We start from the raw sequence: 56,289 nt of genomic DNA on the forward strand, positions 1-56,289 counted from the left end.
ACCGGGACGTCGTCCAGGCCGGCCTCCTGCAGCCCCCGCAGCACCGCCGGGACCACCTGCAGGTGCGAGCCGGACAGCACCGACAGCCCGACGACGTGCACGTCCTCCTCGACCGCGGCGGACACGATCTGCGCGGGCGTGAGCCGGATGCCCTGGTAGACCACCTCGAAGCCGGCGTCGCGGGCGCGGACGGCGATCTGCTCGGCGCCGTTGGAGTGCCCGTCGAGGCCGGGCTTGCCGACCAGGAACCGCAGCCGCCCGCCGAGCTCCTCGCCGGTGGCCCGCACGCGCTCGCGCACCTGCCCGAGCGTCTCGTCGGCCTCCCCGCCGCCGGTGGCCGCGGCCACGCCGGTGGGCGCCCGGTACTCACCGAACACGTCGCGGAGCACGCCGGCCCACTCCCCCGTCGTCACGCCGGCGCGGGCGCACTCGAGGGTGGCGGCCATCAGGTTCTCGTCGGTGCCGGCGACCTCGCGCAGCCGGGCGAGCGCGCGCCGCACCGGCTCGGGGTCGCGGCCGGCGCGCCACCTCCGCACCGCCTCCTGCGCCGCGGACTCCACGGCGGGGTCGACGACCTGGACGGCGGCGTCGAGGTCGGCCAGCAGCGGGTTGGGCTCGGTGCTCTGGAACCGGTTGACGCCGACGACGACGTCGTCCCCGCTCTCCATCCGCCGGCGGCGCTCGGCCAGCGAGGCGACCAGCTGCCCCTTCATGTAGCCGGACTCCACGGCGGCCACCGCGCCGCCCATCCCCTGCACGCGGGCGATCTCGGCGCGGGCGCCCTCGACCAGCTCGGCGACCTTGCGCTCCACGACCACCGACCCGGTGAACAGGTCGTCGTACTCGAGCAGGTCGGTCTCGTAGGCGAGCACCTGCTGCAGCCGCAGCGACCACTGCTGGTCCCAGGGGCGGGGCAGGCCGAGCGCCTCGTTCCAGGCCGGCAGCTGGACGGCCCGGGCGCGGGCGTCCTTGGACAGCGTGACCGCGAGCATCTCCAGCACGATCCGCTGCACGTTGTTCTCCGGCTGGGCCTCGGTCAGCCCCAGGGAGTTGACCTGCACGCCGTAGCGGAAGCGCCGGCACCTCGGGTCCTGCACGCCGTAGCGCTCCTCGGTCAGCTCGTCCCAGAGCTGGGTGAAGGCGCGCATCTTGCACATCTCCTCGACGAAGCGGACGCCCGCGTTGACGAAGAAGGACATGCGCGCGACCACCTCGCCGAAGCGCTCCGGCGGCACCTGGCCGGAGTCGCGCACCGAGTCCAGGACGGCGACCGCGGTGCTCATCGCGTAGGCGATCTCCTGCACCGGCGTCGCGCCGGCCTCCTGCAGGTGGTAGCTGCAGATGTTGATCGGGTTCCAGCGCGGCATCGCCGTCACCGTGTAGGCGACCATGTCGGTGATCAGCCGCATGCTCGGCCCCGGCGGGAAGACGTACGTCCCCCGCGACAGGTACTCCTTGATGATGTCGTTCTGCGTGGTCCCGGCGAGCTGCGCGACGTCGTGGCCCTGCTCCTCGGCGACGGCCTGGTAGAGCGCCAGCAGCCACATCGCCGTGGCGTTGATCGTCATCGACGTGTTCATCCCGTCGAGCGGGATGCCGTCGAACAGCGCGCGCACGTCACCGATGTGCGACACCGGGACGCCGACCTTGCCCACCTCGCCGGCGGCGAGCTCGTCGTCGGGGTCGTAGCCGGTCTGCGTCGGCAGGTCGAAGGCGACCGACAGCCCGGTCTGCCCCTTCGCCAGGTTGCGCCGGTACAGCGCGTTGGACTCGGCCGGCGACGAGTGGCCGGCGTAGGTGCGCATGACCCAGGGGCGGTCGCGGTCCTTCGACGGTGAAGGGAACGGCATGCCCGCGGAGTGTAGGGCTCGGCTACCCGCCGGTAGCAGACCCGTCGGGGGGACGTCGGCGGTGGCACACTCGGTCGTGCACGGCCGGGCCGACCTGGGCTCCGCCGCCGGGGACCGAGGGAGGTCGGGGTGTTCCAGCCGGGCAGCCTCAGCTACATCGCCGGACCGGTCGTCGCGGTCGTGGTCATGGTGCTGCTGGCCCTCTTCATGCGCTGGGCCTTCGGCACCGGGGGGTCCGGCAGCGCGCACCGCCGTCCGGCGACGGCGTCCGACGACGGCCTGCTCACGCGGGTGGCCACCCTGTCCCGCCGGGAGTCGGCGCTGGCCTTCCGCGCGGTGCTCTCCGACGCCGGGATCCGGTCCACGGTCCGCTTCCCCTCGCCGCACCGGGCCGACGTGCTGGTGTTCCCCGAGGACGCCCCCCGCGCCCGCGAGATCGCGGCCTCGTTCCCCGCGGCCTAGCGCGCGTCGGCGCGGTCGACCCGCGCGACCTCCGCGCCCAGGCCGCGCAGCTGGTCGACGAAGTCGGGGTAGCCGCGGTCGACGTGGTGCACGTCCTGTACCTCGGTCACGCCGTCGGAGACCAGCCCGGCCAGCACCAGGCCGGCGCCGGCGCGGATGTCGGTGGCCACCACCGGCGCGCTGGACAGCCGCTCCCGGCCGCGGACGACGGCGTGGTGGCCGTCGATGCGGACGTCGGCGCCCAGCCGGACCAGCTCGTTGACGAACATGAACCGGCCCTCGAACACGTTCTCGGTGATCAGCGCGGTGCCGGTGGAGACGGCGGCCAGCGCGACGGCCATCGGCTGCAGGTCGGTCGGGAACCCCGGGAAGGGCAGCGTGACGACGTCGACCCCGCGGGGCCGCTCGTCCATGGCCACCCGCACGCCGCCGTCGACGACCTCCACCGTGGCGCCGGCGCTGACCAGCTTGTCCAGCGGGACGGCGAGGTGCTCGGGCACGGCCCGCTCGACGACGACGTCCCCGCGGGTCATCACCGCCCCGATGCACCACGTGCCGGCGACGATCCGGTCGGGGACGGTGGTGTAGGTGACCGGGGACAGCTCCGTGACGCCCTCGACGGTGAGCGTGGAGGTGCCCGCGCCGTCGATGCGCGCCCCCATCGCGGTGAGCATGGCGCAGATGTCGACGATCTCCGGCTCGCGGGCGGCGTTGTCGATGACCGTCGTGCCCTCGGCGAGCACGGCCGCCATGAGCAGGTTCTCCGTGGCGCCCACCGAGGGGAAGTCCAGCCAGATCGACGTCCCGCGCAGCCGCGGGGCGCTGGCCACCAGGAAGCCGTGCTCGCTGTGGATGGAGGCGCCGAGCCGCTCGAGGCCGGAGATGTGCATGTCCAGCCCGCGGGAGCCGATCGCGTCACCGCCGGGCAGCGCGACCCGGGCGCTGCCGCAGCGCGCCACCAGCGGGCCCAGCACGCTGATCGACGCGCGCATCCGGCGCACCAGGTCGTAGTCGGTCTCGGTGGCCGGGTCGTCGGGCACGTCGACGACCACCCGCCCGCCGCCACCGGACAGCCCCGACCGCTCGTAGGTCACGCCGCAGCCGAGCCGGCGCAGCACCTCGCTCATGATCGAGACGTCGAGGATGTCGGGCACCTCCTCGACGGTGGTCCGCCCGGAGGCCAGCAACGCGGCGGCCATGAGCTTGAGGGCGCTGTTCTTCGCCCCCGTGACGCGCACCCGGCCGGTCAGGGCCGTGCCGCCGGTCACCTCGAAGCACTGCACCGCCACACCCTAGTGGGCCCTGCTGCAGGGCCCCGCCGCGAGCCTTCGAGCGGTGGAGGGCAGCGGGGTCCTCCTAGGCTCGTCGGCATGACGGTCCGGCTGACGCGCATCTACACGAAGACCGGTGACGCCGGCCAGACGCACCTGGGCGACATGAGCCGGGTGACCAAGACCGACCCCCGGCTGGTCGCCTACGCCGACGTCGACGAGGCCAACAGCGTGCTCGGGATCGCCCTGGCCCTGGGGTCGCCGTCGCCGGAGCTCACGGAGCTGGTGCGCAGCGTCCAGAACGACCTGTTCGACGTCGGCGCCGACCTGTCCACGCCGGTGGTGCCCGACCCCGCACACCCGCCGCTGCGGGTGACCGCCGCCTACACCGAGCGACTGGAGGCGGCCTGCGACGAGCACAACGAGGCGCTGCCGGCGCTCACCAGCTTCGTGCTGCCCGGGGGCACCCCGCTGGCGGCACTGCTGCACCAGGCGCGGGTGGTCGTCCGGCGGGCCGAGCGCAGCGTGTGGGCGCTGCTGCAGGCCGACGGCGAGCGCACCAACCCCGAGACCGCCCGCTACCTCAACCGGCTCTCGGACCTGCTGTTCATCCTCGCCCGCGAGGCCAACCCGGACGGCGACGTGCTGTGGGAGCCCGGCGCGCACAGCGGCGTGCACGCCCAGAGGGCCGCGCGTACGACCACCTGAGGGGGTGGCCCTCCTGCAGGAACCCGCCGCGAGTCTGCGAGCGGTGGAGGCAGGAGGGTCCTCCCTCACGGACCGGGCGGGGCCGACTCCACCCAGGAGAGGAACCCGGTCACCGTCGAGGGCTCCATGGCCAGCTCCCTGGGCCCGCTGCCGGTGGCGCAGGTGAGGACGACGACGTCGTCGGGCAGGGCGACGTCGTCCCGGCCGGCGACGCGGCGGCTCTCGATGCGGACCTCGTGGCGGCACAGGCGCTGCTGGGGCCGTACCGACAGCGACAGGCCGCGGTACCACAGCAGCGCGTCGCCCCCGTACCAGGCCACGCCCACCGACCAGCGGGAGCTACCGGCCGGGCGCAGCCACATGGTCACCGCGCCCAGGCCGGTCAGCAGCAGCCGCCGGCGCAGCAGGAAGGCGACCACCACCGCGACCACCAGCGCGGCGGCCACGACGATCAGGACGGTGGTCACCGGCGGGGTGGTGCGAGCAGGTCCGGTGGGTCAGCTCGACTGGCCGGCGGCCTGCAGTCGCGACTGGGCGCGACGGGCGGCGGCCAGCGCCTCGGGGTCGTCGCCGCCCTCCTCGGCCCGGCGCAACGCCTCGCGGGCGCGCTCGACGTCGATCTCGGAGGAGATCTCGGCGGTCTCGGCGAGGATGGACACCTTGGCCGGGGTCACCGAGAGGAAGCCGCCGTGCGCGGCGACGACGAGGTCCTCGCCCTCGACGGTGCGGATGGTGACCACGCCGCCGGGCGCGAGCTCACCGAGCAGCGGGGCGTGGTTGGGCAGGACGCCGATCTCACCCTCGGTGGTCCGGGCGATGACCAGATTGGCCTCGCCGGACCAGATCGTCCGCTCGACGGCCACCAACTCGACCTGCAGGGTCGCCACGACACTCCTCCGGGTCCACCGACGAACGGTGCTCGAGACGCCGGCCGGGAAGCGGGCACGGCGACGGTCGGCCCCACTCTAGCCGCGGGCGGGCCCGGGTCCCGTGGGGGCCGTTCGGCGCCACCCGTCCGGGCGGCGTCCGCTCAGGCCGCGCGGCGGTAGAGCAGCGTCCAGCGACCCACGCGCACCCAGGGGTGGCGGACCGTGGAGGCCGGCGCCCAGTCCTCGGTGTCGAAGCGCCGGGCGTCGACGTGCGGGACGGGGGCCGACGGCGGCCAGGTCCATCCCGGGTCGGGGACACCGCCCCTGCTCGTGGTGTCCAGCCAGTCCATCGTCGTCTCCCGCAACCGAGCGTCCGGTCCCTCCGGGCGCCACCTGCTCGATCGGCAGGCAGAGTCCCGTGCTTGAGGGGTCATCCGCCAGCCCCGATGCCCACCGACCGGCTGGTGAAACCACCCGCCGGGGTGGGTCCCGGGCCGGTCTGGACGCTGCGTGAGGGGACGCGTACCAGCAGGTCGACCGGGGAGGACGCACGACGGCCGGGCCCCCGTGGCGGGGACCCGGCCGTCGTGCGTCAGGTGCTGGCTTGGCCTAGCCGCGCTTGAGCTTCTCGGCGTTGCGCTCGAGGTCCTCGAGGCCACCGCACATGAAGAAGGCCTGCTCGGGCACGTGGTCGTAGTTGCCCTCGGTGAGCGCCTTGAACGCCTCGAGGGTCTCCGACAGCGGCACGAACGAGCCGGGCTGACCGGTGAAGGCCTCGGCCACGAACATGTTCTGCGAGAGGAAGCGCTCGATGCGCCGGGCCCGGTTGACCGTGACCTTGTCCTCCTCGGAGAGCTCGTCGATGCCGAGGATGGCGATGATGTCCTGCAGCTCCTGGTAGCGCTGGAGGATCTGCTTCACCGTCTGGGCGGTCGCGTAGTGCTCCTGGCCCACGTACTGCGGGTCGAGGATCCGGCTGGTGGAGTCCAGCGGGTCGACGGCGGGGTAGATGCCCTTCTCCGAGATCGGCCGGGAGAGCACGGTCGTCGCGTCGAGGTGGGCGAAGGTGGTGTGCGGCGCCGGGTCGGTGATGTCGTCGGCGGGCACGTAGATCGCCTGCAGCGAGGTGATCGAGTGGCCGCGGGTCGAGGTGATCCGCTCCTGCAGCTCGCCCATCTCGTCGGCCAGGGTCGGCTGGTACCCCACGGCGGAGGGCATGCGGCCCAGCAGCGTGGAGACCTCGGAGCCGGCCTGGGTGAACCGGAAGATGTTGTCGATGAAGAGCAGCACGTCCTGGTTCTGCTCGTCGCGGAAGTACTCCGCCATCGTCAGCGCCGACAGCGCCACCCGCAGCCGGGTGCCCGGCGGCTCGTCCATCTGGCCGAAGACCAGCGCGGTCGAGTTGATGACGCCGGACTCGGTCATCTCGGTGATGAGGTCGTTGCCCTCGCGGGTGCGCTCGCCGACGCCGGCGAACACCGACACGCCACCGAACTCCTGCGCGACCCGGCGGATCATCTCCTGGATCAGCACCGTCTTGCCCACGCCGGCACCGCCGAACAGGCCGATCTTCCCGCCGGCCACGTACGGGGTGAGCAGGTCGATGACCTTGATGCCGGTCTCGAGCAGCTCGGTGCGGCCCTCGAGCTGGTCGAACCGCGGCGCGTGCCGGTGGATCGACCAGTGCAGGGCGTCCTCGCCGTAGCCCGGGGTGTCCAGGCACTCGCCGAGCGCGTTGAAGACGTGGCCGGTCACGGCCTCGCCGACGGGTACCGAGATCGCGGCACCGGTGTCGGTGACGGCGGCACCGCGGACCAGGCCGTCGGTCGGCGCCATGGAGATGGTGCGCACCACGTTGTCACCCAGGTGCTGGGCGACCTCGAGGGTCAGGGTCTTGCCCAGGTCGGCGAGGGTGACCTCCACCTTCAGGGCGTTGAACAGGTCCGGCATCGCGTCGCGCGGGAACTCGACGTCGACGACCGGCCCCGTGACCCGGACGACGCGGCCGGTGCCCTGCGTCGACGGGGTGTTGAGACGGTCCTCGGTGACGGTCATGGGGAGTGCTCTCCTGCCCTCGGGCTTCGGTGGTGTCTCAGTGCGAGTGTCCCCGTCCGCGGCGGCGTCGGGGACGGTCGGTCAGTCGTCGGCGCCCGCGGAGACCAGCGCGTCGGCGCCGCCGACGATCTCGCTGATCTCCTGCGTGATCTCCGCCTGCCGGGCCTGGTTGGCCTGGCGGGACAGGTTCTTGGCCAGCTCCTCGGCGTTGTCGGACGCCGACTTCATCGCCCGCCGCCGCGACGCCGACTCGGAGGCGGCCGCCTCGAGCATCGCCGCGTAGATGCGGGTGGTGACGTACTTGGGCAGCAGCGCGTCGAGGAGGGCCTCGGCGGAGGGCTCGAACTCGTAGGACGTCGGGACGCCGCTGTCGCCGGTGCGGCCGGCCTCGCGGTCCTCGCGCTCGTAGTCGAACTCCTCGACCTCCTCGATCTCCAGCGGGGCCATCCGCTTCGCGACCGGGACCTGGGCCAGCAGCGACCGGAACTCGGTGTAGACGATGTGCAGCTCGTCGACCCCGAGCACGCCGCCCTCGCCCGCGCCGCCGTCGCCGTCGTCCTGACCGGCGGCGAACGCGTCGATGAGGGCGCTGCCGACCGCCTGCGCGTCGGCGTAACCCGGCTGCTCGGAGAAGCCGGTGAACGTCTCCGCCATCGGCCGGTCGCGGAAGGAGTAGTAGGTCTCCCCCTTGCGCCCGACGACGTAGAGGACCGGCTCCTTGCCCTCCTGCCGCAGCAGCGACAGCAGCTCCTCGGTGCGCCGGAGCACGTTGACGTTGTACGAGCCGGCGAACCCGCGGTCGGAGGTGATCACGAGGACCGCCGCGCGGCGGGCGTCCTGCCGTTCGGTGAGCAGCGGGTGCTCGAGCGATGCGGAGGACGCCAGCGCGGACAGCACGCGGGTGATCTCCCGGGCGTAGGGCTTGGAGGCCTCCACCCGTGCCTGGGCGCGCACGATGCGGGCGCCGGCGATCAGCTCCTGCGCCGAGAAGATCTTCTTCGTCGACTGGGTGGAGCGGATGCGGCGCCGTAGCGCGCGGAGCGAACCGGCCACCGCCTCAGCCCTTCTTGACCTGGACGCGCTCCTGGCCACGCTCGGACGCGTCCATGGCCTCGGCGTCCTGCTCGTCGAGCGAGCTGCCGTCCGACGTCGTGAAGATGCCGTAGAAGGCCTCGACCGCCCGCTCCAGGCTCTGCACGGCGTCGTCCCCGAGCTTGCGGGAGGTGCGGATCTCGTCGTACACGCCGGTCTCGTTGCGGCCGATGTGGTCGAGGAACTCCGACTCGAAGCGGCGGACGTCGCCGACCGGGACGCGGTCGAGCTTGCCGGTGGTGCCCAGCCACAGCGAGACCACCTCGCGCTCCACCGGGTAGGGCTGGTACTGGCCCTGCTTGAGCAGCTCGACCAGGCGCTGGCCGCGGTCCAGGGTGGCCCGGCTCGAGGCGTCGAGGTCGGACGAGAAGGAGGCGAACGCCTCCAGCTCGCGGTACTGCGCGAGGTCCAGCCGCAGGCGGCCGGCGACCGACTTCATCGCCTTGATCTGCGCCGAGCCACCGACCCGCGAGACCGAGATGCCGACGTTGATCGCCGGGCGGACGCCGGAGTTGAACAGACCGGTCTCGAGGAAGATCTGCCCGTCGGTGATCGAGATGACGTTGGTCGGGATGTAGGCCGACACGTCGTTGCCCTTGGTCTCGATGAGCGGCAGACCGGTCATCGAGCCCGCACCCAGGTCGTCGGAGAGCTTCGCGCAGCGCTCCAGCAGGCGGGAGTGGAGGTAGAAGACGTCGCCGGGGTAGGCCTCGCGGCCCGGCGGACGGCGCAGCAGCAGGGAGACGGCGCGGTAGGCCTCGGCCTGCTTGGACAGGTCGTCGAAGACGATCAGGACGTGCTTGCCCTCGTACATCCAGTGCTGGCCGATGGCCGAGCCGGTGTAGGGGGCGATGTACTTGAAGCCGGCCGACTCCGACGCCGGGGCGGCCACGATGGTCGTGTACTCCATCGCGCCGGCCTCCTCGAGGGAGGCGCGGATGGCGGCGATCGTCGAGCCCTTCTGGCCGACGGCGACGTAGATGCAGCGGACCTGCTGCGCCGGGTCGCCGGTGGCCCAGGCCTCCTTCTGGTTGATGATCGTGTCGGTGACGATGGCGGTCTTGCCGGTCTGCCGGTCGCCGATGACGAGCTGACGCTGGCCGCGGCCGATCGGCGTCATGGCGTCGATCGCCTTGATCCCGGTCTGCAGCGGCTCGTGCACCGACTGGCGCTGCACCACGGTGGGCGCCTGCAGCTCCAGCGCGCGGCGGCCGGTGGTGGCGACCGGGCCGGCGCCGTCGATCGGGTTGCCCAGCGGGTCGACGACGCGGCCGAGGTAGCCGTCGCCGACCGGCACGGAGAGGACCTCGCCGGTGCGGCGGACCTGCTGGCCCTCCTCGATGCCGGCGAAGTCACCGAGGATGACCACGCCGACCTCGCGCACGTCGAGGTTGAGGGCCAGGCCGCGGACGCCGCTCTCGAACTCGAGCAGCTCGTTGGTCATGACCGAGGGGAGGCCCTCGACACGGGCGATGCCGTCACCGGCCTCGGTGACGATCCCGACCTCTTCCCGGGAGACGTCCGGGGAGTACTCGGTGACGTAGTTCTGGATGGCACTGCGGATCTCGTCTGCGGAGATCGTCAGCTCGGCCATGGCTCGCGTCCTCTTCCCTGCTGGGTGGTGCTGCTGGGTGGTGTCTGGGGTGGGGTGGGCGGTCAGCCCGTGAGCCGCCGGCCCGCGGTCTCGAGCCGGTTGGCGATGCTGCCGTCGATGACCTCGTCGCCGACGCGCACGACGAGGCCGCCGAGGACGCCGGGGTCCACGGTCACCTGCAGGCCGATCGCCCGCCCGTAGACCCGGCCGAGCACGTCGCGCAGCCGCTGCTCCTGGTGCGCGGTCAGCGGCACGGCGCTCGTCACGTGGGCGACCGACCGGCCGCGCCGCGCGGAGGCGGCCTCCGAGAGGCGCTCGACCCGGTTCTGCGCGTTGCCCACGTGCCGGGCGGTCAGCGAGTTCCGCAGCAGCTGCTCGCTGACCGGGCTGACCCGGCCGGAGACCAGCCGGTCCAACAGCGCCGTCTTGCCCTCGGCGGGAGCGCGGTCGTCGGAGAGGATGCGGGCCAGCTCGGAGTCACCGGCGAGGATGCGGCCGAACCGGAACAGCTCGTCCTCCACACCCTCGAGCTCGCCGCGGGCCTCCGCGGCGTCCAGCGAGGCCTGGGTGGCCAGGTCCTCCATGGCCTCGACCAGGTCCAGCGGCCGCGACCAGCGCTGCCGGGCGACGGTCTGGACCAGGTCGACGGTGGCCTCGGAGACCCGCCCGCCGAGGATGCGCCCGGCCACACCGGCGCGGTCGGCGGGCTTGACCGCCGGGTCCGAGAGCGCCCGGCGCAGCGTGACCTGCCCGTCGAGCAGCCGCGCCACGGCGAACAGCTCGTCGGCGAAGGCCAGCAGCCCCGGGCCCGCGGCCCCGCGCGTCGTCTCCGCCAGGCGCTCACGCGAGAGCGTGAGCGCCTCCCGGCTGGAGGCGTCCATCAGCGGTCGCCCCCGGGCACGAACACGGTGCTGCCGGTCCGCCCGTCGCCGGGGGTGCCGGGAGCCATGCCGTCGAGCTGGTCGAGGAAGCGGTCGACCGTGCCGCGGCGACGGGCCTCGTCCTCGAGGGACTCCCCTACCACGCGGCCGGCGAGGTCGACGGCCAGCGCGCCGATCTGGCCGCGCAGCTCGTTGACCACCGACTGCCGGTTGGCGGCCAGCTGCTCCTCGCCGCGGGCGACGATCCGTGCGGACTCCTCCTGGGCCTGAGCGCGCAGCTCCTCGAGGATCTGCTGCCCCTCGGCGCGGGCCTGGTCGCGGATCTGCGCGGCCTCGGTGCGCGCCTCGGCGAGCTGGGCGCGGTACTGCTCCAGCGCCGCCCTGGCCTCGGCCTGCATGCTCTCGGCCCGCTCGATGCCGCCCTCGATCGCCTCGCGGCGGGCCCGGAAGACCTGCTCGAAGCGCGGCGCGATGAACTTGAAGAACACCACCAGCACGACCGCGAAGGCGATCAGGCCGATGATGATCTCGCCGAGCGGCGGGATGAGCGGGTTGGCGCTCTCCGCAGCGAGGATGCTCATGATCTCAGTGTCCCTGTCTCGAGTCGGATCCCGTACCCGGAGGTGCGGATCAGGTGCCGAAGACGAAGGGGACGACGAAGCCGATGAGGGCGAGGGCCTCGGAGAGCGCGAAGCCGAGGAAGGCGTAGGTACGGGTCAGGCCGGCCGACTCGGGCTGGCGGGCGGTGGCCTGGATGTAGGCGGCCCACACGATGCCGACGCCGATGCCGGGGCCGATGGCGGCGAGGCCGTAGCCCACGGAGCCGATGCTGCCGGTCAGCTCAGCGAGAAGATCCATGACGGGGTGTTCCTCCTGTGTCGTCGCCCGGTGTCCACCGGGCGGCTTGCGGGGGTCGTGCGGGTGGTGCGGTCCGGGAGGTGCGCGAGGCGGAGCAGGTCAGTGCTCGGCCTCGATCGAGCCGTTGAGGTAGGTCCCCATCAGCACGGTGAAGACGTAGGCCTGCAGGAAGATGACCAGCAGCTCGAAGAACGTCATCACGATGGCCATCAGCGCCGAGACCGGGCCGAAGACGATCGAGAAGTTGTCGCGGCTGAGCAGGTAGACCGCGCCGAGCGAGAAGACGACCAGCAGCATGTGGCCGGCGAACATGTTGGCGAAGAGCCGGACGGCGAGGGTGAACGGCCGGACGACGAAGTTCTGCAGGATCTCGATCGGCGTCACCAGGACGTACATCGGCTTGGGGACACCGGGGAGGAACAGGATGTCCTTGAAGTAGCGGCCGGCGCCCTGCTCGCGGATGCCGATGTAGATGTAGAGGACCCAGCAGATGCCGGCGAGCACGAGCGGGAACGCGAACTTCGACATCGGCGAGATCTGCGCGAACGGGATGATCGCCATCAGGTTGTTCGCGAGGATGAAGAAGAACAGCGCAGCGAGGAAGGGCGCGAACGGGATGCCCTTGGGGCCGACCACGTCGCGGGCGATGCCGTCGCGGACGAGGGAGTAGCCGCTCTCGCCGACGAACTGGAGCTTGCCCGGCACGATCTGCGGCTTGCGCACCGCCATCACCATGACGACGAGCATCGCGATGGTCGCGATGAACAGGCCCAGCGTGATGCGGGTGATGCTGAAGTCGACGCCGAGGAGGGAGAACTCGGCGAGCGGCTCGGGGTAGAACTCGCTGAGCCCAGGGGCCTGGAAGCCGTCCCCGCCGCCGGTGTCCTCGACCGCGAGCACGTCAGCGAGCGCGAGGGCGCTGGAGGTCACCGTTGTCCCTTCTGCGTCCTGGGCCGGCTCCGTCGTCCGCCCGGGGTGGTGCTCTTCTCGGGTGCACCGGGTGTCGGTGGCAGCCCGCCGTACCGCTTGACGACCAGGTAGATGGCCGCCGCCATGCCGAGGATGATCCCGACCGGCACGAACACCCGCGTGTCCAACCACCGGTCGAGCAACCAGCCGGCCCCGCCCCACACGGCCATCCCGGAGATCATGGTCCCGATGACGGCGTAGCCGGTCTCGGCACCGCTGCCCCGAGGAGCGGATGGTCGCGCAGGTCGAGGCCGGGGCTCCCCGCGCACGGGGTCGTCCTCGGCCATCGCCGGGACACTATCAGCCAGCCGGCGGGGCACCGTCCGGTGCCGGGGGGACGGTCGCCTGACCGGGTGGCGCGGGCGGGGTCACGTAGTAGAGCGGGCGGGTCCAGACCCAGCGCAGCTGCACGCCGCTCCACAGCAGCGCGCCGACGATCACCGCCCAGGCCATCGTCAGCCGGTCGAGCCAGCCGTCCTCGGGCAGGGCGTCGAGGATCCCGAAGAGCACGACCGCCTTGAGGAAGAACATCCCCAGCGCCGCGGGCAGCGTGAAGGAGTCGTCGATGCGGCCCGCCCAGGCGACGACCACGCCGGACAGGACGAAGAACGCCGTCACCACGGCGGCGCCGACGAGCACACCGGCGGCGTCGGCCCAGCCGGCGGCCAGCCCCGCGACCACGGCGGCCACGACGGCGACCGCGCCGGTGACCAGCGCGCCGACGCGCAGGAAGGACAGGTCCCACGGGACCTGCCGCTGGGTCCGGGTGCTGGTCATCGGGCTCCCTGGGGGGACGGCTCGGCGGCCGGGTCGGTGGGCCGGCCGGTCACGGACGGGGTGGGTGGACGGACCGGGCGGGCGCTGGGGTGCGCGGCGCGGCTGCGCCGCCGCTGCGCGGCGATCTCCGCCGCCCGTGCCTCCCGGGCCGTCCGCCGGGTGTGCGGGGCGAGGACGACGACGACGCCGACGACCAGCAGCGCCGCGATGAGGACGAGCAGCTCCGCCTTGCCGCCGGTGACCGACAGGGCCACCGCGCCGAAGGAGAGCAGGGCCGCCCAGAAGTACATGGTGAGCACCGCGCGGCGGTGCGAGTGGCCGATGGCCAGCAGCCGGTGGTGCAGGTGCATCTTGTCCGGCGAGAACGGCGACTGGCCGCGCCGGGTGCGGCGGACGACGGCGAGCACGAGGTCGATGAACGGGATGAAGAGCACCGCCACCGGCACCAGCAGGGGCAGCGCCAGGGGCAGCAGGCTGGCCGCCGAGTCGAAGGACTGGGCGTCGACGCGGCCGGTGGCGCTCACCGCTGCCGCGGACAGCATCAGCCCGACCAGCATCGACCCGGAGTCGCCCATGAAGATCCGGGCCGGGCTGAAGTTGTGCGGCAGGAACCCCAGGCAGGCACCGGCGAGCACGGCGGTCACCAGGGCGGGGGCGCTGGCGACGTCGTCGTAGCCGACCCGGCTGAGGTTGTAGCTGTAGGCGAAGAAGGCCAGCGCGGCGATCGCCGAGACGCCGGCGGCCAGCCCGTCGAGGCCGTCGATGAAGTTCAGCGCGTTGACGGTGGCGACGGTCAGCAGGATGGTCAGCGGCACGCCGACGTCCGGGCCGAACGAGATGGTGCCGATGTCGGCCACCGGCACGAACAGGAACGCCAGCTGGACGCCGATGAGCACCATCACGCCGGCCGCGGCGATCTGGCCGGTGAGCTTGGTGAGCGCGTCGAGGCCGAACTTGTCGTCGAGCACGCCGAGCAGGCAGATCAGCCCGCCGGCGACGAGGACGGCGGTGGTCTGCGAGTCGTCGAAGGTGCGCTGCAGCGCGGGCAGCCGGGTGGCCACCATGATCGCCGCGGCCACGCCGAGGTACATGGCCACGCCGCCGCCGCGCGGGGTCGGGATGACGTGCACGTCGCGCTCGCGGGGCGCGGCCATCATCCGCAGCCGGACCGCGGCGAGCCGCACGACCGGGGTGGCCAGGAAGGTGACCAGCCCGGCGGTCAGCAGGACGACGGCGTACTCGCGCACGGGTCAGCCTCGGCGGGGACCGGCGGAGGTGCTCATCGCGACGGTGCTCCCGGGGCCAGACGACAAGACGATCGGCCCCACGGTATCGCCCGCACCTGGGAGGGAGCGGGACCGACGGGGAACCGCGCCCGCCGTCAGTCCGTGGTCTCGGGCACGACCTCGCGCAGCCGGTCGACCGGCACCGCGCCGACGCGCAGCACGCGGGGCACCGGGCCGGTGCAGTCGACGATGGTGCTCGGGACCGCCTCGGCCCGGGGGCCGCCGTCGAGGACGACCGCCGCGTGCTCGCCGAGCTGGGCGAGCGCCTCCTGCGCCGTCGTCGCGGCCGGCCGGCCGGAGCGGTTGGCGCTGGAGACCGCCAGCGGGCCGGTGCGGCGCAGCAGGTCGCGGGCCACCTCGTCGTCGGGGAGGCGGACGGCGACGGTGCCCTCGGCGTCCCCGAGGTCCCAGGCCAGCGACGGCGCGTGCTCGACCACCAGGGTCAGCCCGCCGGGCCAGAACGCCTCGGCGAGGCGCGCGGCGACCGGCGGGACGCTCAGGGTCAGCCCGCCCAGCGTCGAGGCCTCGCCGACGAGCACGGGCACCGGCATGGCCCGGCCCCGGTTCTTCGCGGCGAGCAGGCCGGCGACGGCCGGGGGCGAGAACGCGTCGGCGCCCACGCCGTAGACGGTGTCGGTGGGCAGCAGCACCAGCTCGCCCCGGGCGATCGCCGCGGCGGCGGCGTCCAGGCCGGCGGCGCGCGCCTGCGGGTCGGTGCAGTCGTACAGGTCGGCCACGAGGCGTCAGTCTCGCGCGGCCCGGCGGGCGGTGGTGAACCGGGGGCGCCCGGCCAGGTCGGGGTGGTCGGCGACGTCGCCGAACGCGCCGTGCGCCCGGACCAGCGCGGGCAGCGCGCTCCCCTGCTGGTCGGCGTGCTCAATGCCGAGCGCGCCGCCGTCGCGCAGCAGCCGGGCGGCGGTGCGCAGCAGCCCGCGGACGACGTCGAGGCCGTCGGGGCCGCCCCACAGCGCCAGCGGCGGGTCGTGGTCGGCCACCTCGCGCGGCACGCGCGCGCCGTCGGGCACGTAGGGCGGGTTGGACACGACGAGGTCGACGGCGCCGTCGAGGTCGGTCAGCAGGCCGGCGTCGGTCATGTCGCCGGCGAGCACGGTCACCGGGCGGTCGCCGGCGGCGGCGCGCAGCGCGGCGTTGTGCCGGGTCCACTCCAGGGCCTGCGGGTCGCGCTCGACGGCGGTGACCCGCGCGCCGGGGTGCTCGTGCGCGACCGACAGCGCGATGGCACCGGACCCGCTGCCCAGGTCGACGACGACCGGCTCGTCGACGCCGGCCAGCCGCCCGAGTGCCCACTCGACGAGCTGCTCGGTCTCCGGCCGCGGCACGAACACCCCGGGGCCGACGGCGAGCTCGAGGTGGCGGAAGGGCGCGCGGCCGGTGAGGTGCTGCAGCGGCACGCGTCCCGCCCGCTGGTCGAGCAGCGCGGCGAACCGGGCGGCGGCGTCGTCGTCGACGTCGTCGAGGGTGAGCAGCGCGGTGCGCGGCCGGCCGAGGGCGTGGGCGAGCAGCAGCTCGGCGTCCACGCGCGGCGACTCGACACCGGCCGCGGCGAGCCGCCGCGCGGCGTCGGTCAGCAGCGTGCGGGTGTTCAGGACCCGGCCGCCAGCAGCTCGGCGGTGTGCGCGCGGGTGAGCGCGTCGATGACCGGGTCGAGCTCGCCGTCGAGCACGGCGTCGAGGTTGTGCGCCTTGAAGCCCACCCGGTGGTCGGAGATGCGGCTCTCGGGGAAGTTGTAGGTGCGCACCCGCTCGCTGCGGTCGACGGTGCGGACCTGGCTGCGCCGCTGGTCGCTGGCGGTGGCCGCGGCCTCCTCGCGGGCGGCGGCCAGGAGCCGGGAGCGCAGCACGCGCAGCGCCGACTCGCGGTTCTGCAACTGGCTCTTCTCGTTCTGCGAGCTGACCACGATGCCGGTGGGCAGGTGGGTGATGCGCACGGCGGAGTCGGTGGTGTTCACGCTCTGCCCGCCGGGCCCCGACGAGCGGAAGACGTCGATGCGCAGGTCGTTGGGGTCGACGGTGACGTCGACCTCCTCGGCCTCGGGCAGCACCAGGACGCCGACGGCGGAGGTGTGGATGCGGCCCTGCGACTCGGTGACCGGCACCCGCTGCACGCGGTGCACGCCGCCCTCGAACTTCAGCCGCGACCAGATCCCGTCCGGGACTCCCCCGCCCGCCCCACGGGACTTCACCGCGATCGAGACGTCCTTGTAGCCGCCGAGCTCGGCGGGGACGGCGTCGAGCACCTCGGTGGCCCAGCCGCGGCGCTCGGCGTAGCGCAGGTACATGCGCAGCAGGTCGCCGGCGAACAGCGCCGACTCCGCACCCCCCTCCCCCGCCTTGATCTCGAGGATGACGTCCTTGTCGTCGTCCGGGTCCTTCGGCAGCAGCAGCTCGCGCAGCCGGTCGGTGAGCTCCTCGATGCGCGCCTCGAGCCCGCGGGCCTCCTCGGCGAAGGAGGGGTCCTCGGCGGCCAGCTCGCGGGCGGCGGCCAGGTCGTCGCGGGCGGCGTCCAGCGCCCGCGCCGTCTCCACGAGCGGGGCGAGCTGCGCGTAGCGGCGGCCCAGCCGGCGGGCGCGGGCCTGGTCGGTGTGCACGGCCGGGTCGGCGAGCTCGGTCTCGAGCGCGGCGTGCTCCTCGAGCAGCCCGCCCAGCCGGTCGGGCGCGGTGTCGGTCGGGCTGCTCATGCGGCACCTCTCGGACTGACGTGCACTTCCGCGGAAGTGCCCGGTGGGGCGGGGGCGGACACGACGACGGCGCCCGCCCCACACGAGGTGGGACGGGCGCCGTCGGGGTGCCTACTGGGCGGCGTTCGCGCCGCGCTTGCCGAACCGCTTCTCGAAGCGGGCCACGCGGCCACCGGTGTCGAGGATGCGCTGCTTGCCGGTGTAGAAGGGGTGGCAGGCCGAGCAGGTCTCGACGGTCAGCTGGCCGCTGGGCGCGGTGCTGCGGGTGGTGAAGGTGTTCCCACACCCGCAGGTGACCGTGGTGGTGTGGTAGTCGGGGTGGATACCGGGCTTCATGATGCGGGCCTCTTCCGGGGACGTCTCGGTGCTGTCTGTCTGAACGCGGGCCACCCGCCGGTCATTCCGACCGGCCGCGCGGCCACGGCGCGGGGGCTCGGCCGTCCAGTGTCCCAGACGGCCGGACCCCGCTGCCCTGGCGGCTAGTCCCGCTCGGGGCCCAGCGTCGTCTTCTGGATCTGCATGAGGAACTCGATGTTGTTGCGCGTCTTGCGCAGCTTGTCGAGCAGCAGCTCCAGCGCCTGCTGCGGCTCGAGCGCGGCGAGCACCCGGCGCAGCTTGATGACGATCGCCAGCTCGTCGGGCGAGAGGAGGATCTCCTCCTTGCGGGTGCCCGACGCGTTGACGTCGACGGCCGGGAAGACCCGCTTGTCCGCCAGCCGGCGGTCGAGCTTGATCTCCGCGTTCCCCGTGCCCTTGAACTCCTCGAAGATGACCGTGTCCATCGTCGAGCCGGTCTCGACCAGCGCCGAGGCGAGGATGGTCAGCGAGCCGCCGTTCTCGATGTTGCGGGCGGCGCCGAGGAAGCGCTTGGGCGGGTAGAGCGCCGTCGAGTCGACACCACCGGAGAGGATGCGCCCGCTGGCGGGGGCGGCCAGGTTGTAAGCACGGCCCAGGCGGGTGATCGAGTCCAGCAGGACGACGACGTCGTGGCCCATCTCGACCAGGCGCTTGGCGCGCTCGATCGACAGCTCCGCGACCGTGGTGTGGTCCGACGGCGGCCGGTCGAAGGTCGAGGCGATGACCTCGCCCTTCACCGAGCGCTGCATGTCGGTGACCTCCTCGGGCCGCTCGTCGACGAGGACGACCATGAGGTGGCACTCGGGGTTGTTCGTGGTGATCGCGTTCGCGATCGCCTGCAGCACCATCGTCTTGCCGGCCTTGGGCGGCGAGACGATGAGGGCGCGCTGCCCCTTGCCGATCGGCATGACCAGGTCGATGACCCGGGTGGTCAGCTGGTGCGGCTCGGTCTCCAGCCGCAGGCGCTCCTGCGGGTAGAGCGGGGTCAGCTTGGTGAACTCCGGCCGGTTGCGGGCCTGCTCGGGGTCCAGGCCGTTGACCGAGTCGAGGCGGACCAGCGCGTTGTACTTGTCCTTGCGCTCGCCCTCGCGCGGCTGCCGGACGGCGCCGGTGATCGCGTCACCGCGGCGCAGGCCGTGCCGGCGCACCTGGGACAGCGACACGTAGACGTCGTTGGGTCCGGTCAGGTAGCCCGACGTGCGGACGAAGGCGTAGTTGTCGAGGACGTCGAGGATGCCGGCCACGGGCAGCAGGACGTCGTCCTCGCTGACGGTGGGCTCGGTCGGCTGGTCGAACCGCTCGCGGCCGGTGCGACGGTTGCGGTCGCGGTAGCGCCGCCCCCGGCGGCCGCGGCCGCCCTCGAAGTCGTCGTCGTCCTCGTCGGTGCGATCGTCGGTGCGGCTGCGGTCGTCCGTGCGGTTGCGCTCGTCGGGACGGTTGCGCTCGGTGCGCTCGGGCCGGCCACCGCGGTCGGGGCCGCGGTTGCCGTCACGGTTGCCCTCACGGGTGCCGTCGCGGCCGCCGTCCCGGGTGCGCTCGGCGCGCTCACCGTCACGGGTGGCGTCGCGGTTCCCGTCCCGGCTGCGCTCGGCGCGCTCGCCGTCGCGGGGAGCGCCGTTGCCGTCACGGGTCCGCTCGGCGCGCTCGCCGTCACGGTTGTCCCGGCCGTCGCGGTTGCGGGTGCGGTCGCGGCGCGGGCGGTCACCGTCGGCGCGGTCGCCCTCGGTGCGCTCGCCGTCGGTGCGCTCGCCATCGGTGCGCTCGGCGTCGGTGCGCTGGTCCTCGGTCCGCTCGGCGGGCGGGGTGGTCACGGGACCGCCGTTGGCGCCGCCGCTGACGGGCGCCTCGAGCGGCGCGGCGGTGGCGGCGACACCGCGCGCGGCGGGCGCGCCGGAGTCCTCGGCGACCGGCGCACCGGCGGGACGGCTGGCGGCGCGGCGGCGGCGCGGCGCGCTCTCGGCGCCGTCGGCGGGCGGGGTGGTCACGGGGCCGCCGTTGGCGCCGCCGCTGACGGGCGCCTCGAGCGGCGCGGCGGTGGTGGCCACGCCCCGCGCGGCGGGCGCGCCGGAGTCCTCGGCGGTCGGCGCGCCGGCGGCCGGGGTGCTGGGGGCCGGGGCGTCGCCGCCCTGCTCACCGCCGACCTGGCGGGCGGAGATGGCGGCGACGAGGTCGCCCTTGCGCATGCGGCCGGTGCCGGAGATGCCCAGCTCGGCCGCGAGCCGCTGGAGCTCGGGGAGCAGCATCCCGGCCAGCCCGCTGCCGCGACGGCGGGATCGGCCCGCCGTCCCCGGAGCAGCAGGGGCCTCACCCGCGGCGCCCTCGGGGGCACCGACGGTGGTGAGGTCGGTGGTTTCGCTCACGTACAGGTCCTTCCCTGCGGTGACCTGCGCCTACCGGCGCAGGGGGTGACCCGACGGCTGCCCGTCCGGCCGGTGTGGCGGGACAGCAGGACAGACCGCGGATCGAGTGGGTGCGGGACGGATCGGCGCCGACGGTGAGAACGTCTGCAACGCCCCGCGCGAGGCTCGCCCGAGGAGGACGGCTACGCCCGAAGCCTAGACTCGCCCCACGACCGGGACAACACCGCTGGCCTGCGGTGTGTTCCTCGTTATGCAGACGATACCCCAGGAGCCTCACGCAGCACGCGGGCTCCGTCGCCGTCCACCTCCAGGGGGTACACGTCCCACTCGTCCGGGGTGAGTGACGTCACGTCGCCGGTCCCCGCGGTACCGGCGGTGAGCACGAGCAGGCTCGGCCCGGCACCGGAGACCGTCGCGGCGTGGCCGGCGGCGCGCAGCCGGTCGAGCAGCGCGGCCGAGCCGGGCATCGCGGCGGCGCGCTGGCGCTGGTGCAGCCGGTCCTCGGTGGCCTCGACCAGCAGTCCCGGGTCGCAGGTCAGCGCGTGTACCAGCAGCGCGGCCCGGCCGGCGGCGTGCGCGGCGTCCGCGTGCGGGACGGCGTCGGGCAGCAGCCCGCGGGCGACGTGCGTCGACAGCGTCGCCGCCGGCACGAGGACGACGGGGTGGACGCCGGCGGCGACCGGCAGCCGCACGGCGCGGGCGCCGGACTCCCCCATCCACGACAACGTGGCCCCGCCGAGCAGGCACGGGGCGACGTTGTCGGGGTGGCCCTCGAGCTCGGTGGCCAGCCGCAGCACGGCGTCGTCGTCGCGGACGTCGACCCCGGGGCACAGCTCGAAGGCACCGACGACGCCGGCGACGACGGCCGCGGCCGACGAGCCCATCCCCCGCCCCTGCGGGATGCCGTTGCGGGCGCGCACGCGCAGGCCGGGCGGCGACCAGCCGAGCACGTCGCAGGCCGCGCGGAAGGCGCGCACCACCAGGTGCGAGGCGTCGGTGGGCAGCTCGCCGGCCCCGGCACCGGACACCTCGACGGCGAGCCCGGCCTCGGTGACGGCGAACTCGACGTCGTCGTGCAGCGTGAGCGCCAGGCCGGCGCAGTCGAACGCGGGTCCGAGGTTCGCGCTGGTCGCGGGGACGCGCACCGACACCCGGTCCGGGGCGGCCCGGCTCACAGACCGAGCTGCGCGGCGGCCGCGGCGGCGTCGACCGGGACGGTCACCGGCACGGGCGCGCCGGAGATCGCCCAGTCGGGGTCCTTGAGCCCGTTGCCGGTCACCGTGCACACCACGCGCTGCCCGGGCGCGAGCTCCCCGGCCGCGGCCACCTTGAGCAGCCCGGCCACCGACGCGGCCGAGGCCGGCTCGACGAAGACGGCCTCGCTGCGTGCGAGCAGGCGGTAGGCGGCGAGGATCTCGCGGTCGGTGACGGCGTCGATGCGTCCGCCGGACTCGTCGCGGGCGGCCAGCGCCCTGGTCCACGACGCCGGGTTGCCGATGCGGATGGCGGTGGCGATGGTGCTGGGCTGCTCGACCACCTGGCCGGTGACGATCGGCGCGGCGCCGGCGGCCTGGAAGCCCCACATCCGCGGTCGCCGGGTGGCCGGGCCGTCGTCGGCGTACTCGCGGTAGCCCTGCCAGTAGGCGGTGATGTTGCCGGCGTTGCCGACCGGCAGGCAGTGCACGTCGGGGGCGTCGCCGAGGACGTCGACGACCTCGAAGGAGGCGGTCTTCTGCCCCTCGATGCGGAACTGGTTGACGCTGTTGACCAGGCTCACCGGGTAGTCGATGGCGAGCTTGCTGGCCAGCGCGAGGCAGTCGTCGAAGTTGCCGTCGACCTGCAGCAGCTTGGCGCCGTGCACGAGCGCCTGGGCCAGCTTGCCGAGCGCGATCTTGCCCTGGGGCACGAGGACGGCGCAGACCATGCCGGCGCGCGCGGCGTAGGCGGCGGCGCTGGCGCTGGTGTTGCCGGTGGAGGCGCAGATGACCGCCTGCGAGCCCTCCTCCTTGGCCTTGGTGATGGCCATCGTCATGCCGCGGTCCTTGAACGACCCGGTCGGGTTGGCGCCCTCGACCTTGAGGAACACCTCGCAGCCGGTGCGCCGCGACAGCTCGACGGCGGGCACCAGCGGGGTGGCGCCCTCGTGCAGGGTGACCACCGGCGTGCCGGCGCTGACCGGCAGCCGTGACCGGTAGGCCTCGATCAGCCCCGGCCAGGACGGGGAGACGGTCCCGCGCAGCGTCCCGGTCATGACAGCCCCTCCACCCTCAGCACGCTGGTGACACCGCGGACCGCGGGCACCTCCCGCAGCGCCGCGATCGTCGCCGACAGCGCCGCGTCCGGGGCGCTGTGCGTGACGATGACCAGCGTCGCGGCATCGCCGTGCCCGTCCTGGCGGACGGTGGCGATGCTCACCTCGTGGCGGGCGAACTCGGTCGCCACGGTGGCCAGCACACCCGGGACGTCGGCGACGTCCAGGCTGACGTGGTACCGCGTCGGCGTCTCGGCGATCGGCCGGGCCGGCAGGTCGGCGTAGGCGCTCGGGCCCGCCCCCGCGGCGCCGGCCACCCGGTTGCGGGCGACGGCGACCAGGTCGCCGAGGACGGCGCTGGCGGTCGGCTCGCCGCCGGCTCCCTGGCCGTAGAACATCAGCTGCCCGGCGGCCTCGGCCTCGACGAACACGGCGTTGAAGGCGCCACCGACCGCGGCCAGCGGGTGGCTGGTGGGGATCATCGCCGGGTGCACGCGGACGGCGACCGAGTCGCCCTCCTCCCCCGGTACCCGCTCGCAGATGGCCAGCAGCTTCACCGTGCAGCCGATCTCGGCGGCGCGGGCGACGTCGGTGGCGGTCACCGACGAGATGCCCTCGCGGTGCACGTCGGCGGCGGTGACGGCGCTGTGGAAGGCCAGCGAGGCGAGGATCGCGCCCTTGGCGGCGGCGTCGAAGCCGTCGACGTCGGCGGTCGGGTCGGCCTCGGCGTAGCCGAGCTCGGTGGCCTCGGCCAGCGCCTCGCTGAACCCGGCGCCGGTCTCGGCCATCCGCGACAGGATGTAGTTGGTCGTGCCGTTGACGATGCCGACCACCCGCCGGATCTGGTCGCCGGCCAGCGACTCCCGCAGCGGGCGCAGCAGCGGGATCGCCCCGGCCACCGACGCCTCGTAGTAGAGGTCGACGCCGGCCTTGGCCGCGGCGGCGTGCAGCGCGACGCCGTCCTCGGCCAGCAGCGCCTTGTTCGCGCTGACCACCGACTTGCCGGCCTCGAAGGCGGCCAGCAGCAGCGAGCGGGCCGGCTCGATGCCGCCGATGACCTCGACGACGAGGTCGACGTCGTCGCGGGTGACCAGGCCCATCGCGTCGGTGGTGAGCAGGTGCGCGGGCACCTCGGGGTGCCGGTCGGGGCGGCGGACGGCGACGCCGACGACCTCGACCGGCCGGCCGACCCGGGCGGTGAGGTCGGCGGCCTGCTCCTCGACCAGTCGCAGCACCGCGCCGCCGACCGTTCCGCAGCCGAGCAGGGCGACCTTGAGCGGGTTCACGAACGGGCTCCCACGGGGTGCTCGGGGGCGGGCTGGTCGATCGCCGGCGAGGGCGCCGGCACGTCCGCCAGGACGGCGTCCAGGGCGAAGACGTCGGCCAGCGTCTGGCGCCGGACGACCTCGGTGGCCGCGCCGTCGCGGACGGCGACCACCGGCGGCTTGAGCAGGTAGTTGTAGTTGCTGGCCATCGACCAGCAGTAGGCGCCGGTGGCCGCGACCGCGAGCAGGTCGCCGGGCTGCACGTCCGACGGCAGCCACAGGTCGCGCACCAGCACGTCGCCGCTCTCGCAGTGCTTGCCGACGACGCGGCACAGCGCCGGCGGCGCCTCGGAGGTGCGGTTGGCCAGCACGCAGGTGTAGCTCGCGTCGTAGAGGGCGGTGCGGATGTTGTCGCTCATCCCGCCGTCGACCGACACGTAGTTGCGCACCTGCGGCGCCCCCTGCCCGCCACTGCCCAGCCGGACCGGCTTGATGGTGCCGATCTCGTAGAGCGTGACCGTGCCGGGCCCGGCGATGGCCCGGCCGGGCTCGACGGCCAGGCGCGGGACGGGGAGGTCCAGCGCCGCGCACTCGGCGGCCACGACGGTGCGCAGCCGCCGGGCGACGTCGCCGGGGGTCACCGGGTCGTCGTCGGGCAGGTAGGCGATGCCGAAGCCGCCGCCGAGGTTGAGCTCGCCGAGCACCTCGCCGGTGGCCTGGTGCACCTGGCCCATGAGGCCGACGACGCGGTGCGCGGCCGCCTCGAAGCCGGCGGTGTCGAAGATCTGCGAGCCGATGTGGCTGTGCAGCCCGGAGAGGTGCAGCGCGGGCTCCCGGATCACCCGGACGGCGGCGGTCAGCGCGTCGCCGGTGGCCAGCGAGAAGCCGAACTTCTGGTCCTCGTGGGCGGTGGCGATGAACTCGTGGGTGTGCGCCTCGATGCCGACGGTGGTGCGGATGAGCACCGGCACCGGGGAGCCGCCGGCAGCCACCCGCGCCTCGGCCATCGGCACCAGCCGGTCGATCTCGTCGAAGGAGTCGAGGACGACGTGGCCGATGCCGGCGTCGACGGCCAGCTGCAGCTCGACCAGCGACTTGTTGTTGCCGTGCAGCGCGATCCGCTCCGCGGGGAACCCCGCGGCCAGCGCGACGGCGAGCTCGTTGCCGCTGCAGGCGTCCAGGTGCAGGCCGTCGTCGGCCAGCCACCGGGCCACCTGGCCGCAGAGGAACGCCTTGGACGCGTAGTGGACGTCGGCGTCGGTGAACGCGGTGGCGAAGTCGGCGGCGCGGCCGCGGAAGTCGGCCTCGTCGAGGACGAACAGCGGGGTGCCGTGGGCGCGGGCCAGCTCGGTGACCGGCCGGCCGGCGAGGTGCAGCTCGCCGTCGACGCGGCGGGCCGAGCGCGGCCACACCTGCGGGTCGAGCGCGCCGAGGTCGGCCGGGGGCAGGCCCACCGACGGCGGCGGGGTCATGCCCCCGTGCAGCGGGCCGGCCGGGTGCGCCCTCACATCCGCTCCGGGGCGGAGACGCCGAGCACGCCGAGGCCGTTGCGCAGCACCACGGCGGTGGCGGCGCAGAGCCAGAGGCGGGCGGTGGTCAGCGGGCCGGCCTCCTCGTCGCCGCGGGGCAGCACCCGGCAGACGTCGTAGAAGCGGTGGTAGGTGCCGGCCAGCTCCTCGAGGTAGCGGGCCACCCGGTGCGGGGCGCGCAGCTCCGCGGCGGAGGTGAGCACCCGCGGGAACTCGCCGAGCGCCCGGAGCAGGTCGTTCTCCCGCTCGTGGACCAGCTGCGCGACGTCGACGTCGCCGGCCTGCCCCAGCCCGAGGCCGAGGTCGGCGGCGTTGCGCAGCACCGAGGAGATGCGGGCGTGCGCGTACTGCACGTAGAAGACGGGGTTGTCGTTGGTCTGCCGGCTCCACAGGTCCAGGTCGAGGTCGATCTGCTGGTCGACCGAGGCCCGGGCCAGGGCGTAGCGGGCGGCGTCGGCGCCGACGGCGTCCACGAGGTCCTCGAGCAGCACGACGGTGCCGGCGCGCTTGCTCATCCGCACCGGCTGCCCGTCGCGCACGAGGTTGACCAGCTGGCCGAGCAGGATCTCCAGGTTGGCGTCGGGGTCGTCGCCGACCGCGGCCACCAGCGCCCGGTACCGGCCGACGTAGCCGGCGTGGTCGGCGCCGAGCATGATCACGGCCTTGTCGAAACCGCGGGTGCGCTTGTCCAGGTAGTAGGCGCAGTCGGCGGCGAAGTAGGTCGGCTCGCCGTCGCTCTTGACCAGCGGGCGGTCCTTGTCGTCGCCGAAGTCGGTGGTGCGCAGCCACACGGCGCCGTCGGCCTCGTAGACGTGGCCGTTCTCGCGCAACCGGGCGATCGCCTTCTCCAGCGCGCCGGTCTCGTGCAGCGTGCGCTCGCTGAAGTAGACGTCGAACACGACGCCGAAGTCGGCCAGCGTGCGCTTGATCTCAGCGAACATCAGCTCGACGCCGCGCTCGCGGAAGCGCTCCTGCTGCTCGTCCTCGGGCAGCTCGAGCACGCCGGGCTCGGCCGCGACGACCTGGCCGGCGATGTCGCCGACGTAGTCGCCGGCGTAGCCGTCCTCGGGCACCGGCCGGCCGTGCGCGGTCGCCATGAGGCTGCGGGCGAACCGGTCGATCTGCGCGCCGGCGTCGTTGAAGTAGTACTCCCGCGTCACCTCGGCGCCACTGGCCTCGAGCAGCCGGCCGAGCGCGTCGCCGACGGCGGCCCAGCGGGTGCCGCCGATGTGCACCGGGCCGGTCGGGTTGGCCGAGACGAACTCCAGGTTCAGCCGCTGCCCGGCCAGCGTGTCGGTGCGGCCGTAGGCCTCCCCCGCGGTGACCGCCTCGACGGCGATGCGGCCCAGCGCCCCCTGGGCGAGCCGGATGTTGAGGAACCCGGGCCCGGCGACGTCGACCTCGGCGACGCCCGGCTGCGCGCGCAGCTCCGCGGCCACGGCCTCGGCGACCTCGCGCGGCGGCCGGCCGGCGGGCTTGGCCAGGCGCAGCGCCACGTTGGTGGCGTAGTCACCGTGGTCGGGGTTCCGGGGGCGCTCGACGACGACGTCGTCGGGGACGGCGACGGCGAGCGTGCCGCGCTCGACGACCGCCCCCACCGCGGTGCGGACGAGGTCGCGCAACTGCTCGGGTGTCACCGCGTCATCGTAGGCAGCGGGCACCACACGACCACCCGCCGCACCGCAGCTGTCAGGGAGCACACAGCCGGCCGACCTAGACTCGCGGGCGAGCAGGCGTGCCGGGCGCGCGGGCCGGGAGGCCCATCCTGGCCTCCCCCGCGCGGGAGCACCACCCGGGCCGACGCCGGTACCGACAGCAGAGCAGCACGACAGCGAGACGAGGAGAGCCCGTGGCCAAGGACCGCAAGCCCGATGCCGGCCGTGCCGGAGGCGGGGCGAGCCGGTCGGGGTCCGGCGCCCGCCCGGCGGCTCCCCGGGGTGGGGGCCGCGGCCGCACCCGGCCGCCGACGCAGGTGGTCACCCAGAGCCGGCCGTGGGGCCTGATCGCCGCGGCCGTCGCGGTCGTCGTCTTCGCCGCCGCGGCGATCACCTACGCGGTGGTGCAGGTGCGCGAGGCCGACGCCCAGCAGATCGACGCGATCGACGAGATCGCCGGCATCGAGAGCTTCGACTACGCCGCGGGCCAGGAGCACGTGACCACCCCGGTCGAGTACGAGCAGTCGCCGCCGGTCGGTGGCCCGCACGACGGGGAGTGGGCCGACTGCACCGGCACGGTCTACGACGTCGACGTCCGGCACGAGAACGCCGTCCACTCCATGGAGCACGGCGCGGTGTGGATCACCTACGACCCCGAGCGGGTCTCCGGGAACGACGTCGCGAAGCTCGCCGAGCTGGTCGACGGCGTCTCCGGCCGGCTGCTGTCGCCCTACGCCGGGCTGGACTCCGCGGTGAGCCTGCAGTCCTGGAACCACCAGCTGAAGGTCGACTCGGTCGACGACCCGCGCATCGAGCAGTTCGCCGACTTCCTGACCTTCAACGGCGACGTCGAGGGCCACTACCCCGAGATCGGCGCCAGCTGCGAGAACCCGACGTTCGTGGCCGACCCGCTCACCGTCGACGACGGCAGCCGCGGCGCCGGTGCGACGACCACCGACGCCCCCACGACGCCGACTCCCTGAGGAACCCGCGATGACCGCCACCGCCGTCCGTCCCGGTCAGGACGCGCCTGCTCCGGCGCCCGGTCCGCGGGGGCGGGGCCTGCGCGCGGCGCTGCTGGCGCTGATCGCGGTCGCGCTGGTCGTGCTCGGCGGCGGGCTGGCGGTGGGCCTGGGCATCGGCCGGGACCCGGCGCCGACCGCGGACTCGGTCGACGCCGGCTTCGCCCGCGACATGGCGCTGCACCACCGGCAGGGCGTGGAGATGGCCAACCTGGCGCTCGAGCGCAGCACCGACCCCGAGGTGCGGCGGCTGGCCTTCGACATCTCCAGCACGCAGACCAACCAGGCCGGCCGGATGGAGGGCTGGCTGTCGCTGTGGGGGCTGCCCCGCTCCGGTGGCGAGCACATGGCGTGGATGGGCGACGCCCACGCCGCGCACGACACGGCGTCGATGTCGGGGGCGGACGGCGCGGTGATGTCGGGCATGGCCACCGAGACGGAGCTGGCCGGCCTGCGGTCGCTGTCGGGGACGGCGTTCGACGTCGAGTTCCTGCGCCTGATGACCCGCCACCACCAGGGCGGCTTCGACATGGCCGAGTACGCCGCCGGGCACGCGAGCGAGCCCGCGGTGTGCACGCTGGCCCGCTCGATCGCCGACACGCAGAGCGCAGAGGTCACCACGATGGTCGGCATGCTCACCGCGCGGGGCGGGACGCCGCTGCCGGCGCCCTGAGTCCCGGCGTCGGGCGGGCCGGGGCGGGCTGGTAACTTCTCCTCTGCCCGGGCCCCCGTAGCTCAGGGGATAGAGCACCGCCCTCCGGAGGCGGGTGCGCAGGTTCGAATCCTGCCGGGGGCACACACAGGAGCTGACCGTCGGTCCCTCCAGGGACTCGACCGTTGGCCGCCGACGACGACGGGCCCCGCCGGCCCCCGCGAGGGGTACCAGCGGGGCCTCTCGCGCGTCCGGGGCCGGTTCGGGCACGTGCCGCCCGTCCCCGTGCGCTCCCAGCAGCGCGCAGGGTGCCGCGCCGGCCCGCCGACTGCGCCCGGCCGGCGCCGCGGCACGGTTCCGCGGCGACCTCGGGCCACCTGCGGTGGAACCGCCGGTCAGGCCCGTCCGTTGACCATCGGGGCAGCGTCGCCCGCTCCCGCCATCCCCGTCGAAGAGAGCCATGAGCCCGTATCACAGTCCCCAGGCCGCGTACCCCGTCTCCGCTGAGGGGGTGCGTGGCCGGTGACCGAGGTGCTCTCCCTCCTGCTGGGTGTGGCGGTGGTCGGCGGGATCACCGTGCTCACCGGGTACTTCGTGGCCCAGGAGTTCGCCTACATGGCGGTCGACCGCTCCACGCTGGCCGCCCGCGCCGAGGCCGGGGACGCCGCCGCCACGCGCGCCCTCGGTGTCACCCGCCGCACCTCGTTCATGCTCTCGGGCGCCCAGCTGGGCATCACCGTCACCGGTCTGCTGGTCGGCTACGTCGCCGAGCCGCTGATCGGTGAGTCCCTCGGCGCCCTGCTCGGCGGCGTCGGGATCCCGACCGGGGTCAGCGTCGGCACCGGCGCGGTGCTGGCGCTGCTGTTCTCCACGCTGGTGCAGATGCTGTTCGGCGAGCTGTTCCCCAAGAACCTCGCCATCGCCCGCCCGGAGCCCGTCGCCCGCTGGCTGGGCGCCTCCACCACCGTCTACCTGACGGTGTTCGGGCCGCTGATCTGGGTGTTCGACCAGGCGTCGAACCTGCTGCTGCGGGCGTTGAGGATCGAGCCGGTGCACGACGTCGAGCACGCCGCCACCGCCCGCGACCTCGAGCACATCGTGGAGGAGTCGCGGGAGAGCGGGGACCTGCCGGCCGAGCTGTCGATGATGGTCGACCGGATCCTCGACTTCCCCGACCGCGACGTCGAGCACGCGATGATCCCCCGGCCCCGGGTGGGCACCGTCAATGACGCCGACACCCTCGGGCAGCTGCGGGAGCTGATGAGCTCCGGGCACTCCCGGTACCCGGTCCTCGACGCCACCAGCGGCGACGTGGCCGGCGTGGTGCACCTCGCCGACCTGCTCACCACGCCCGAGCCCGACACCGCACCGGTGACCGCCATCGCGCGGGAGTGCCTGGCCGTGTCCACGTTCACCTCACTGCCCGACGCGCTGCGCCGGCTCACCGAGACGCAGAACCAGATGGCCTGCGTCATCGACGAGTACGGCGGGTTCGCCGGCGTCATCACCCTCGAGGACCTCGCCGAGGAGTTGGTCGGGGAGATCACCGACGAGCACGACGCCGACGTCGACCCCGAGTACGTGCCGGTCGAGGGCGACGGGGTGTGGGAGATGGCCGGCGACGTGCACGTCGACGAGGTCGAGCGCGCCCTGGGTGTCGACCTGCCCCGCGGGCACTACGAGACGATCGCCGGCCTGGTCATGGCCGCCGCCGGCACCCTCCCCGATCCCGGCGCCAGGCTCACCGTCGAGCTGCCGGCCGATCCCGGCGACCTGGTCCACGACGACGACCCCGCCGTCCGGCACCTGGCCGTCGAGGTCCTCGCGGTGCAACGGCACGTCCCCTCCCGGGTCCGCCTGGAACTGCCCGACCGCACCCACCCGCACACCGACACGCGGACCGACACCACCGGCCACGCGGCCGCGACCGCCGAGGAGACCACCCGATGAGCGACGACCCCGTGGTGGTGCTCGCCGCGACCGTGGTCATCGTCGCGCTGTCGGCGTTCTTCGTGGCCGTGGAGTTCGCCGCCCTGGCCGCCAAGCGGCACCGGCTGGAGGAAGCCGCACCGACCAACCGCTCGGCGCGCGCCGCGCTGCGCAACTCCTCGGAGCTGACCCTGCTGCTGGCCGGCTCCCAGCTGGGCATCACCGCCGCGACCCTCGCCCTCGGTGCGATCAGCAAGCCGGCCGTGCACCACTGGCTCACCCCGCTGTTCGAGACCTGGGGACTGCCGCTGGTCGCTGCCGACGTCGCGGGCTTCGTCCTGGCGCTGCTCATCGTGACCTTCATCCACCTCGTGGTCGGCGAGATGGCCCCGAAGTCGTGGGCGATCGCGCACCCGGAACGCTCGGCCACCCTGCTCGCCGGACCGATGCGGGCGTTCATGGCGGTGTTCCGCCCGGTGCTGCGCGTGCTCAACACCGCGGCCAACGCGCTCGTGCGCCGGGTCGGGGTGGAGCCGGCCGACGAGGTCGCCGTCGGGCACAGCCCCGACGCGCTGCGCCACCTGGTGGAGCACTCGGCCAACGTCGGGGCGCTGGACGCGCGGTTCTCCGCACAGATCTCCGGCGCCCTGGAGCTCGAGCGCATGACCGTCCGCGAACTGGTCACCGCCGAGGCGCCGCTGGTCGCGGTGCCCGCCGAGGCCGGCGTCGGCGCGGTGCGCGAGGCCACCCGGCGCACCGGGCACCTGCGCATCCTGCTCGGCGACCGGACCCGGCTGGCCGGCGTGGTGCACGTCCGCGACACGCTCACCGCCGCCGACGAGGCCCCCGCGGCCTCCTTCGCCCGGCCGGTCTTCACCCTCGAGGCCGACACCACCGTCCACGCCGCGCTCAAGGCGATGCGGGAGACCCGCAACCACCTGGCCGCGGTGACCGACGGCGGCGCGGTCCTCGGCGTCGTCACGCTGGCCGACGTGCTGCGCCGGCTGTTCCCCCAACCGGGCACCGCTGCCGCCTGACCGGCCTGGACCGGCGGGAGCTGGAGGGGCTGACGTCGTCCGGCCGGTCGCCGGAGAGGTGCCCGCAGGGCGAGAGCGGTCGCCTCTGCCGGACCGGGCAAGGCCGGCTGCGCCGACACGGCACCCCGACGCCATCCGGTACGGGGTTGCAACGAAGTCATACGTACTCGTAGCATCTGTGGCATGAGGGCCAGCGGCACCCCGGACTCCCCGCGGATGTCACTGCTGTTCGACCTGTGGCTCGTCAACCACCTGATCTCCGGGGCCCTCGACGACGTGCTCGTCGATGCCGGCGGCCTGTCCGGAGAGGACTTCGGCTTCTACTCGCTGCTGCGCCGCTTCGGCCCGGCCACCCCGACGCAGGTCGTCCGGTGGACGGCGATGCGCCCGACGACGGTGTCCACGCTGGCGCGCCGCCTGCAGCAGCGCGGGCACGTGGAGCAGCGACCGAACCCCGCCGACGGACGGTCCCGGCTGCTGGTCCTGACCCCGGCCGGCGAGGCCGCGCACGCGACCACGGCGGAGACCTTCCTCGCCGCCACCCGGACCCTGGCCGCTGCCCTCGGCCCCGACGAGCCGCGACAACGCGCGGCCCTGCAGCGGCTGGACACCGCCCTGCGCGAGGTCGGCGGCCTCGACCCGCGGCCCTACGCCGTGCCCGACGACCCGGGAACCGCCGGCCGACTCACCTACGACGGCCCGCCGCTCACCGCCGCGGAGGAGGCGCACGTGCGCACCTACATCGACTTCGTCCGATCCCGACGGAGGGAAGGCACCCACGACGTCCCCGATCCCGGCCACCCCGTCAGCTGACCCGGCCATGACCGACGCCGCAGCTCTCGACACCGCCCGCGCCACCATCCGCGGCCTGATGGCCCGCCACCGCGTACCCGGCGTGACCGTCGCGGTCACCGACGCCGAGCGACTCCTGTTCGCCGAGGGCTTCGGGTACGCCGACCTGGCCCACCGGCGGCCGGCCACCACCGACACCGGCTACCTGTGGTTCTCCATGTCCAAGATCGCCACCGCGACGGCGGCGGTGCGGCTGGCCGAGCAGGGCCGGCTCGACCTCGACGCCCCGGTGTCGGAGCTGGTGCCGGAGTTCGTGGCCCGCGCCGGCGATCCGCCCCGGCTGCGGCAGCTGCTCGACCACACCGCCGGCGCGGCCAACCCGCTCCCGGTGCGCTGGGTGCTGCCCGCCGACGCACCCGACGCCGACGTCGACGCGTTCGCCCGGCGGGTGCTGGCCCGGCACGGCCGTGCCCGGCGGCCCGCCGGCGGGCCGGCCCGCTACTCCAACCTCGGCTACCTCGTCCTCGCCGAGGCCGTCGCCCGCGTCACCGGTGAGCCGTTCACCGAGCACGTGGAGCGGGCGCTGCTGGCCCCGGCGAGCATGACCGCCACCGGCTACACCCCGCGGAGCGACGCCGAGGACGCCACCGGCTACGTGCGGCTGCCCCGGCCGCTGACCCCCGCACTGCGGGCCGCACTGCCGGCCGGGATCGTCGGGGACCGGCACGGCGAGCAGGTGGCGCTGCGCCCGTTCCGGGTGGCCGGCCCCGGCTACGGCGGGCTGATCGGCACCGCCCCGGACGCCGCCCGGCTGCTCCGGCTGCACCTCGCCGACGGCACCATCGACGGCTCCCGCGTCCTCTCGCCCGAGACCGCCCGCGCGATGCGCACCATCACCACCCCGGGCAGGCCGTTCGACCTCGGTCTCGGCTGGTTCCGCCGCCCCGCCGACCGCGACGCCCACCCGGCGTTCGTCGAGCACTGGGGCACCGGCGGCGGCTTCTGGAACGCCATGCGCCTGTACCCCGGCCTCGGCCTGGGCGTCGTGGTCATGGCCAACACCACCCGCGCCTACGACCACCACGTCCTGATGACCGCCCTCACGGCGGCGTTCGCGGGGTGACCGCCGTCCCCAGGCCCTGCGGCACCGACCCCCGGCGCGAGGACGGCGACGTCGCGCGGCGGACGGCGGCGCGCCTCACCCGTGGTCCCCGTGGTCGTGCCCGTGCGCCTGGCCGCGGTCGCCGTCGAACCACGTGCACAGGTCGACGACACGCGCGTCGACGTCGATGTCCTCGGAGGCGAACTCGCCGGTCTCCGGGTCGAGGACGACGGTGAACGTGATGACGCCCTCGCGGAAGTACCCCAGGTCCGGCAGGCCGGCCGCCTCGAAGGCAGCGGCGTCGACCGGCCCGAACTCCGGGATGGGGAAGACGACCGACGGACCGTACAGGTGGGAGACGCTGTGCAACCCGTCGGCGGCGATCAGCTCGGACAGGGAGCCGGAGATGTCGAGCTCGTCGATGACCTCGCCGGTGTCCTGACGCGTGAGGTCGGCGGTCTGCTCACCACGCGTCTCGAAGAGCAGGTCCCCGTCGGGGAGCGTCGTCTCACGACCCTCCACGTCGGCGACGTCGCCGGTGGCCAGGGTGACCGTCGTGCCACACGCCGAGATGTCGACCGGGTCGTAGAAGCCCGGGCGCAGCTCCTCGATGGGCACCCAGCCGGCGTCGTCGTCCGGCGCCGTCCCACCGGCGTGGGCCCAGGCCGGCGACGCGGTCAGCGCCACCGTCCCGCCGGCGACCAGGACGACGCCGAGACGTGACAGACGGTTCATGGGGGGCTCCTCACCGAGCGGTGCCGACCTGAGGTCGGCCTCGTGACCGACGCAGGGCCCTGACGAGCCTCCCCCTGACCCCGCGCAGACCGTGGCCTGCGTCACAGCACCTGTCCAGGGTCCTCCCGGCGAACGAGCAGGTCGCCGTTCCCGTCGGCCCGCCAGCCGTCACGACCGGCAGGTGGTCGGTCACGCTGACGGCGGGCGTCAGCCGATCCGCTGGGTCAGGGACACGACGACCCCCTCTGGGCCCCGGACGTGGGCCATGAGCTAGACGTGCTCGTACTCCCCGACGCCGCCGACCAGGCCGTAGCCGTCGGCGGCCAGCCGGTCGACGGCGGCCCGGAGGTCGTCGACCTCGAAGGTCACGTTGCGCAGTCCCAGCTCGTTGGCCATCGCGGCGGGTGACCCCGGCACGGCGTCGGGCCGGTCGAAGCGCGACAGCTCCAGCCCGGTCCCGCCGCCGGGTGGCCGCAGCACGACGATCTCGGCTCGTGCACCGGGGACGCCGATGACGGTGTCCACGAACTCGCCCTCGAGGAACGTCCGCCCCTCGACCTCCAGCCCCAGGCCGACGAAGAAGGCCGTCGCCGCGTCGAGGTCGGCGACGGTGATGCCGACGTGGTCGAAGCGGAGCCCCTGCGCCATGCGCGCGTCCTCCCTGCCCGTCCGGTCGGTGCGTCCCGGGTCCGGACCTACGGGGCCGGCCTCGGGGCGAAGCGCGGGTCGAGGGGGTCCAGGCCCTCGTCGGCGCCGTCCCTGACCCAGAACTGGTGCATCATCATGTGGTCCTCGTGCCCGGAGTGGTGGCAGTGGATCGTGTACCGGCCGGTGTGCGGTCCGAACCGGACGGCGATGCGCACCAGCTCCTGCTCCCCCAGGTAGACGGCGTCCTTCGGCCCGTCCTCGTACGGCGCCGGTGGGCGGCCGTCGCGGTCGAGCACCCGGAAGTCCACGAGGTGCAGGTGCACCGGGTGGAACCAGCGCCGGGAGGGGTTCTCCAGCTCCCACACCTCGACGGTGCCGCGCTGCGGCTCCGCGACCGCCTGCCGGAACCCCGAGTCCTCGACGTCGGTCCAGGTCAGCCCGTTGATGGTCATCACGCCACCCCGGCTCTCGAAGCGCAACCGCCGGGTGGTCACCGCCTCGGCGGGGTCGATGGCGAGCACCCCCGCCGGGTCCAGGTCGGGCCACGCGTCCTCGCGCAGGACGGTGTCCGGGCCGCCCGGGTCGGTGCCGACGCGGAAGGCCATCACCTCGCCGGTGTGCTCGAAGTCGGCGGCGTTGGGCACGCCGAGGTTGCGCAGCTCCACCCGCTGTCCGGCGAGCGGCGCGAAGTCGACCAGGACGTCGTACCGCTCGGACATGCCGAGCCGCAGCTGGTCGACCGTCACCGGCCGGCGGAGCAGCCCGCCGTCGGTGGCGACCACCGTCATCGGCAGCCCGCCGGTCAGCCGGAGCAGGTAGCCGCGGGCGATCGAGGCGTTGAGCAGCCGGAACCGGTAGGTGCGCGGCCGCACCGGCACCTCCGGCCACGGCACCCCGTTGACCAGGACGACGTCGCCGAGGACCCCGTCGACGCTGTGCGGGTCCATGAGCAGCTGGCCGTCGGCGCGGAAGGCCACGTCGCTGATCGTCACGGGCACGTCGAACTCGTCGTCCACCGGGAACCCGAGGTCGGGTGCCCCCGTCTCGGGCAGCACGTGGTACTGCCCGAGCAGCCCGGTGTACATGTTCGGCGCGGTGTGGTGGACGGCGTGGTCGTGGTACCAGAGGGTCCGCGCGTCCTCCTCGTTGTCGTACTCGTGGTCCTTGAGGAAGCCCGGGTGGCTCAGGTCGTTGGCGTAGCCGTCGAACGGGGGCAGCGACGGGGACCCGTGCAGGTGCGTGGAGGTGTGGAACTCGTACCCGAACAGCGGGTGGGCCGCGGGCAGGCGGTTGACCTGGCGCACGGTGACCCGCTGGTGGCGGCGCACCTTGATCGTCGGGCCGGGGTAGGAGCCGCCGTAGACCCACAGGGTCGTCTCGGGCTCGGACGGCGGCAGCAGCCGCACCGACGTGGGGGCCTGCACGACCTCGACGACCGGGCGGCTGCCGGGCGCGTCGGGCACCCGCAGGACCGGCGGCTGCACGAACCGGTCGTACGGGGTGTACGGCTGCGGCAGGCGGTCCGCCGTCAGCTCCGAGACCCCGGCCGCGCGGGCGGTGCCGACGGCGGCCGACGGCAGGGCGAGGGCCGCCGCCCCCACCGCGGTGGCCTTGAGCACGCTGCGGCGGGTGAAGGCCCGGTCTGCCATGGGTCCGTCCTGACTGTGTCGCCGGTCACACTGCGGGTAACCATGCCCGACCGCCCGTCACCGCGCTCGCCGGCCCTCCCCGAGCGGTCCCGGGTGAGCGACACCACCGACCATTTCGGTCGGCCGGCCGACCGGATCGGTCGGGAAGGGCTACCGTAGGCGGCGTGGCACGACCCTTCCGGCACCAGGTCGACGCGGGCATCCTCGACCGCGCTGCCGCACTGTTCGCCCGCGGCGGCTTCGCCAAGACCTCCGTGCAGGACGTCGCCGACGCCGTCGGCCTGTCCAAGGCCGGCCTGCTGCACCACTTCCCGAGCAAGGACGCGCTGTACGAGGCCGTCCTGGCGCAGGCCGACACGCTGGGCACGCAGGTGCTCGACGAGGTCGGCGACCTCCCGGCGGGCGCGGCGCGCGACGTCCGCGCCGTCGAGGTGCTCGTCGACGTCGCCCTCGCCCACCCCGGCGTCGTCGCCCTGCTGCTCGCCCCGGCCACCCGCCCCGGCGGCGACGAGGAGGACCGGGCCTCGGCCACCTCCGAGCTGGTGCTGCGCGCCTTCGACGTCGACGTCGCCACCACCGAGCCGCAGCGGGTCGTCCGGGTCCTCGGGGCGCTGGCCGCCCTCGCCGTCCTGACCCTCGCGGCCCACCAGCAGGACCGGACCACCGCGTGGCGGCCGCACGTCGTCGCCACCTGCACCGACGCGCTGGGTCACCGCCGCCCCGGCGCCGCCCGTCCCCACCCCGAGCAGGCGGAGGCCTGATCTGCATGGCTGTCTTGTTGTCCCGGATCGGTGCCGCCTCGCACCGGCACCGGCTGCCGGTCGTCCTCGTCTGGCTCCTCGTCCTCGTGGGCGGCGGCGTCGGCGCGGTCACCCTCGCCGGTGAGACGTCGAGCTCGTTCTCCATCCCCGGACAGGAGTCGACGACCGCGCTCGAGCGCATCGGCGAGGAGTTCGGCGGGGTCGGCGGCGCGTCGGCCCGCGTGGTGCTGCAGGCGCCGGAGGGCCAGACGCTGGCCACGCCGGAGAACGCCGCCGCGGTCACCGGCCTGGCCGGCGAGCTCGCGCAGCTGCCCGGCGTCGTCTCGGCGACCGACCCGCTGGACCCGGCCGCGCCCGCGGTCAACCCCGAGCTGACCACCGGCTACAGCACCGTGACCTACGACGCCGCGCCCGGCGAGGTGACCCCCGAGCAGCAGGACGCGCTGCTGGCCGCCGTCGACGACGCCCGTGGCACCGGCCTGACCGTGGAGGTCGGCGGCGAGGCGGTGCAGGAGCCGCCGCACGTCGGCGGCCCGGCCGAGGCGATCGGCGTGGTCGTCGCGCTCCTGGTCCTCGCCGTCACCTACGGCGCGCTGGCGATGGCTGGTCTCAACCTGCTGACCGCGCTGGTCGGCGTCGGCATCGGCGTCCTCGGCATCACGATCGCCACCGGCTTCACCGAGCTGTCCTCGACCACGCCCACGCTGGCCGCGATGCTCGGCCTGGCCGTCGGCATCGACTACGCGCTGTTCATCGTGACCCGCTTCCGCCAGGAGCTGCGCGGGGGCGCCGACGTGGCCACCGCGGTCGCCGTCGCCACCGGCACCGCCGGGTCGGCCGTGGTCACCGCCGGGCTCACCGTGGTCATCGCGCTGGTCGGCCTGGCCGTCGTCGGCATCCCGTTCCTGACCCAGATGGGCGTGGCCGCCGCCGCCACCATCGTCGTCGCCGTCCTCGTCGCGCTGACCCTGGTGCCGGCCGTGCTGGGCTTCCTCGGCGTCCGGGCGCTGCCGCGCCGGCAGCGGCCCGGCAGCGCCCGGCACGGCGCGCACGAGGCCGCCCGGCCCGGCTTCCTCGCCGGCTGGGTCGCCACCGTCACCCGCCACCGGGCGGTCACGCTGCTGCTGGCGGTCGTCGCTCTCGGCACGGTCGCGGTGCCGTTCTTCTCGATGCAGACCACGCTGGTGCAGGCGCCGCCGGCCGACAGCACCCAGGAGCGCGCGCAGGAGCTGCTCGCCGACGGCTTCGGGGAGGGGTTCAACGGCCCGATCACCGTGCTGATCGAGGGCGACGGCGCGCCGCGGACGGCGGCCGGCCTCAGCGGCCCGGTGGGCGAGCTGGACGACGTCGCGCTGGTCACCCCGCCGGTGCCGAACGCCGACGGCACCGCCGCGCTGCTCACCGTCATCCCGGAGTCCGGCCCGACCGACCCGGCCACCGAGCAGCTGGTCGCCGACCTGCGCGACCTGCTCGCCGGCACCGACGGGGTGCAGGCGTCGGTGACCGGCCAGACGGCGGTCAGCGTCGACGTCGCGCAGAGCCTGGACGAGGCGCTGCCGGTCTACCTCGCGCTGGTCGTCGGGCTGGCGCTGGTGCTCCTCGTGCTGGTCTTCCGCTCGCTGCTGGTGCCGCTGGTCGGCGTCCTGGGCTTCGTGCTCACCGTCGGCGCGGCGCTGGGCGCCACCGTGGCGGTGTTCCAGTGGGGCTGGCTGGCCGACGTGGTCAACCTCGACTCGACCGGCCCGCTGATCAGCCTCACGCCGATCCTGGTCATCGGCATCCTGTTCGGCCTGGCGATGGACTACCAGATCTTCCTGGTCTCGCGGATGCACGAGGCGCACGCCCACGGCACCGCGCCGCTGGAGGCCATCCGCACCGGCTTCCGCCAGGCGGCCCCCGTGGTCGTCGCCGCCGCGCTGATCATGTTCAGCGTCTTCGCCGGGTTCGTCCCGGCCGGTGAGGCCACCATCAAGTCGATCGCCTTCGCGCTGGCCGCCGGGATCCTGTTCGACGCCTTCGTCGTGCGCATGGTGCTGGTGCCGGCGGCGCTGGCCCTGCTCGGCGGCCGGGCGTGGTGGCTGCCGCGCTGGCTGCGCTGGCTGCCGGTGCTCGACGTCGAGGGCGCCGCGCTCGAGCGGACCCCGGCCCGCGAGGACAGCGGCGAGCTGGTCGGGGCCACCCGGCACTGAGGTGCGGGCCCGGCCGGCGCCCCGCGGCGCCGGCCGGGCCGGTACCCGACCGTCCGGAACGGCGGGTTACCGTCCGGCCATGGAGCACACCGGGGTGCAGACGGTCCGCGTCGGCGACGTCGAGCTGGCCTACGAGACCTTCGGCTCGGCGGAGGACACGCCGCTGCTGCTGGTCATGGGCCTGGCCACGCAGATGATCGGCTGGCCCGACGAGTTCTGCCGGATGCTGGCCGAGCGCGGCCTGTACGTCGTCCGGTTCGACAACCGCGACATCGGCCTGTCCACCCACCTCGACGCCGCCGGCAAGCCGGACGTGCTGGCCGTCATGGGCGGCGACCGGTCGGGCGTCCCCTACCTGCTGGCCGACATGGCCGACGACACCGCCGGCCTGCTCGACGCGCTCGGGATCGACAGCGCGCACGTGGTCGGCGCCTCGATGGGCGGGATGATCGCCCAGTCGCTGGCCGTCCGGCACCCGGAGCGGGTGCGCAGCCTGACCTCGATCATGTCGACGACCGGCGACCCGGCGGTCGGCGCACCGGCCGAGGCCGCGCTCGGGGTGCTCCTCGCGCCCCCGGCCGCCGACCGCGACGCCGCCGTGCAGCGCGCCGTCGACGCCTACCGGGTGATCGGCTCCCCCGGCTTCGAGCTCGACGAGCACGCCCTGCGCGAGCGGGCCGGGCTGTCCTACGACCGGGCGTACAACCCCGCCGGTGTCGCCCGGCAGCTCGCCGCGATCCTGGCCAGCCCCGACCGCACGGCCGACCTCGCGCGGGTCGCCGTCCCGACGCTCGTCGTGCACGGCGAGCAGGACGCGCTGGTGGACGTGTCCGGCGGCCGGGCGACGGCGGCGGCGATCCCGGGCGCCGAGCTGCTCGTCGTCGACGGGATGGGCCACGACCTGCCGCGCGAGGTGTGGCCGCAGCTGGTCGACCGGATCACCGCGCTGACCGCCCGCGCCGACGGCCGCTGAGTCCCGGTGCCCCGCCGCGGCGGGGCACCGGGAGCCCGGTCAGCTGGTGAGCATGCCGCCCTCGACCGGGATCGTCGTCCCGGTGACGTAGCCGCCGGCCTCGCTGACCAGGAACACCAGCGCCGCGGCGAGCTCCATCGGGTCGCCGGCCCGGCCGACGAGTACGCGGGCCATCTGCTGGTCGAGGTAGCCCTCGGGGTACTGGTCGGTCATCTCCGAGGCGAAGAAGCCCGGCGCCAGCGCGTTGACCCGGATGCCCTTGCGGCCGGTCCACTGCTGGGCCAGGTCGCGGGTCAGCCCGATGAGCCCGGCCTTGCTGGCCGCGTAGGCCGCCTGGGGCAGCCCGGCGGTGGTCAGCCCGAGGATGCTCGAGATGTTCACGATCGAGCTGCCCGGCTGCATGACCCGCCCGCAGGCCTGCGCCATCCAGTAGCAGCCGTTGAGGTTGACGTCGATGACCTGCCGGAACTGCTCGGGCGTCTCCCGGGTGGCCGGGACGGCGGTGCCGATGCCGGCGTTGTTCACCAGGACGTCGACCCGGCCGAACTCGGCCATCGTCGCGTCGACCAGCGCCTGGCAGTCCTCGGCGCGCGCCACGTCGGTGCGCACGGTGATCGCTCGCCGGCCCGCGGCCTCGACCGCCTCCTTCGTCTCCGCCATCCGGTCCTCGCGGCGCGCGCCGAGCGCGACGTCGGCGCCGGCCTGCGCCAGCGCCCGGGCGAACACCACGCCCAGACCCGAGGACGCCCCCGTCACGATCGCCACCCTGCCGTCGAGCCGGAACATGTCCAGGACGGTCCTGTCCGCCACGCGCCACTCCCTCGGTCGTCGCCGATGCCTGCCCGGACGGTATCCGGCACCCGTGTGGGGTGGATCACCGGCCGGGCGGGTAGGGGGCCCGACGCGGGCAGCCGGGCCCGGGAGGAGGTCGGACGATGACGTCGGGGACACCAGCGGGACCGCCGCTGTGGCGGCAGGCCTTCGACGCTGCGGAGAAGCGGGTCACCCCGCACGCGGAGAGCCTGGTGCGCACACCGGGCTTCGCCACCGGCGTCGCGCTGGTGCGGCGGGTGCAGAACCTGGCCAAGGACACCGCCCGCGGCGTCTCCGCCCGCGCCTGGCACCTGGTCAACCTGCCGGCGGGCACCGACGTCGCCCGCCTGCGCGCCCAGGTCGGCGCCCTGGACCGCGAGGTCCGGCGGCTGACCGTGCAGTTGGAGAACGAGCGCCGCCGTCCGCGGCCTGCCGACGTCCCCCGGGAGGAACACGATGCCGACGGTGCCCAGTCCCCAGGCGGTCCTCGACCGCGTCCGGCGCGACGTGGAGCGCAACGCCCTCCGCGCGCGTAACGGGATCAAGCTCGTCGCCGGTGTCGACCGGCCGGGCGTGGGGCTGACGCCCAAGGACGTCGTCTGGGAGCGCGGCCGCACCCAGCTGTGGCACTACCGCAGCGACAAGGTGCGGTACTCCCCGCCGCTGCTCATCGTGTTCAGCCTGGTCAGCCGCAGCTACATCCTCGACCTGACGCCGGGCAACAGCTTCGTCGAGCAGCTGCTCGACGCCGGCTTCGACGTCTACCTGGTCGACTGGGGCGAGCCCGACGAGCGGGACGCGCAGAACCGCCTCGAGGACTACGTCGACGACTACGTGCCGGCCGCCGTCGAGCGGGTGCGCGAGCTCTCGGGCGCCGACGAGGTCAACCTGTTCGGGTACTGCTTCGGCGGCGACCTCTCCCTGCTCTACGCCGCCCACCACCCCGACGCGCCGCTGCGCAGCCTCACCGTGCTGGCCACCCCGGTCGACTTCACGAAGATGGGGCCGATGGCCGACGTCTTCCGCGGCGGGCTGGAGGTCGACGACGTCGTCGACGAGGACGGCAACGTGCCGCCCCGGGTGGTGGTGCAGGGCTTCAAGACCCTCACCCCCACCGCGGAGGTCACCCGCTACGTGACGCTGTGGGAACGGCTCTGGAACGACGAGTACGTCTCGGCCTACCAGGCGATGACCGGCTGGTCGGACGACCACATCCCGTTCCCCGGCGCGGCGGCGCGCGAGACGGTGCAGATGCTGGTGCGCGACAACGCGATGGTCACCGACCGGCTGACCGTCGGCGGCGACCCGGTGCACCTGTCCGACATCCGGCTGCCGTTCCTCACCGTGCGCGCCGAGCGCGACCACATCGTCCCGCCGGAGGCGACCGCGCCGCTGATCGACCTGGTCGGCTCCGAGGACAAGCACGAGCTGCGGCTCGACGCCGGGCACATGGGTCTCGTCGTGGGCCGGACGGCGGCCAGGACGACGGTGCCGGAGATCATCGGCTTCCTCCGGAAGCGCAGCGACGAGGTCGGGGAGGACTGAACGTGGAGGTCGTCGAACTGCAGGCCGCGCACTGCGAGGCGCTGCTGCGCTTCTTCGGACAGCTGCCCGAGGGCGACCTGACCTTCATCGAGGAGGAGGTCACCGACCCCGACGTCGTCCGCTCGTGGGCGGCGGGCAAGGCGCCGGGGCGGCGGTGGGTCGCCCTCGACGGTGCGGACGGCGACGGCGGCGAGGTGGCCGGCTACGTCGCCGTCCGGCCGCTGCCGGGCTGGTCCTCGCACGTGGGCGAGGTGCGGCTGGTGGTCTCCCCCACCCGGCGCGGCTCCGGCCTGGGCCGCCGGCTCGCCCGCCAGGCGCTGGTGTCGGCGGTCGGCGACGGGCTGCGCAAGCTCGTCGTGGAGGTCGTCGCCGAGCAGGGCTCGGCGCTGGCGCTGTTCAGCGCGCTGGGCTTCACCGGGGAGGCGCTGCTGCGCGACCACGTCCGTGACCGCGAGGGCGAGCTGCGCGACCTCATGGTGCTGGCCCACCACGTCGACGAGACGTGGTCGGGCATGGCCACCGTCGGCCTCGACGAGGCCCTCGGCCAGGACCTGAGCTAGATCCCGGCTAGCTGACGTCGACCACCCGGCCGCCGTCGACGGCGAGGCGGCGGGTGGTGGCCACCGCCTCGAGCATCCGGCGGTCGTGGGTGACCAGCAGCAGCGTGCCCGGGTAGGCGGCCAGCGCGGACTCGAGCTGCTCGATGGCCGGCAGGTCGAGGTGGTTGGTGGGCTCGTCGAGCACCAGCACGTTGACCCCGCGGGCCTGCAGCAGCGCCAGCGCCGCCCGGGTGCGCTCGCCCGGCGACAGCGACGCGGCCGGGCGCGTGACGTGCTCGGCGGTGAGGCCGAACTTCGCCAGCAGGGTGCGCACCTCGGCGGTGGGCCAGTCGGGCACCTCGGCGGCGAAGGCCTCGATCAGCCGCCGCTCGCCGACGAACAGCCCGCGGGCCTGGTCCACCTCCCCCAGCCGCACCGACGGGCCGAGGCTCGCCGTCCCCTCGTCCAGGGGCACCCGGCCCAGCAGCGCGCCCAGCAGCGTGGTCTTGCCCGAGCCGTTGGGCCCGGTGATGGCCACCCGGTCGCCCCAGTCCACCTGCAGGCTCACCGGCCCGAGGGTGAACCCACCGCGGCGGACGACGGCGTCGCGCAGGGTGGCCACCACGGCCCCCGCCCGTGGCGCGGCCGCGATCGTCATCCGCAGCTCCCACTCCTTGCGGGGCTCCTCGACCACCTCCAGCCGCTCGATGCGCCGCTCGGTCTGCTTGGCCTTGGCGCCCTGCTTCTCCGCGGTCGCCCGGTTGTGCGCCTTGATGAACTTGTCGGGGTCCTTCTGCTTCTTGACCGCGTCGCGGACGCCCTTGGCCAGCCAGTTGCGCTGCATCCGGGCCCGCGCCTCGAGGTCGGCCTTGGTCCCGGCGTACTCCTCGTACTCCTCGCGGGCGTGCCGGCGGGCGACCTCGCGCTCGACGAGGTAGCTCTCGTAGCCGCCGTCGTGCACCCGCACCAGCTGCTGGGCCAGGTCCAGCTCCACGACGCGGGTCACCGTGCGGGCGAGGAACTCCCGGTCGTGGCTGACCAGGACGATGCCCGAGCGGTTGCCCGCGACGAAGGCCTCCAGCTGCTCGAGGCCGGCCAGGTCCAGGTCGTTGGTCGGCTCGTCGAGCAGCAGCAGGTCGTGGCGGGACAGCAGCAGCGCGGCCAGCCCGACCCGGGCCGCCTGGCCGCCGGAGAGGCCGGTGACCGCGGCGTCCGGGGCGACACCGGGCGCCACCTCGGCCAGCACCTGCTCCAGGCGTTCGTCGAGGTCGGCGCCACCGAGGGCCAGCCACCGCTCCAGCGCCTCCCCGTAGGCGTCGTCGGCGCCGGGCAGCCCGGCGGCCAGGTCGGCGGTGGCGGTGTCCAGGGCGGCCTGCGCGGCGGTGACGCCGGTGCGGCGGGCCAGCGCCGCGGCGACGGTCTCGCCCGCGCGGCGCTCGTGCTCCTGCGGCAGGTGCCCGACCGTCGCCGTCGGCGGGCTGAGGGTGATCGAGCCGGACTCGGCCGGCAGCTCACCGGCGAGGGTGCGCAGCAGCGTGGACTTGCCCGCGCCGTTGACGCCGACCAGCCCGACGACGTCACCGGGGGCGACGACGAGGTCGAGGTCGGCGAACAGCACGCGGGCGCCGTGGCCGGCGGCCAGGCCGCGCGCGACGAGGGTGGCACTCATGGAGGGGCTCCCGGGAGGACGGACCGGTGGGTGCGACGTCGTCCGGGCTCACAGCACGCACCCACGGTAGCGCGTGCCCCGCTCAGCCGTCGCCCGGGTTCCCGCCGGACCCCTGCCCGCCCGCGTCGTCCTCCTCCGGCGCGGCGAGCACCTCGTCGGCCATCTCGTCGAGCATGTCCTCCAGGGGGCTGCCGGCCCGCTCGGGCGGACGGCGGCGCACCAGCCACGGCTGCAGGTCGTCGTAGCCGCGCACCGACACCCGGCGCATCGGCCGCACCCGGTACCCGGGCAGACCGCGCAGCCGGCCGGCCAGCGCCCGGTCGACCAGCACGGTCCCGGGCCGGGCCAGCGAGCACAGCCGGCTGGCCAGGTTCACCACCGGCGAGTAGACGTCGCCCAGCCGGGTCAGCACCACGCCGTGCGCGGCCCCCACCCGCAGCCGCGGCCGGTCGTCGTCGTCCCAGGCGTCGGGCAGCGTCAGGCCGATCTCGACGGCGTCCACGGCCGACGCGGCGGTGTAGAGGACGCCGTCGCCGACGGTCTTGACCACCCGGCCGTGGGAGCGGGCGATGACCTCGGTCGCGGTGGCCTCGAACGCCTCGACCATGGCGCCGAGCTCGCGGGCGTCCATGCCGCGGGAGCGGGAGGTGTAGCCGACGAGGTCGGCGAAGCCCACGGCCAGCTCCCGGCGGTCGCCCGGCCCGCCGGAGGACAGCAGCCGGTCGACGTTGGCCGCCAGGTGCCGGCGCCACACGTAGTCCTGGGTGCGGGTCAGCAGCGGCAGCAGCGTCTCGGCCGCGGCGACGGCGTCGGCCCGGCCGTGCTCCTCGGCCTGCCGGGTGAGCACCTCGGCGAGCATGTCGGTCTGCCAGTCGGCCAGCCGGGACAGCGCCTGCGCGGTGGCGCGGGCGATCGAGGCCTCGGTGTCGAGGTCGACGAAGCCGCTGTCGATGAGCGCCGAGAGGGTCGCCAGCGCCCCGACGTCGGCGAGGGTGAAGGCCGGGTCGTCGTCGGCGACGTCGGGGAAGCCCAGCGCGCGCCACAGCCGCTGGGTGCGCTCGGGCGGCATGCCGGCCGCGGCCGCCACCTGCATCCGGGTGAGCCGGCGCGGCCCGCCGAGCAGCAGCCGCTCCAGCGCGTCGCGGACGTCGGCGCGCGGGTCGGCGCCGGCGGGGTCCGGTCCGTCGGGGTCCACGGCGCCCGCCCGGGGGTCAGCCCGCTGTGCGGACGACGATCGTCCGGTCGGCGCTCACGTCGCGCACTGTAGTGACCGCCGTCGCAGCCGGTGCGCGGACCACCGCGGCGGGCGGCGCCACCGGCCCCGCGTGGACGGCGGGTGGACGGCGGGTGGACGACCGGCGACGCGCGGGCCGGGCCTGCCGCGCGCCGGGCCGGGTGCGCCAGGATGGGCACCGCACGGGGGTGCACGACGAGGAGGACACGTCATCGCGACGACGGCCAGCGGCCCGGCCGGGCACCGACCCGTGCGGGTCGAGGTGTCGGGCCTGAGCAAGAGCTTCGGCACCGTGCGGGCGGTCACCGACCTGGGCTTCACCGTCGAGCCGGGCTCGGTGACCGGCTTCCTGGGTCCCAACGGGGCGGGGAAGACCACGACGCTGCGCATGGTGCTCGGGCTGATCACCCCCGACGCCGGCAGCGCGACCTTCGACGGCGTCCCCTACGCGGCGCTGCCCGACCCGGTGGGCACCGTCGGCGCGGTCCTCGAGACGGCCTTCCACCCCGCCCGCTCCGGCCGCGACCACCTGCGCGTGTACTGCCGGGCCGCCGGGCTCCCGGTCTCGCGGGCCGACGAGGTGCTCACCGCCGTCGGCCTGGCCACGGCCGGGCGGCGCCGTGCGGGCGGCTACTCGCTCGGCATGCGCCAGCGCCTGGCGCTGGCCACCGCCCTGCTCGGCGACCCGCCGGTGCTGGTGCTCGACGAGCCGGCCAACGGCCTGGACCCCGAGGGCATCCTCTGGCTGCGCGGCTTCCTCCGGCACCTGGCGCACGAGGAGGGCCGCACGGTGCTGGTGTCCAGCCACCTGCTGTCGGAGATGGAGCAGACCGCCGACCGGGTGGTCATCGTCGGCGCCGGCCGGCTGGTGCGGCAGGGCTCGATCGCCGAGCTGCGCTCGGGCGCGCAGGGCGCCGGCACGGTGCTGGTGCGCACTCCCGACGCCGACCGGCTGGCCACCGTGCTGGGGGACGCGGGGATGGTCGCCGACCGCGGTGCGGACGGCCTGGTCACGGTGACCGGGGCGACGCCGGCCGAGGTGGGGGCCCGCGCCTTCCACGCCGGCGTCGAGCTGCACGAGCTGCGCGCCGAGGCCACCGGCCTGGAGGACCTCTACTTCCGGCTCACCGCCGGGCAGGAGCAGTTCGCCGCCGCCTCCCCCACCGCCACCCCCGAGGGAGCCGCCCGGTGACCGGCCTCGTGCGCGCCGAGTGGACGAAGCTCGTCACCACCCGCGTCTGGATCGGCCTGGTCATCGGCGCCTGCCTGATGGCCGGCGGGTTCGCCGCGCTGTTCACCGGCCTGGCCGGCGCCGAGCCGGACGGCGGCCAACCGGGCCTGCCCGCGGTGGGTACGCCGCAGTACGAGGAGGTCGTCTTCTCGGTGGCCGCCAACGCCAGCGTGCTGCTGCTGATCCTCGGGATCATCGGCACGACGCAGGAGTACCGGCACCGCACCGCGACGCCGACCTTCCTCACCACGCCCCGCCGCGGCCGGGTGGTCGCCGCGAAGCTGGTGGCCTACGCGCTGGCGGCGGTGCCGATCGCGCTGCTCGTGCTCGCCGTCGACGTCGTCGTCGTCCTGCTGTTCGCGGGGGCGCGCGGGGCGGCCCCGTCGCTCGACGCCGACAACCTGCAGACGCTGGGCGCCGCCGGGCTGGTGCTGGTCGTCTTCGCGGTGATCGGCGTCGGCGTCGGGGCGCTGCTGCGCAACCAGGTGGGCGCCATCGTCGGGGCGCTGGTCTACCTCTACGTCGTCGAGCCGATCGTCTCCTCCATCGGCGTGCTGCAGCCGGCCTACAAGTGGCTGCCCGGCGGCGCGGTGCAGGCGGTCACCTCCGACTTCCAGGCCCCCGACCTCCTGGAGCCGTGGCAGGGCGCGCTGTTGCTGCTCGGCTACGGTCTGCTCACGGCCGTCCTCGGGACGTTCCTCGCCGTCCGCCGCGACGTCGTCTGAGGACGCCGGCCACCCACCCACCTGGCACCGCCCACTGGGACCGACGACTGGGGGACCCCGGATGACGACCCGCATGACCCTGCCGCGCCTCGGCCGGCTGGTGCGCGACGGGGACGTGGCAGCCGTGCGCAGCGCGGTCGCCGACACCCCGCGCCTGCTCGGCGGCACCGTCGAGCACGGCGGGGAGGACGGCTGGACGCCGCTGCACCTGGCGGTGGCGGCGGGCCGGGAGGACGTCGTGCGGGAGCTGGTCACCGCGGGCGCCGACCTGTCCGCGCGCACCGAGTCGGGGCGGACGCCGCTGCACGTGGCGATCGAGCACGCCCCCGAGCTGGTCGGCGTGCTGTGCGGGCTGGGCGCCACGGTCGACGCGGCGGCCGCCGCCCACCTCGACGACGCCGGCCAGCTGACCCGCGAGCTCGACGCGGGCGCGCTCCTCACCGACCCGCGCACCGGCCTGGACCTGCTCACCGTCGCCGCGGCCGGCGGCGCGGGCGGCACGCTGCGGCTGCTGCTCGACCGCGGCGCCGACCCCGACGCCGGCGCGCTGCACGCCGCGGCGGCCGGCAGCCGGGTCGACCTGGTGCGGGCGCTGGTCGAGGCCGGCGCCGCCGTCGACCGGCGCGACCCCGACACCGGCCGCACCCCGCTGCACGACGCGGTGGCCGCCGGCGACGCGCCCGAGGTGGTGCGCGTCCTGCTGGCCGCCGGCGCCGACGTCAACGCCACCACCAACGACGGGGCCAGCGCCCTGGACATCGGCCGGGTCGCCGCGGCCCGCCACCGGCGCGACGACGCAGGTGACGCCGGTGCCCGCGACGCCCTCGTCGACCTGCTGGTGACCTCCGGCGCCACCGACTGACCTCCCACCGACGGCCGGTCCACGACCCTCCGGCGCAGGTCGCTCCACACCGAGGAGCCCTGCTGGCGGGCGTAGACTCCGTCCCCGGTCCAGAGACGCCCACCGACGACGAAGAAGGCACTCGACCCGTGTCACGCGACAACGCATCCCGGCCGTCCTCCACCGCCTCCTCGTCCGCGGTGGCCGGATTCGGCACCAACGAGTGGCTGGTCGAGGAGATGTACCAGCAGTTCCTGGCCGACCCGTCCAGCGTCGACCAGGCCTGGCACGAGTTCTTCGCCGACTACCGGCCCGGCAGCCCGGTCGCCGCCAGCGACGACCGCGAGGCCGCCGCGGCTCCCTCCGCGCCGGCACCTGCGACGCCCTCGGGCAACGGCTCGCCGGCCGCGTCGCAGCCCGCCCGCGCCGAGCGGCCCGCGCCCAAGCCGGCGCCCGCTCCCACCCCCGAGCGCCCGGCCGCCGCCGACGCCGAGGGCTCGGCCACCCGGCCCGGCAGCCCCGCCGTCGCACCGGGCGCGCCCGAGCCCGCGCCGCGGTCCACCCCGGTCCCCGAGCGCACCGAGGCCACCGTCGTCGACCGGGCCGCCGACCGCGCCGACCAGAAGGTCGCGGCCGCCCCGGCCCGCCCGGCCGCCACGCCCGCGGCCAAGCCCGTGGCCAAGCCCGCCGCGCAGGGCGAGGGCCCCAAGCGGACGCCGCTGCGCGGTGCCGCGGCGAGCGTCGTCAAGAACATGAACGCCTCGCTCACCGTGCCGACGGCGACGAGCGTGCGGGCGGTCCCGGCCAAGCTGCTGGCCGACAACCGGATCGTCATCAACAACCACCTGAAGCGCTCGCGCGGCGGGAAGGTCTCGTTCACCCACCTGATCGGCTACGCGCTGGTCCGGGCCCTCGACGACTTCCCGAACATGAACGCGGCCTTCGCCGAGGTCGACGGCAAGCCGACCCTCGTGCAGCCCGAGCACGTCAACTTCGGCCTGGCCATCGACCTGCCGAAGTCCGACGGCTCCCGCTCGCTCGTCGTCGCCTCGATCAAGGGCGCCGAGCAGATGGACTTCGCCCAGTTCTGGGGCGCCTACGAGGACGTCATCCGCCGTGCCCGCGCCGGCAAGCTGACCCTCGAGGACTTCTCCGGCACCACGATCAGCCTGACCAACCCCGGCACGATCGGCACCGTGCACTCGGTGCCGCGGCTGACCGCCGGCCAGGGCGCGATCATCGGCGTGGGCGCCATGGAGTACCCCGCCGAGTTCCAGGGGATGAGCCCCGAGGCACTCACCGACCTCGGCATCTCCAAGATCATCACGCTCACGTCGACCTACGACCACCGGATCATCCAGGGCGCCGAGTCCGGCGACTTCCTGCGCCGGCTGCACCAGCTGCTGCTCGGCGAGGACGGCTTCTACGACGACGTCTTCCGGTCGCTGCGCCTCCCCTACGAGCCGGTGCGCTGGATGCCCGACGTGCGGGTCAGCCGCGAAGGGCAGATCGACAAGGAAGCCCGGGTCATCGAGGTCATCGAGGCCTACCGGCGCAACGGCCACCTCATGGCCGACACCGACCCGCTCGAGTTCAAGGTCCGCAGCCACCCCGACCTGGACATCCTCCAGCACGGGCTCACGCTGTGGGACCTCGACCGCACCTTCCCCGTCGGCGGGTTCGTCGGCGAGAAGGTCATGCCGCTGCGCGACATCCTCGGCGTGCTGCGCAACTCCTACTGCCGCACCGTCGGCGTGGAGTACATGCACATCACCGACCCCGAGGAGCGGGAGTGGCTGCAGAAGCGCATCGAGCTCAAGGCCGAGCAGCCCGAGCGGGAGAAGCAGAAGCACATCCTGGGCCGGCTCAACGCCGCTGAGGCCTTCGAGACCTTCCTGCAGACCAAGTACGTCGGGCAGAAGCGGTTCAGCCTCGAGGGCGGCGAGTCGGTCATCCCGATCCTCGACGAGGTGCTCATCGCCGGCACCGACCACGGCCTCGACGAGGTCGCGATCGGCATGGCCCACCGCGGCCGGCTCAACGTGCTCGCCAACGTCCTCGGCAAGAGCTACGCCAAGATCTTCGGCGAGTTCGAGGGCAACATCGACCCCGGCACCGTCCAGGGCTCGGGCGACGTGAAGTACCACCTCGGCGCCGAGGGCACCTTCGAGAACCCGTTCCAGCCCGGTGCCGAGATCGCCGTCTCGCTGGCCAGCAACCCCTCCCACCTGGAGACGGTCAACCCCGTGCTGGAGGGCGTCGTCCGCGCCAAGCAGGACATGATCGACAAGGGCGAGCAGGGCTTCACCGTCCTGCCGGTCCTCATCCACGGCGACTCCGCGTTCGCCGGCCAGGGCGTGGTCGCCGAGACGCTGAACCTCTCGCAGCTGCGCGGCTACCGCACCGGCGGCACCGTGCACGTCGTCATCAACAACCAGGTCGGCTTCACGACGTCACCGGCGGCCGCCCGCTCGAGCCTCTACTCGACCGACGTGGCCCGGATGGTCAACGCGCCGATCTTCCACGTGAACGGCGACGACCCCGAGGCGTGCGTGCGGGTGGCGCGGCTGGCGGTGGAGTACCGGCAGGCGTTCCGCAAGGACGTCGTCATCGACCTGGTCTGCTACCGCCGCCGCGGGCACAACGAGGGCGACGACCCGTCGATGACCCAGCCGCTGATGTACGACATCATCGACCGCAAGCGCTCGGTCCGGAAGCTCTACACCGAGGCGCTGGTCGGCCGCGGCGACATCACGCTGCAGGAGGCCGAGGAGGCGCTCAAGGACTACCGCGGGCAGCTGGAGCGGGCCTTCGCCGAGACCCACGACGTCGACGAGACGCCCAAGCCGCAGCCGGTCATGGACCAGCCGGCCCAGCAGGCCACCCCGGTCGCCACCGCCATCAGCCCCGAGGTGATGAAGGCGATCGGCGACGCGCACGTGTCGCTGCCGCAGGACTTCAGCGCGCACCCGAAGCTCAAGCGGATGCTCGAGCGGCGCGCTGCCATGGTCAGCGAGGGCGGCATCGACTGGGCGATGGGCGAGCTGCTGGCCTTCGGCTCGCTGCTCGTGCAGGGCGTGCCGGTGCGGCTGGCCGGCCAGGACTCCCGCCGCGGCACGTTCGTGCAGCGGCACGCGGTGCTCATCGACCGCGAGAGCGCCGCGGAGTACACGCCGCTGGCCAACCTGTCCGAGCAGCAGGCGAAGTTCTTCGTCTACGACTCGCTGCTCAGCGAGTACGCGGCGCTGGGCTTCGAGTACGGCTACTCGGTGGGCAACCCGAAGGCGCTGGTGCTGTGGGAGGCGCAGTTCGGCGACTTCGTCGACGGCGCCCAGATGGTCATCGACGAGTACATCAGCTCCGGCGAGGCCAAGTGGGGCCAGCGCTCGGGCGTCGTCCTGCTGCTGCCGCACGGCCTCGAGGGCCAGGGTCCCGACCACTCCAGCGGCCGGATCGAGCGCTTCCTGCAGCTGTCGGCGGAGAACAACATGACCGTCGCCAACTGCTCGACGCCGGGCAACTACTTCCACCTGCTGCGCCGCCAGGCGCTCTCCGACGTGCACCGGCCGCTGGTCGTGTTCACGCCGAAGTCGCTGCTGCGGGCCAAGGCGGCGGTCAGCCCGGTCGCGGACTTCACCGACGAGGGCTTCCGGCCGGTGCTCGCCGACCCGGGCGTGGGCGGCGAGCCGCTCGACGACTCCGCCGTCCGGCGGGTGCTGCTGTGCAGCGGCAAGGTGTCCTACGACCTGCTGGCCCAGCGCGAGGCCGAGGGCCGTGCCGACACCGCGGTCATCCGCGTCGAGCAGCTCTACCCGCTGCCGGCCGAGGAGATCCGCCAGGCGATCGGGCGCTACCCGAACGCCGGCGACCTGGTGTGGGTGCAGGAGGAGCCGGCGAACATGGGCGCCTGGCAGTTCATGGCCTGCAACCTCCCCGAGCACCTCGACGGCCGGACCCTGCGCCGCGTCAGCCGCCGCGCCTCGGCCAGCCCCGCCGTCGGGTCGGCCAAGGTGCACGAGGGAGAGCAGCGGGAGCTGGTCGCGCAGGCCTTCGCGGGCTGAGCACCGGTGTACTTCACCGACCGCGGGCTGGAGGAGCTGGCCGACCGGCGGGGCGAGGAGCAGGTCACCCTCGCCTGGCTGGCCGACCAGCTCCAGGCCTTCGTCGACCAGCACCCGGAGTTCGAGGTGCCGATCGAGCGGCTGGCCACCTGGCTGGCGCGCGGCGGCACCGACGACGTCGACGACGAGTGACGGCGATGATCAGGTGACCTGATCGTCGCGCGGAGCGCCTCCCCCGCACGCGCCTCCTCCGGCGGCACGCTGCGCACGTGCTCGGTCACTCGCACGCCCTCTCCGGTCTCGCCGTGGGCGCGGCGACCCTCCCCTGGGCGCCCGTCGACGGCGGCGTCGCCCAGGTGGCCTGGGTGGCCGCCGTCGGCGGGCTCGCGATGCTGCCCGACCTCGACCACTCCGGCTCCACGGTCTCGGACATGTGGGGACCGGTGACCGACGTCCCCTCCGGCGCGATCGGCCGGATCGCCGGCGGCCACCGCTGGGGCACCCACGACGCGCTGCTGGCCCCCGTCGCGTTCGGCGCGGTCGCCCTTGCCGCGGCCAGCCTCTACTGGTCCAGCCTGCTGGTCGTGGCGCTGGCAATCGGACTGGCGCTGCGCGCACTGCACTTCGTCATCCCCGGCCGCGCGGAGAACACCGTCGTCGGCAACCTGGTGCTCTCCTTCGGCGCGGCCTGGCTGCTGCTCGAGCACTCCCCGCAGCCGACCTGGCTGCCGTGGGCGGTCGCGCTCGGCGTGCTCACCCACGTCGCCGGCGACCTGGTCACCAAGCAGGGCGTGCCGGTGCCGGTGCTCTGGCTGCTCCGGCGCAAGCGGCTGGCGCTGACGCCGATGCGCACCGGGACGACGCTGGAGAAGGCCGTGCTGGCGCCGCTGTTCCTCGGCGTCGCGGTGTGGTTCGGCTACGCCAACACCGGCGCCCGGTCGGCGCTGGACCCCTACCTGCAGGCGCTGATGGACCTCGGGTAGCGCCCGCCCGGCCTCAGGCGCGGGTCATCGTCGACGCGTACCCGCCGCCCGGCCACGACCAGGCCCCGTCGTTGACCCGGCCGTCGGCGCTGAAGCGGCCCTCGAAGCGGGCCGGGGAGCCGGTGTCGCCGAACCAGATCGTGAGCAGGTCGCCCTCGACCCGGTAGGTGTACTCGAGCAGCTCCCCGCGCGAGCCGAAGAAGTGCGACCGGAGCTCGCCGCTGCTCTCGTCCCAGCCGATGTACTCCACCCCGCGGTCGTGCTCGTCGCCGTGGCGCAGGTCCACGTGCTGGACCAGCCAGCACCCGCCCGCCATCCACTCGTAGCGGACCTCGCCGCCCAGGCCGCCGGGGCCGGAGACGGTCCACGTGCCGACGAGGCGGTCGAGCGTGCGCAGCGCGGCCGCGCGGACGTCGCCGGCCTCGGGGGTGCTCGTGTCGGTGGTCATGGCCTGCTCCTCGCCCGGACGGGGCCCGGTGGGGTCGCGGGCCACACCAGGAGGACCGGCCGGCGGGCGCTCCCTCATCGGTGCGCGCGCCGGCCGGGGCGGCCCCTACACCGTGACGCGCTGCTCGCGGGCGCAGGCGCCGACGGCCTCGGCGACCGCGGTGGCCACCCGCCGGTCGAGCGGGCTGGGCACGATGTGGCCGGGCGCCAGGTCCTCGCCCACCACGCCGGCGATGGCCTCGGCGGCCGCCAGCTTCATGGCCTCGGTGATCGCGGTGGCGCCCGCGTCGATGGCGCCGCGGAAGACGCCGGGGAAGGCCAGCACGTTGTTGATCTGGTTGGGCAGGTCGCTGCGGCCGGTGGCCACGACCGCCGCGTGGCGCGCCGCCATCTCCGGGTCGACCTCGGGGGTGGGGTTGGCCAGCGAGAACACGATGCAGTCCGGCGCCATCGCCTCGATCGCCGCCTCCGGCACCGAGCCGCCGGACAGCCCGAGGTAGACGTCGGCGCCCTCGAGCGCACCGACCATCGTGCCCGCGTAGCCCGCGCGGTTGGTGTTCTCCGCGACCCACCGCTTGACCGGCGTCAGGTCCTCGCGGCCGGCGTGCACCACGCCCCGCGAGTCGGCCACGGCGACCTCACCGACCCCCGCCCCGAGCAGCATCTTCGTGCAGGCGATGCCGGCCGCACCGGCGCCGGAGACCACCACCCGCAGGTCACCGAGCTCCCGGCCGGTGACCCGCGCGGCGTTGCGCAGCGCGGCGAGCACGACGATCGCCGTCCCGTGCTGGTCGTCGTGCATGACCGGGATGTCGAGCCGCTCGCGCAGCCGGTCCTCGATCTCGAAGCAGCGCGGCGCGCTGATGTCCTCGAGGTTGATCCCGCCGAAGGACGGCGCGATGGCCGCCACCGTCTCGACGATCTGGTCGACGTCCGTGGTCGAGAGCACGACGGGCACCGAGGACAGCCCGGCGAACTCGCTGAACAGGCAGGCCTTGCCCTCCATCACCGGCAGTGCCGCGGCCGGGCCGATGTCGCCCAGGCCCAGGACGGCGGTGCCGTCGGACACCACCGCCACCACCCGCGACGCCCAGGTGAACCGGCGCGCCAGGGCCGGCTCGGCGGCGATCGCGCTGGAGACCCGGGCCACGCCGGGGGTGTAGGTGAGCGCGAGGTCCTCGCGTGACGCGATCCCGCGCAGCGGGCGGACGGCCAGCTTGCCGCCCTCGTGCACGGCGAACGCGGGGTCCTGCGTGAAGCGGTCGGGCACGGGGTCCTCTGCGGTGCGGTCGCCCGTGGTCCCGGTGGAGCCCGTTCCTGCGCCCATGGGCCCCAGAGGGTAGCCGGGTCGGGTCCCCCGCCGTCCGGCGTGCGGCCGCGGCGGCCGGCCCGGGCCTCGCTACCGTGCCGCCCGTGGACATCGCCCCGCTCGCCGTGCCGGACAGCTACGTGCTCGACCTGGTGCCGCACGGCGACGAGCGGGGCCGGTTCACCGAGTGGTACCGCGCCGACGTGCTCGCCGGGGCCACCGGGTGGGCGCTGCCGCTGGCGCAGGCGAACCACAGCGTGTCCGCCCGCGGCGTGCTGCGCGGCGTGCACTTCGCGCTCGTGCCGCCCGGTCAGGCCAAGTACGTCTACTGCCCGGCGGGCCGGGTGCTCGACGTGGTCGTCGACGTCCGGGTCGGCTCGCCGACCTTCGGCGTCAGCGACAGCGTCCTGCTCGAGGCCGGCCGGCCGCGCGCGGTGTTCCTCGCCGAGGGGCTCGGGCACGCCTTCGTGTCCCTGGAGGACCGGTCCTCGGTGACCTACCTGGTCTCCTCGGGGTACTCCCCCGGCCGCGAGTTCGGCGTCTCTCCGCTGGACCCCGACCTGGACCTGCCCTGGCCGGCCGACGTGGAGTTCGTGCTGTCGGACAAGGACCGCGG

General features: G+C 74.5%; 54 protein-coding genes and 1 tRNA gene (2 of these 55 running past the window's edge). 22 read left to right on the forward strand and 33 right to left on the reverse strand.

Annotation, left to right across the window (positions count from 1 at the left end; genetic code table 11):
• A protein-coding gene (locus tag LY71_RS00230; RefSeq protein ID WP_106274997.1) for a protein meaA crosses the window boundary here: on the reverse strand, positions 1–1,850 show its 5' portion. The gene continues 169 nt to the left of window position 1, outside the view; the window shows 1,850 of its 2,019 coding nt (coding positions 1–1,850); its start codon is at positions 1,848–1,850; its stop codon lies beyond the left edge, outside the window.
• A 129-nt stretch (positions 1,851–1,979) separates the two neighbouring features.
• On the opposite strand from LY71_RS00230, the gene LY71_RS00235 reads away from it, so the two are divergent.
• The gene (locus LY71_RS00235; RefSeq protein ID WP_245887560.1) at positions 1,980–2,312 is read left to right on the forward strand and encodes a hypothetical protein; all 333 of its coding nucleotides are present in this window, start codon (positions 1,980–1,982) and stop codon (positions 2,310–2,312) included.
• Here LY71_RS00235 and murA read toward each other — a convergent pair.
• A complete protein-coding gene (gene murA, locus LY71_RS00240) occupies positions 2,309–3,595 on the reverse strand; it encodes a UDP-N-acetylglucosamine 1-carboxyvinyltransferase (protein WP_106274998.1) in 1,287 nt (428 codons plus the stop codon). The genes LY71_RS00235 and murA overlap by 4 nt on opposite strands.
• Positions 3,596–3,682: 87 nt before the next feature.
• Between murA and LY71_RS00245 the strand changes: the two genes are divergently transcribed.
• The gene (locus LY71_RS00245) at positions 3,683–4,291 is read left to right on the forward strand and encodes a cob(I)yrinic acid a,c-diamide adenosyltransferase (protein WP_106274999.1); all 609 of its coding nucleotides are present in this window, start codon (positions 3,683–3,685) and stop codon (positions 4,289–4,291) included.
• A gap of 65 nt (positions 4,292–4,356) precedes the next feature.
• Here the strand turns inward: LY71_RS00245 and LY71_RS00250 are convergent, their stop codons facing one another.
• From LY71_RS00250 to argS, 23 genes are all read right to left on the reverse strand, one after another.
• Complete coding sequence (locus LY71_RS00250) at positions 4,357–4,758, reverse strand: DUF2550 domain-containing protein (RefSeq protein WP_106275000.1); 402 nt, start codon at positions 4,756–4,758, stop codon at positions 4,357–4,359.
• Positions 4,759–4,788: 30 nt separating this feature from the next.
• Entirely contained in the window at positions 4,789–5,178 is a 390-nt protein-coding gene (locus LY71_RS00255; protein ID WP_106275001.1) for a F0F1 ATP synthase subunit epsilon, read from the reverse strand.
• 143 nt (positions 5,179–5,321) lie between these two features.
• Entirely contained in the window at positions 5,322–5,510 is a 189-nt protein-coding gene (locus LY71_RS00260; protein ID WP_106275002.1) for a hypothetical protein, read from the reverse strand.
• A 259-nt stretch (positions 5,511–5,769) separates the two neighbouring features.
• Positions 5,770–7,215 carry a F0F1 ATP synthase subunit beta gene (gene atpD / locus LY71_RS00265; RefSeq protein WP_106275003.1) on the reverse strand — a complete coding sequence of 482 codons (1,446 nt, stop codon included), beginning with the start codon at positions 7,213–7,215 and terminating at the stop codon, positions 5,770–5,772.
• A gap of 81 nt (positions 7,216–7,296) precedes the next feature.
• Positions 7,297–8,268 (reverse strand): F0F1 ATP synthase subunit gamma, encoded by a 972-nt coding sequence (locus LY71_RS00270; protein ID WP_106275004.1) that lies wholly within the window; start codon positions 8,266–8,268, stop codon positions 7,297–7,299.
• A 4-nt stretch (positions 8,269–8,272) separates the two neighbouring features.
• Positions 8,273–9,901, reverse strand: coding sequence for a F0F1 ATP synthase subunit alpha (atpA, locus tag LY71_RS00275; protein ID WP_106275005.1), 1,629 nt, complete (start codon positions 9,899–9,901; stop codon positions 8,273–8,275).
• A gap of 62 nt (positions 9,902–9,963) precedes the next feature.
• Positions 9,964–10,782, reverse strand: a complete 819-nt coding sequence (locus LY71_RS00280; RefSeq protein WP_106275006.1) for a F0F1 ATP synthase subunit delta — start codon at positions 10,780–10,782, stop codon at positions 9,964–9,966.
• On the reverse strand, positions 10,782–11,363 hold the full coding sequence (locus LY71_RS00285; protein WP_106275007.1) for a F0F1 ATP synthase subunit B: 582 nt from the start codon (positions 11,361–11,363) through the stop codon (positions 10,782–10,784). Before LY71_RS00285 ends, LY71_RS00280 begins: the two co-directional genes overlap by 1 nt.
• A 49-nt stretch (positions 11,364–11,412) precedes the next feature.
• Positions 11,413–11,640, reverse strand: a complete 228-nt coding sequence (gene atpE, locus LY71_RS00290) for an ATP synthase F0 subunit C (RefSeq protein WP_029432783.1) — start codon at positions 11,638–11,640, stop codon at positions 11,413–11,415.
• A gap of 99 nt (positions 11,641–11,739) precedes the next feature.
• Entirely contained in the window at positions 11,740–12,570 is an 831-nt protein-coding gene (atpB, locus tag LY71_RS00295) for a F0F1 ATP synthase subunit A (protein WP_106275008.1), read from the reverse strand.
• Positions 12,567–12,896 (reverse strand): AtpZ/AtpI family protein, encoded by a 330-nt coding sequence (locus LY71_RS23855; RefSeq protein ID WP_106275437.1) that lies wholly within the window; start codon positions 12,894–12,896, stop codon positions 12,567–12,569. The genes atpB and LY71_RS23855 overlap by 4 nt, the downstream gene beginning before the upstream one ends.
• Positions 12,897–12,909: 13 nt before the next feature.
• On the reverse strand, positions 12,910–13,386 hold the full coding sequence (locus tag LY71_RS00305) for a Cg1360 family ATP-synthase-associated protein (RefSeq protein WP_106275009.1): 477 nt from the start codon (positions 13,384–13,386) through the stop codon (positions 12,910–12,912).
• Positions 13,383–14,633, reverse strand: coding sequence for a glycosyltransferase family 4 protein (locus LY71_RS00310; RefSeq protein WP_106275010.1), 1,251 nt, complete (start codon positions 14,631–14,633; stop codon positions 13,383–13,385). Before LY71_RS00310 ends, LY71_RS00305 begins: the two co-directional genes overlap by 4 nt.
• 134 nt (positions 14,634–14,767) lie before the next feature.
• A complete protein-coding gene (locus tag LY71_RS00315) occupies positions 14,768–15,409 on the reverse strand; it encodes an L-threonylcarbamoyladenylate synthase (RefSeq protein ID WP_106275011.1) in 642 nt (213 codons plus the stop codon).
• A 6-nt stretch (positions 15,410–15,415) separates the two neighbouring features.
• Positions 15,416–16,279, reverse strand: coding sequence for a peptide chain release factor N(5)-glutamine methyltransferase (gene prmC / locus LY71_RS00320; RefSeq protein WP_106275438.1), 864 nt, complete (start codon positions 16,277–16,279; stop codon positions 15,416–15,418).
• The gene (gene prfA, locus LY71_RS00325) at positions 16,276–17,370 is read right to left on the reverse strand and encodes a peptide chain release factor 1 (RefSeq protein ID WP_106275012.1); all 1,095 of its coding nucleotides are present in this window, start codon (positions 17,368–17,370) and stop codon (positions 16,276–16,278) included. Before prfA ends, prmC begins: the two co-directional genes overlap by 4 nt.
• Positions 17,371–17,481: 111 nt before the next feature.
• A complete protein-coding gene (gene rpmE, locus LY71_RS00330; RefSeq protein WP_106275013.1) occupies positions 17,482–17,706 on the reverse strand; it encodes a 50S ribosomal protein L31 in 225 nt (74 codons plus the stop codon).
• Positions 17,707–17,849: 143 nt separating this feature from the next.
• Positions 17,850–20,087: a transcription termination factor Rho gene (gene rho / locus LY71_RS00335; protein ID WP_106275014.1), complete on the reverse strand. Its 2,238-nt coding sequence runs from the start codon at positions 20,085–20,087 to the stop codon at positions 17,850–17,852.
• Between the two features lie 248 nt (positions 20,088–20,335).
• Positions 20,336–21,232, reverse strand: a complete 897-nt coding sequence (thrB, locus tag LY71_RS00340; RefSeq protein WP_245887563.1) for a homoserine kinase — start codon at positions 21,230–21,232, stop codon at positions 20,336–20,338.
• A gap of 26 nt (positions 21,233–21,258) precedes the next feature.
• A complete protein-coding gene (gene thrC / locus LY71_RS00345) occupies positions 21,259–22,338 on the reverse strand; it encodes a threonine synthase (protein ID WP_106275016.1) in 1,080 nt (359 codons plus the stop codon).
• Positions 22,335–23,624, reverse strand: coding sequence for a homoserine dehydrogenase (locus LY71_RS00350; RefSeq protein WP_106275017.1), 1,290 nt, complete (start codon positions 23,622–23,624; stop codon positions 22,335–22,337). The genes thrC and LY71_RS00350 overlap by 4 nt, the downstream gene beginning before the upstream one ends.
• Positions 23,621–25,111, reverse strand: a complete 1,491-nt coding sequence (gene lysA / locus LY71_RS00355; RefSeq protein ID WP_106275018.1) for a diaminopimelate decarboxylase — start codon at positions 25,109–25,111, stop codon at positions 23,621–23,623. Before lysA ends, LY71_RS00350 begins: the two co-directional genes overlap by 4 nt.
• On the reverse strand, positions 25,108–26,769 hold the full coding sequence (gene argS, locus LY71_RS00360) for an arginine--tRNA ligase (RefSeq protein WP_106275019.1): 1,662 nt from the start codon (positions 26,767–26,769) through the stop codon (positions 25,108–25,110). Before argS ends, lysA begins: the two co-directional genes overlap by 4 nt.
• Before the next feature lie 212 nt (positions 26,770–26,981).
• Between argS and LY71_RS00365 the strand changes: the two genes are divergently transcribed.
• The 7 genes from LY71_RS00365 (at position 26,982) to LY71_RS00395 (ending at position 33,342) form a co-directional block, all read left to right on the forward strand.
• Positions 26,982–27,770: a thioredoxin-like domain-containing protein gene (locus LY71_RS00365; protein ID WP_106275020.1), complete on the forward strand. Its 789-nt coding sequence runs from the start codon at positions 26,982–26,984 to the stop codon at positions 27,768–27,770.
• A gap of 10 nt (positions 27,771–27,780) precedes the next feature.
• Entirely contained in the window at positions 27,781–28,482 is a 702-nt protein-coding gene (locus LY71_RS00370) for a DUF305 domain-containing protein (protein WP_106275021.1), read from the forward strand.
• Between the two features lie 51 nt (positions 28,483–28,533).
• Positions 28,534–28,605, forward strand: a tRNA-Arg gene (locus LY71_RS00375).
• Positions 28,606–28,983: 378 nt separating this feature from the next.
• Positions 28,984–30,411: a hemolysin family protein gene (locus tag LY71_RS00380; RefSeq protein ID WP_106275022.1), complete on the forward strand. Its 1,428-nt coding sequence runs from the start codon at positions 28,984–28,986 to the stop codon at positions 30,409–30,411.
• Positions 30,408–31,427, forward strand: coding sequence for a hemolysin family protein (locus LY71_RS00385; protein WP_106275023.1), 1,020 nt, complete (start codon positions 30,408–30,410; stop codon positions 31,425–31,427). Before LY71_RS00380 ends, LY71_RS00385 begins: the two co-directional genes overlap by 4 nt.
• Before the next feature lie 183 nt (positions 31,428–31,610).
• Complete coding sequence (locus tag LY71_RS00390; protein ID WP_106275024.1) at positions 31,611–32,240, forward strand: MarR family winged helix-turn-helix transcriptional regulator; 630 nt, start codon at positions 31,611–31,613, stop codon at positions 32,238–32,240.
• Positions 32,241–32,247: 7 nt separating this feature from the next.
• Positions 32,248–33,342, forward strand: coding sequence for a serine hydrolase domain-containing protein (locus LY71_RS00395; protein WP_106275025.1), 1,095 nt, complete (start codon positions 32,248–32,250; stop codon positions 33,340–33,342).
• Between the two features lie 75 nt (positions 33,343–33,417).
• Here the strand turns inward: LY71_RS00395 and LY71_RS00400 are convergent, their stop codons facing one another.
• The 3 genes from LY71_RS00400 to LY71_RS00410 form a co-directional block, all read right to left on the reverse strand.
• The gene (locus LY71_RS00400; RefSeq protein WP_106275026.1) at positions 33,418–34,056 is read right to left on the reverse strand and encodes a hypothetical protein; all 639 of its coding nucleotides are present in this window, start codon (positions 34,054–34,056) and stop codon (positions 33,418–33,420) included.
• 270 nt (positions 34,057–34,326) lie between these two features.
• Complete coding sequence (locus LY71_RS00405) at positions 34,327–34,704, reverse strand: VOC family protein (RefSeq protein ID WP_106275027.1); 378 nt, start codon at positions 34,702–34,704, stop codon at positions 34,327–34,329.
• 47 nt (positions 34,705–34,751) lie between these two features.
• Entirely contained in the window at positions 34,752–36,353 is a 1,602-nt protein-coding gene (locus LY71_RS00410) for a multicopper oxidase family protein (protein WP_106275028.1), read from the reverse strand.
• Positions 36,354–36,517: 164 nt separating this feature from the next.
• Between LY71_RS00410 and LY71_RS00415 the strand changes: the two genes are divergently transcribed.
• The 3 genes from LY71_RS00415 (at position 36,518) to LY71_RS00425 (ending at position 40,276) form a co-directional block, all read left to right on the forward strand.
• Positions 36,518–37,114 carry a TetR/AcrR family transcriptional regulator gene (locus tag LY71_RS00415; RefSeq protein WP_106275029.1) on the forward strand — a complete coding sequence of 199 codons (597 nt, stop codon included), beginning with the start codon at positions 36,518–36,520 and terminating at the stop codon, positions 37,112–37,114.
• A gap of 5 nt (positions 37,115–37,119) precedes the next feature.
• Positions 37,120–39,303 carry an MMPL family transporter gene (locus tag LY71_RS00420; RefSeq protein ID WP_106275030.1) on the forward strand — a complete coding sequence of 728 codons (2,184 nt, stop codon included), beginning with the start codon at positions 37,120–37,122 and terminating at the stop codon, positions 39,301–39,303.
• A 79-nt stretch (positions 39,304–39,382) separates the two neighbouring features.
• The gene (locus LY71_RS00425) at positions 39,383–40,276 is read left to right on the forward strand and encodes an alpha/beta fold hydrolase (RefSeq protein ID WP_106275031.1); all 894 of its coding nucleotides are present in this window, start codon (positions 39,383–39,385) and stop codon (positions 40,274–40,276) included.
• A gap of 39 nt (positions 40,277–40,315) precedes the next feature.
• Here the strand turns inward: LY71_RS00425 and LY71_RS00430 are convergent, their stop codons facing one another.
• Entirely contained in the window at positions 40,316–41,086 is a 771-nt protein-coding gene (locus LY71_RS00430) for an SDR family NAD(P)-dependent oxidoreductase (protein WP_211297073.1), read from the reverse strand.
• Positions 41,087–41,211: 125 nt separating this feature from the next.
• On the opposite strand from LY71_RS00430, the gene LY71_RS00435 reads away from it, so the two are divergent.
• From LY71_RS00435 to LY71_RS00445, 3 genes are read left to right on the forward strand one after another with little or no spacing between them, the layout of a single operon-like run.
• Positions 41,212–41,625: a hypothetical protein gene (locus LY71_RS00435; protein ID WP_106275032.1), complete on the forward strand. Its 414-nt coding sequence runs from the start codon at positions 41,212–41,214 to the stop codon at positions 41,623–41,625.
• On the forward strand, positions 41,546–42,634 hold the full coding sequence (locus LY71_RS00440; RefSeq protein ID WP_106275033.1) for an alpha/beta fold hydrolase: 1,089 nt from the start codon (positions 41,546–41,548) through the stop codon (positions 42,632–42,634). Before LY71_RS00435 ends, LY71_RS00440 begins: the two co-directional genes overlap by 80 nt.
• 2 nt (positions 42,635–42,636) lie before the next feature.
• On the forward strand, positions 42,637–43,194 hold the full coding sequence (locus LY71_RS00445; RefSeq protein ID WP_106275034.1) for a GNAT family N-acetyltransferase: 558 nt from the start codon (positions 42,637–42,639) through the stop codon (positions 43,192–43,194).
• Positions 43,195–43,201: 7 nt separating this feature from the next.
• On the opposite strand, the gene LY71_RS00450 is transcribed toward LY71_RS00445, so the two are convergent.
• Both LY71_RS00450 and LY71_RS00455 read right to left on the reverse strand, forming a co-directional pair.
• Positions 43,202–44,842, reverse strand: a complete 1,641-nt coding sequence (locus LY71_RS00450) for an ABC-F family ATP-binding cassette domain-containing protein (RefSeq protein WP_106275035.1) — start codon at positions 44,840–44,842, stop codon at positions 43,202–43,204.
• Positions 44,843–44,924: 82 nt separating this feature from the next.
• Positions 44,925–46,037 (reverse strand): adenylate/guanylate cyclase domain-containing protein, encoded by a 1,113-nt coding sequence (locus LY71_RS00455; protein ID WP_245887564.1) that lies wholly within the window; start codon positions 46,035–46,037, stop codon positions 44,925–44,927.
• Positions 46,038–46,326: 289 nt separating this feature from the next.
• Here LY71_RS00455 and LY71_RS00460 point away from each other — a divergent pair, with 289 nt between their 5' ends.
• From LY71_RS00460 to LY71_RS00485, 6 genes are all read left to right on the forward strand, one after another.
• The gene (locus LY71_RS00460; protein ID WP_245887565.1) at positions 46,327–47,268 is read left to right on the forward strand and encodes an ABC transporter ATP-binding protein; all 942 of its coding nucleotides are present in this window, start codon (positions 46,327–46,329) and stop codon (positions 47,266–47,268) included.
• Positions 47,265–48,032, forward strand: a complete 768-nt coding sequence (locus LY71_RS00465) for an ABC transporter permease (RefSeq protein ID WP_106275036.1) — start codon at positions 47,265–47,267, stop codon at positions 48,030–48,032. Before LY71_RS00460 ends, LY71_RS00465 begins: the two co-directional genes overlap by 4 nt.
• A gap of 73 nt (positions 48,033–48,105) precedes the next feature.
• Entirely contained in the window at positions 48,106–48,894 is a 789-nt protein-coding gene (locus LY71_RS00470) for an ankyrin repeat domain-containing protein (protein ID WP_245887566.1), read from the forward strand.
• A 179-nt stretch (positions 48,895–49,073) separates the two neighbouring features.
• Positions 49,074–52,934, forward strand: coding sequence for a multifunctional oxoglutarate decarboxylase/oxoglutarate dehydrogenase thiamine pyrophosphate-binding subunit/dihydrolipoyllysine-residue succinyltransferase subunit (locus tag LY71_RS00475; protein ID WP_245887567.1), 3,861 nt, complete (start codon positions 49,074–49,076; stop codon positions 52,932–52,934).
• A gap of 6 nt (positions 52,935–52,940) precedes the next feature.
• Positions 52,941–53,126: a DUF6104 family protein gene (locus LY71_RS00480; RefSeq protein ID WP_106275039.1), complete on the forward strand. Its 186-nt coding sequence runs from the start codon at positions 52,941–52,943 to the stop codon at positions 53,124–53,126.
• 77 nt (positions 53,127–53,203) lie between these two features.
• Positions 53,204–53,917 carry a metal-dependent hydrolase gene (locus tag LY71_RS00485; RefSeq protein ID WP_106275040.1) on the forward strand — a complete coding sequence of 238 codons (714 nt, stop codon included), beginning with the start codon at positions 53,204–53,206 and terminating at the stop codon, positions 53,915–53,917.
• Positions 53,918–53,930: 13 nt separating this feature from the next.
• Here LY71_RS00485 and LY71_RS00490 read toward each other — a convergent pair whose 3' ends face one another.
• Both LY71_RS00490 and LY71_RS00495 read right to left on the reverse strand, forming a co-directional pair.
• Positions 53,931–54,365, reverse strand: coding sequence for a hypothetical protein (locus LY71_RS00490; protein WP_106275442.1), 435 nt, complete (start codon positions 54,363–54,365; stop codon positions 53,931–53,933).
• Positions 54,366–54,470: 105 nt separating this feature from the next.
• Positions 54,471–55,691, reverse strand: a complete 1,221-nt coding sequence (locus LY71_RS00495) for an NAD(P)-dependent malic enzyme (protein WP_106275041.1) — start codon at positions 55,689–55,691, stop codon at positions 54,471–54,473.
• A gap of 86 nt (positions 55,692–55,777) precedes the next feature.
• Between LY71_RS00495 and LY71_RS00500 the strand changes: the two genes are divergently transcribed.
• Positions 55,778–56,289, forward strand: the 5' portion of a protein-coding gene (locus LY71_RS00500; RefSeq protein WP_106275042.1) for a dTDP-4-dehydrorhamnose 3,5-epimerase family protein. 88 nt of this gene lie beyond the right edge of the window; 512 of the gene's 600 nt are visible here — the first part of the coding sequence; the start codon lies at positions 55,778–55,780; its stop codon lies beyond the right edge, outside the window.

Origin of the sequence: Geodermatophilus tzadiensis, assembly GCF_003002915.1 — a bacterium.
GTDB classification, from domain to species: domain Bacteria; phylum Actinomycetota; class Actinomycetes; order Mycobacteriales; family Geodermatophilaceae; genus Geodermatophilus; species Geodermatophilus tzadiensis.

What these genes read in the sequence shown, in the direction of transcription:
- LY71_RS00245 (WP_106274999.1), top strand. Translation starts at nt 3,683, where the DNA reads ATGACGGTCCGGCTGACGCGCATCTACACGAAGACCGGTGACGCCGGC.
- LY71_RS00260 (WP_106275002.1), bottom strand. Translation starts at nt 5,510, where the DNA reads ATGGACTGGCTGGACACCACGAGCAGGGGCGGTGTCCCCGACCCGGGA.
- atpD (WP_106275003.1), bottom strand. Translation starts at nt 7,215, where the DNA reads ATGACCGTCACCGAGGACCGTCTCAACACCCCGTCGACGCAGGGCACC.
- atpA (WP_106275005.1), bottom strand. Translation starts at nt 9,901, where the DNA reads ATGGCCGAGCTGACGATCTCCGCAGACGAGATCCGCAGTGCCATCCAG.
- LY71_RS00280 (WP_106275006.1), bottom strand. Translation starts at nt 10,782, where the DNA reads ATGGACGCCTCCAGCCGGGAGGCGCTCACGCTCTCGCGTGAGCGCCTG.
- LY71_RS00285 (WP_106275007.1), bottom strand. Translation starts at nt 11,363, where the DNA reads ATGAGCATCCTCGCTGCGGAGAGCGCCAACCCGCTCATCCCGCCGCTC.
- atpE (WP_029432783.1), bottom strand. Translation starts at nt 11,640, where the DNA reads ATGGATCTTCTCGCTGAGCTGACCGGCAGCATCGGCTCCGTGGGCTAC.
- LY71_RS23855 (WP_106275437.1), bottom strand. Translation starts at nt 12,896, where the DNA reads ATGGCCGAGGACGACCCCGTGCGCGGGGAGCCCCGGCCTCGACCTGCG.
- LY71_RS00305 (WP_106275009.1), bottom strand. Translation starts at nt 13,386, where the DNA reads ATGACCAGCACCCGGACCCAGCGGCAGGTCCCGTGGGACCTGTCCTTC.
- prfA (WP_106275012.1), bottom strand. Translation starts at nt 17,370, where the DNA reads ATGAGCAGCCCGACCGACACCGCGCCCGACCGGCTGGGCGGGCTGCTC.
- rpmE (WP_106275013.1), bottom strand. Translation starts at nt 17,706, where the DNA reads ATGAAGCCCGGTATCCACCCCGACTACCACACCACCACGGTCACCTGC.
- thrC (WP_106275016.1), bottom strand. Translation starts at nt 22,338, where the DNA reads ATGACCGGGACGCTGCGCGGGACCGTCTCCCCGTCCTGGCCGGGGCTG.
- LY71_RS00370 (WP_106275021.1), top strand. Translation starts at nt 27,781, where the DNA reads ATGACCGCCACCGCCGTCCGTCCCGGTCAGGACGCGCCTGCTCCGGCG.
- LY71_RS00385 (WP_106275023.1), top strand. Translation starts at nt 30,408, where the DNA reads ATGAGCGACGACCCCGTGGTGGTGCTCGCCGCGACCGTGGTCATCGTC.
- LY71_RS00390 (WP_106275024.1), top strand. Translation starts at nt 31,611, where the DNA reads ATGAGGGCCAGCGGCACCCCGGACTCCCCGCGGATGTCACTGCTGTTC.
- LY71_RS00395 (WP_106275025.1), top strand. Translation starts at nt 32,248, where the DNA reads ATGACCGACGCCGCAGCTCTCGACACCGCCCGCGCCACCATCCGCGGC.
- LY71_RS00400 (WP_106275026.1), bottom strand. Translation starts at nt 34,056, where the DNA reads ATGAACCGTCTGTCACGTCTCGGCGTCGTCCTGGTCGCCGGCGGGACG.
- LY71_RS00405 (WP_106275027.1), bottom strand. Translation starts at nt 34,704, where the DNA reads ATGGCGCAGGGGCTCCGCTTCGACCACGTCGGCATCACCGTCGCCGAC.
- LY71_RS00410 (WP_106275028.1), bottom strand. Translation starts at nt 36,353, where the DNA reads ATGGCAGACCGGGCCTTCACCCGCCGCAGCGTGCTCAAGGCCACCGCG.
- LY71_RS00420 (WP_106275030.1), top strand. Translation starts at nt 37,120, where the DNA reads ATGGCTGTCTTGTTGTCCCGGATCGGTGCCGCCTCGCACCGGCACCGG.
- LY71_RS00425 (WP_106275031.1), top strand. Translation starts at nt 39,383, where the DNA reads ATGGAGCACACCGGGGTGCAGACGGTCCGCGTCGGCGACGTCGAGCTG.
- LY71_RS00435 (WP_106275032.1), top strand. Translation starts at nt 41,212, where the DNA reads ATGACGTCGGGGACACCAGCGGGACCGCCGCTGTGGCGGCAGGCCTTC.
- LY71_RS00440 (WP_106275033.1), top strand. Translation starts at nt 41,546, where the DNA reads ATGCCGACGGTGCCCAGTCCCCAGGCGGTCCTCGACCGCGTCCGGCGC.
- LY71_RS00450 (WP_106275035.1), bottom strand. Translation starts at nt 44,842, where the DNA reads ATGAGTGCCACCCTCGTCGCGCGCGGCCTGGCCGCCGGCCACGGCGCC.
- LY71_RS00470 (WP_245887566.1), top strand. Translation starts at nt 48,106, where the DNA reads ATGACCCTGCCGCGCCTCGGCCGGCTGGTGCGCGACGGGGACGTGGCA.
- LY71_RS00490 (WP_106275442.1), bottom strand. Translation starts at nt 54,365, where the DNA reads ATGACCACCGACACGAGCACCCCCGAGGCCGGCGACGTCCGCGCGGCC.
- LY71_RS00495 (WP_106275041.1), bottom strand. Translation starts at nt 55,691, where the DNA reads ATGGGCGCAGGAACGGGCTCCACCGGGACCACGGGCGACCGCACCGCA.